At 68.9% G+C, this 56,564-nt stretch carries 52 protein-coding genes and 5 pseudogenes; 35 read left to right on the top strand and 22 right to left on the bottom strand.

All coding sequences use genetic code 11. The features are described from left to right. Window positions 1-60: 60 nt before the first annotated feature. From SSBG_RS31030 to SSBG_RS12355, 4 genes are all read right to left on the bottom strand, one after another. Complete coding sequence (locus SSBG_RS31030) at window positions 61-624, bottom strand: hypothetical protein (RefSeq protein WP_234010503.1); 564 nt, start codon at window positions 622-624, stop codon at window positions 61-63. A 65-nt stretch (window positions 625-689) separates the two neighbouring features. Then, window positions 690-1,001, bottom strand: a complete 312-nt coding sequence (locus tag SSBG_RS33190) for a hypothetical protein (protein WP_158677770.1) — start codon at window positions 999-1,001, stop codon at window positions 690-692. A gap of 131 nt (window positions 1,002-1,132) precedes the next feature. Then, entirely contained in the window at window positions 1,133-1,603 is a 471-nt protein-coding gene (locus SSBG_RS12360) for an NUDIX domain-containing protein (RefSeq protein WP_008746470.1), read from the bottom strand. A gap of 2 nt (window positions 1,604-1,605) precedes the next feature. Next, window positions 1,606-2,325 carry a hypothetical protein gene (locus tag SSBG_RS12355; protein ID WP_008746469.1) on the bottom strand — a complete coding sequence of 240 codons (720 nt, stop codon included), beginning with the start codon at window positions 2,323-2,325 and terminating at the stop codon, window positions 1,606-1,608. A 273-nt stretch (window positions 2,326-2,598) separates the two neighbouring features. Between SSBG_RS12355 and SSBG_RS34570 the strand changes: the two genes are divergently transcribed. After that, entirely contained in the window at window positions 2,599-2,850 is a 252-nt protein-coding gene (locus SSBG_RS34570; RefSeq protein ID WP_037871385.1) for a hypothetical protein, read from the top strand. Further along, window positions 2,838-3,089, top strand: a complete 252-nt coding sequence (locus tag SSBG_RS12345) for a hypothetical protein (RefSeq protein ID WP_037869599.1) — start codon at window positions 2,838-2,840, stop codon at window positions 3,087-3,089. The genes SSBG_RS34570 and SSBG_RS12345 overlap by 13 nt, the downstream gene beginning before the upstream one ends. A 559-nt stretch (window positions 3,090-3,648) precedes the next feature. On the opposite strand, the gene SSBG_RS31020 is transcribed toward SSBG_RS12345, so the two are convergent. Next, complete coding sequence (locus tag SSBG_RS31020) at window positions 3,649-4,518, bottom strand: winged helix-turn-helix domain-containing protein (protein ID WP_078491283.1); 870 nt, start codon at window positions 4,516-4,518, stop codon at window positions 3,649-3,651. A gap of 175 nt (window positions 4,519-4,693) precedes the next feature. Between SSBG_RS31020 and SSBG_RS12335 the strand changes: the two genes are divergently transcribed. The 6 genes from SSBG_RS12335 to SSBG_RS12310 all read left to right on the top strand — a co-directional run bounded on the left by SSBG_RS12335 (window position 4,694) and on the right by SSBG_RS12310 (window position 10,293). Further along, window positions 4,694-5,047, top strand: coding sequence for a hypothetical protein (locus SSBG_RS12335; RefSeq protein WP_008746465.1), 354 nt, complete (start codon window positions 4,694-4,696; stop codon window positions 5,045-5,047). Next, a complete protein-coding gene (locus SSBG_RS12330; RefSeq protein WP_037869596.1) occupies window positions 5,044-6,447 on the top strand; it encodes a cell division protein FtsK in 1,404 nt (467 codons plus the stop codon). The genes SSBG_RS12335 and SSBG_RS12330 overlap by 4 nt, the downstream gene beginning before the upstream one ends. Window positions 6,448-6,482: 35 nt before the next feature. Beyond that, window positions 6,483-7,193, top strand: a complete 711-nt coding sequence (locus SSBG_RS12325; RefSeq protein ID WP_037869593.1) for a DUF2637 domain-containing protein — start codon at window positions 6,483-6,485, stop codon at window positions 7,191-7,193. 150 nt (window positions 7,194-7,343) lie between these two features. Continuing rightward, window positions 7,344-8,789, top strand: coding sequence for a replication initiator (locus tag SSBG_RS12320; protein ID WP_008746462.1), 1,446 nt, complete (start codon window positions 7,344-7,346; stop codon window positions 8,787-8,789). Further along, window positions 8,789-9,013 carry a helix-turn-helix domain-containing protein gene (locus tag SSBG_RS12315; protein ID WP_037869591.1) on the top strand — a complete coding sequence of 75 codons (225 nt, stop codon included), beginning with the start codon at window positions 8,789-8,791 and terminating at the stop codon, window positions 9,011-9,013. Before SSBG_RS12320 ends, SSBG_RS12315 begins: the two co-directional genes overlap by 1 nt. Continuing rightward, window positions 9,013-10,293 carry a tyrosine-type recombinase/integrase gene (locus SSBG_RS12310; RefSeq protein ID WP_008746460.1) on the top strand — a complete coding sequence of 427 codons (1,281 nt, stop codon included), beginning with the start codon at window positions 9,013-9,015 and terminating at the stop codon, window positions 10,291-10,293. The genes SSBG_RS12315 and SSBG_RS12310 overlap by 1 nt, the downstream gene beginning before the upstream one ends. Before the next feature lie 75 nt (window positions 10,294-10,368). Here SSBG_RS12310 and SSBG_RS12305 read toward each other — a convergent pair whose 3' ends face one another. Together SSBG_RS12305 and SSBG_RS12300 are read right to left on the bottom strand one after the other, a co-directional pair. Beyond that, a complete protein-coding gene (locus tag SSBG_RS12305; RefSeq protein WP_106429332.1) occupies window positions 10,369-10,608 on the bottom strand; it encodes a hypothetical protein in 240 nt (79 codons plus the stop codon). A 14-nt stretch (window positions 10,609-10,622) separates the two neighbouring features. Then, window positions 10,623-18,011 (bottom strand): polymorphic toxin-type HINT domain-containing protein, encoded by a 7,389-nt coding sequence (locus SSBG_RS12300; RefSeq protein WP_008746458.1) that lies wholly within the window; start codon window positions 18,009-18,011, stop codon window positions 10,623-10,625. A 339-nt stretch (window positions 18,012-18,350) separates the two neighbouring features. Between SSBG_RS12300 and SSBG_RS12295 the strand changes: the two genes are divergently transcribed. Beyond that, entirely contained in the window at window positions 18,351-21,803 is a 3,453-nt protein-coding gene (locus SSBG_RS12295) for a DNRLRE domain-containing protein (RefSeq protein ID WP_008746457.1), read from the top strand. 104 nt (window positions 21,804-21,907) lie between these two features. Next, window positions 21,908-22,135 (top strand): annotated as a pseudogene (locus SSBG_RS34565) (site-specific DNA-methyltransferase); the annotation flags it as partial. Window positions 22,136-22,295: 160 nt separating this feature from the next. On the opposite strand, the pseudogene SSBG_RS31015 reads toward SSBG_RS34565, so the two are convergent. Further along, window positions 22,296-23,296: pseudogene (locus SSBG_RS31015) on the bottom strand (IS5 family transposase). 695 nt (window positions 23,297-23,991) lie between these two features. On the opposite strand from SSBG_RS31015, the gene SSBG_RS12275 reads away from it, so the two are divergent. Continuing rightward, on the top strand, window positions 23,992-24,813 hold the full coding sequence (locus SSBG_RS12275; protein ID WP_158677768.1) for a hypothetical protein: 822 nt from the start codon (window positions 23,992-23,994) through the stop codon (window positions 24,811-24,813). A gap of 89 nt (window positions 24,814-24,902) precedes the next feature. On the opposite strand, the pseudogene SSBG_RS12270 reads toward SSBG_RS12275, so the two are convergent. Further along, window positions 24,903-26,519, bottom strand: a pseudogene (locus SSBG_RS12270) (tyrosine-type recombinase/integrase). Then, on the bottom strand, window positions 26,516-27,175 hold the full coding sequence (locus SSBG_RS12265; protein WP_008746452.1) for a helix-turn-helix domain-containing protein: 660 nt from the start codon (window positions 27,173-27,175) through the stop codon (window positions 26,516-26,518). Before SSBG_RS12265 ends, SSBG_RS12270 begins: the two are co-directional and overlap by 4 nt. 91 nt (window positions 27,176-27,266) lie before the next feature. On the opposite strand from SSBG_RS12265, the gene SSBG_RS12260 reads away from it, so the two are divergent. Next, window positions 27,267-27,554 carry a hypothetical protein gene (locus tag SSBG_RS12260; protein WP_037869583.1) on the top strand — a complete coding sequence of 96 codons (288 nt, stop codon included), beginning with the start codon at window positions 27,267-27,269 and terminating at the stop codon, window positions 27,552-27,554. 89 nt (window positions 27,555-27,643) lie between these two features. Here the strand turns inward: SSBG_RS12260 and SSBG_RS12255 are convergent, their stop codons facing one another. Next, entirely contained in the window at window positions 27,644-28,531 is an 888-nt protein-coding gene (locus tag SSBG_RS12255; protein WP_008746450.1) for a phosphotransferase family protein, read from the bottom strand. Next, on the bottom strand, window positions 28,528-29,919 hold the full coding sequence (locus tag SSBG_RS12250; RefSeq protein WP_234010501.1) for a helix-turn-helix domain-containing protein: 1,392 nt from the start codon (window positions 29,917-29,919) through the stop codon (window positions 28,528-28,530). The genes SSBG_RS12255 and SSBG_RS12250 overlap by 4 nt, the downstream gene beginning before the upstream one ends. 175 nt (window positions 29,920-30,094) lie before the next feature. On the opposite strand from SSBG_RS12250, the gene SSBG_RS12245 reads away from it, so the two are divergent. From SSBG_RS12245 to SSBG_RS31010, 12 genes and pseudogenes are all read left to right on the top strand, one after another. Then, a complete protein-coding gene (locus SSBG_RS12245; RefSeq protein ID WP_008746448.1) occupies window positions 30,095-30,568 on the top strand; it encodes an ATP-binding protein in 474 nt (157 codons plus the stop codon). 39 nt (window positions 30,569-30,607) lie between these two features. Further along, complete coding sequence (locus SSBG_RS12240; protein WP_008746447.1) at window positions 30,608-31,066, top strand: DUF6415 family natural product biosynthesis protein; 459 nt, start codon at window positions 30,608-30,610, stop codon at window positions 31,064-31,066. Continuing rightward, the gene (locus tag SSBG_RS12235) at window positions 31,060-31,524 is read left to right on the top strand and encodes a DUF6302 family protein (protein ID WP_008746446.1); all 465 of its coding nucleotides are present in this window, start codon (window positions 31,060-31,062) and stop codon (window positions 31,522-31,524) included. The genes SSBG_RS12240 and SSBG_RS12235 overlap by 7 nt, the downstream gene beginning before the upstream one ends. 44 nt (window positions 31,525-31,568) lie before the next feature. After that, on the top strand, window positions 31,569-31,769 hold the full coding sequence (locus SSBG_RS12230; RefSeq protein ID WP_008746445.1) for a DUF5999 family protein: 201 nt from the start codon (window positions 31,569-31,571) through the stop codon (window positions 31,767-31,769). Further along, window positions 31,766-32,431 (top strand): hypothetical protein, encoded by a 666-nt coding sequence (locus tag SSBG_RS12225; protein WP_008746444.1) that lies wholly within the window; start codon window positions 31,766-31,768, stop codon window positions 32,429-32,431. The genes SSBG_RS12230 and SSBG_RS12225 overlap by 4 nt, the downstream gene beginning before the upstream one ends. Window positions 32,432-32,585: 154 nt before the next feature. Beyond that, window positions 32,586-33,824: a methyltransferase, FxLD system gene (gene fxlM / locus SSBG_RS12220; protein ID WP_008746443.1), complete on the top strand. Its 1,239-nt coding sequence runs from the start codon at window positions 32,586-32,588 to the stop codon at window positions 33,822-33,824. 54 nt (window positions 33,825-33,878) lie between these two features. Next, on the top strand, window positions 33,879-34,079 hold the full coding sequence (locus SSBG_RS12215) for an FxLD family lanthipeptide (protein ID WP_008746442.1): 201 nt from the start codon (window positions 33,879-33,881) through the stop codon (window positions 34,077-34,079). Between the two features lie 92 nt (window positions 34,080-34,171). Further along, on the top strand, window positions 34,172-37,234 hold the full coding sequence (locus SSBG_RS12210; protein WP_008746441.1) for a lantibiotic dehydratase: 3,063 nt from the start codon (window positions 34,172-34,174) through the stop codon (window positions 37,232-37,234). Further along, a complete protein-coding gene (locus SSBG_RS12205) occupies window positions 37,231-38,457 on the top strand; it encodes a lanthionine synthetase C family protein (RefSeq protein WP_008746440.1) in 1,227 nt (408 codons plus the stop codon). The genes SSBG_RS12210 and SSBG_RS12205 overlap by 4 nt, the downstream gene beginning before the upstream one ends. Further along, a pseudogene (locus SSBG_RS12200) lies at window positions 38,430-39,458 on the top strand (thiopeptide-type bacteriocin biosynthesis protein). Before SSBG_RS12205 ends, SSBG_RS12200 begins: the two are co-directional and overlap by 28 nt. A gap of 43 nt (window positions 39,459-39,501) precedes the next feature. Continuing rightward, complete coding sequence (locus SSBG_RS12195; RefSeq protein WP_037869576.1) at window positions 39,502-40,008, top strand: topology modulation protein; 507 nt, start codon at window positions 39,502-39,504, stop codon at window positions 40,006-40,008. Between the two features lie 206 nt (window positions 40,009-40,214). Beyond that, window positions 40,215-41,217, top strand: a pseudogene (locus SSBG_RS31010) (IS5 family transposase). A 113-nt stretch (window positions 41,218-41,330) separates the two neighbouring features. Here SSBG_RS31010 and SSBG_RS12180 read toward each other — a convergent pair. Together SSBG_RS12180 and SSBG_RS12175 are read right to left on the bottom strand one after the other, a co-directional pair. After that, window positions 41,331-41,999, bottom strand: a complete 669-nt coding sequence (locus SSBG_RS12180; protein ID WP_008746433.1) for a YdcF family protein — start codon at window positions 41,997-41,999, stop codon at window positions 41,331-41,333. 14 nt (window positions 42,000-42,013) lie between these two features. Beyond that, complete coding sequence (locus SSBG_RS12175) at window positions 42,014-43,114, bottom strand: helix-turn-helix domain-containing protein (RefSeq protein WP_037869575.1); 1,101 nt, start codon at window positions 43,112-43,114, stop codon at window positions 42,014-42,016. A gap of 153 nt (window positions 43,115-43,267) precedes the next feature. Between SSBG_RS12175 and SSBG_RS12170 the strand changes: the two genes are divergently transcribed. The 8 genes from SSBG_RS12170 to SSBG_RS12140 all read left to right on the top strand — a co-directional run bounded on the left by SSBG_RS12170 (window position 43,268) and on the right by SSBG_RS12140 (window position 48,367). Continuing rightward, window positions 43,268-43,699, top strand: a complete 432-nt coding sequence (locus SSBG_RS12170; protein ID WP_037869574.1) for a hypothetical protein — start codon at window positions 43,268-43,270, stop codon at window positions 43,697-43,699. Window positions 43,700-43,710: 11 nt separating this feature from the next. Further along, window positions 43,711-44,112, top strand: coding sequence for an ATP-binding protein (locus SSBG_RS12165; RefSeq protein ID WP_008746430.1), 402 nt, complete (start codon window positions 43,711-43,713; stop codon window positions 44,110-44,112). Then, window positions 44,109-44,675 carry a hypothetical protein gene (locus tag SSBG_RS12160; RefSeq protein ID WP_037869573.1) on the top strand — a complete coding sequence of 189 codons (567 nt, stop codon included), beginning with the start codon at window positions 44,109-44,111 and terminating at the stop codon, window positions 44,673-44,675. Before SSBG_RS12165 ends, SSBG_RS12160 begins: the two co-directional genes overlap by 4 nt. Window positions 44,676-44,697: 22 nt before the next feature. Then, window positions 44,698-45,828, top strand: a complete 1,131-nt coding sequence (locus tag SSBG_RS12155; RefSeq protein WP_037869571.1) for a radical SAM protein — start codon at window positions 44,698-44,700, stop codon at window positions 45,826-45,828. Further along, window positions 45,825-45,992: a hypothetical protein gene (locus SSBG_RS33665; protein WP_199781359.1), complete on the top strand. Its 168-nt coding sequence runs from the start codon at window positions 45,825-45,827 to the stop codon at window positions 45,990-45,992. Before SSBG_RS12155 ends, SSBG_RS33665 begins: the two co-directional genes overlap by 4 nt. A gap of 77 nt (window positions 45,993-46,069) precedes the next feature. After that, the gene (locus SSBG_RS12150) at window positions 46,070-46,939 is read left to right on the top strand and encodes a GNAT family N-acetyltransferase (RefSeq protein ID WP_008746428.1); all 870 of its coding nucleotides are present in this window, start codon (window positions 46,070-46,072) and stop codon (window positions 46,937-46,939) included. A 72-nt stretch (window positions 46,940-47,011) separates the two neighbouring features. After that, window positions 47,012-47,410, top strand: coding sequence for a type I restriction-modification system subunit M N-terminal domain-containing protein (locus SSBG_RS12145; protein ID WP_008746427.1), 399 nt, complete (start codon window positions 47,012-47,014; stop codon window positions 47,408-47,410). 42 nt (window positions 47,411-47,452) lie between these two features. Continuing rightward, complete coding sequence (locus tag SSBG_RS12140) at window positions 47,453-48,367, top strand: transposase family protein (RefSeq protein ID WP_008746426.1); 915 nt, start codon at window positions 47,453-47,455, stop codon at window positions 48,365-48,367. Window positions 48,368-48,706: 339 nt separating this feature from the next. Here SSBG_RS12140 and SSBG_RS12135 read toward each other — a convergent pair whose 3' ends face one another. The 4 genes from SSBG_RS12135 to SSBG_RS34560 form a co-directional block, all read right to left on the bottom strand. Beyond that, window positions 48,707-49,186 (bottom strand): WbqC family protein, encoded by a 480-nt coding sequence (locus SSBG_RS12135; RefSeq protein ID WP_324603508.1) that lies wholly within the window; start codon window positions 49,184-49,186, stop codon window positions 48,707-48,709. 119 nt (window positions 49,187-49,305) lie between these two features. Next, window positions 49,306-49,503 (bottom strand): WbqC family protein, encoded by a 198-nt coding sequence (locus SSBG_RS35750; RefSeq protein WP_324603507.1) that lies wholly within the window; start codon window positions 49,501-49,503, stop codon window positions 49,306-49,308. Further along, complete coding sequence (locus tag SSBG_RS12130) at window positions 49,469-50,152, bottom strand: YdcF family protein (protein WP_037869568.1); 684 nt, start codon at window positions 50,150-50,152, stop codon at window positions 49,469-49,471. Before SSBG_RS12130 ends, SSBG_RS35750 begins: the two co-directional genes overlap by 35 nt. 2 nt (window positions 50,153-50,154) lie before the next feature. Beyond that, a complete protein-coding gene (locus tag SSBG_RS34560; protein WP_008746423.1) occupies window positions 50,155-50,703 on the bottom strand; it encodes a hypothetical protein in 549 nt (182 codons plus the stop codon). Between the two features lie 438 nt (window positions 50,704-51,141). Here SSBG_RS34560 and SSBG_RS12120 point away from each other — a divergent pair, with 438 nt between their 5' ends. The 3 genes from SSBG_RS12120 to SSBG_RS12110 all read left to right on the top strand — a co-directional run bounded on the left by SSBG_RS12120 (window position 51,142) and on the right by SSBG_RS12110 (window position 52,914). Continuing rightward, on the top strand, window positions 51,142-51,789 hold the full coding sequence (locus SSBG_RS12120; RefSeq protein ID WP_078491281.1) for a DUF1345 domain-containing protein: 648 nt from the start codon (window positions 51,142-51,144) through the stop codon (window positions 51,787-51,789). Window positions 51,790-52,045: 256 nt separating this feature from the next. Further along, on the top strand, window positions 52,046-52,543 hold the full coding sequence (gene crcB / locus SSBG_RS12115; RefSeq protein ID WP_008746421.1) for a fluoride efflux transporter CrcB: 498 nt from the start codon (window positions 52,046-52,048) through the stop codon (window positions 52,541-52,543). After that, on the top strand, window positions 52,540-52,914 hold the full coding sequence (locus SSBG_RS12110; protein WP_037869565.1) for a fluoride efflux transporter FluC: 375 nt from the start codon (window positions 52,540-52,542) through the stop codon (window positions 52,912-52,914). The genes crcB and SSBG_RS12110 overlap by 4 nt, the downstream gene beginning before the upstream one ends. 115 nt (window positions 52,915-53,029) lie before the next feature. On the opposite strand, the gene SSBG_RS12105 is transcribed toward SSBG_RS12110, so the two are convergent. The 4 genes from SSBG_RS12105 to SSBG_RS12090 all read right to left on the bottom strand — a co-directional run bounded on the left by SSBG_RS12105 (window position 53,030) and on the right by SSBG_RS12090 (window position 55,983). Continuing rightward, complete coding sequence (locus tag SSBG_RS12105) at window positions 53,030-54,214, bottom strand: FAD-dependent oxidoreductase (protein WP_008746419.1); 1,185 nt, start codon at window positions 54,212-54,214, stop codon at window positions 53,030-53,032. A 216-nt stretch (window positions 54,215-54,430) separates the two neighbouring features. After that, window positions 54,431-54,934: a DUF5949 family protein gene (locus SSBG_RS12100; RefSeq protein WP_008746418.1), complete on the bottom strand. Its 504-nt coding sequence runs from the start codon at window positions 54,932-54,934 to the stop codon at window positions 54,431-54,433. Window positions 54,935-55,163: 229 nt separating this feature from the next. Continuing rightward, window positions 55,164-55,592, bottom strand: a complete 429-nt coding sequence (locus SSBG_RS12095) for a hypothetical protein (RefSeq protein ID WP_008746417.1) — start codon at window positions 55,590-55,592, stop codon at window positions 55,164-55,166. A 151-nt stretch (window positions 55,593-55,743) separates the two neighbouring features. Then, window positions 55,744-55,983, bottom strand: coding sequence for a chaplin (locus SSBG_RS12090; RefSeq protein ID WP_008746416.1), 240 nt, complete (start codon window positions 55,981-55,983; stop codon window positions 55,744-55,746). Window positions 55,984-56,564: the final 581 nt, after the last annotated feature.

Below are 56,564 nucleotides of genomic sequence, written 5' to 3'. Positions count from 1 at the left end.
TACTGCTGTACGGGGCTCAGCACCTTGGCTGGATCGACTCCGGCGAGCCGCCCCGCGACATTACGGCCGCCTGCCGGTCAGTCCATAGTTAGCGGTCAGGGCTGCGGCGTACATATCCGGAACAGGACGCCCGCCGAACGCTATCGGAAGGTACGACTCCAACGTACCTGACACGTCCAGGAAGGGGCCAAATCGCGCGCACCATTCACTGCGCGCGGCCTCGTCCGGGAACCCCTGGAATACGGCCACCTCGGGATCCCGTTCACCCCAACATCCCCATTTCGCGGATGGTCCGGTTATCGCGATCACATTCGCTGAGATCGCGATCGACCCCAAAGCGTCGCCACCCGGCTCGAAGCCGATGGCAGCCCAGTGTTCGTCTTCACTGGCCTCGACGGACAGAGAAACCGCCGGACGCCCGAGTCCCTCGTGGACATAAAAATCGTCTCCGTCAGGCTCGAGAACTAGCAGTTCGACACGGTCGTCTCCGTGCCATCGGGCCATCGTGCAAAGCGCTGGCCAGATTTCCGGAGCAAGAGCCACGTCGAACTCACAGAACAACGAGTCTCCAGTGCCCTCCCTGAAAACCTGGTGAGGAAACCTGGCGTCAAGATCGAAGGTCATCGCAGTACGGGAGCGGATGGCAGGATACTCGTCACGGTCTGGCATGAGTGAACCCTCGCCCGGCATCATTCATCCCCCAGCCTGATCTTGATGTTGGCCTTCTTGGCTCCCGGTCTGTAGTAGTCCGCTGTCCATCCGTCGACAGTCTTGGCCTTGCTCCGCAGGAAGTAGCGTGCCCCATCCTTCTGATATTCAATGTTTGGCCCCCTTTCGAGGCGGGTCCATCCGTTGGCCTCAAGGTTCTCTCCGAATTCCGTGGGGCCGACGTCGGTCCGCACGTTCTTCATGCGAGCCTTGGGTTCTGTGATGTCTTCGTATTTCGATGCGGTCCGACAGTCGCTGTTGTGAACGAGGACCGGTGTCTCGCCCGCCAGCACATAGTACGTGTGCTGCGCGGCACCCTTTCACCTGCTCCTTCGCTGGTCAGCGCAGGTTTCGGGTTCCGCTGGTGTCCGTGGTTGTACGGCGAAATCCGTGGGTGTTGCCGTCGCTACTGCCGTCAGCCGGTTCAGCCCAGGTAGGGCCTTTCACGTTGTTCCAGGAAGTGCTGGAGCCTGAGTCGTTGGGTGTGGTGCATCGGCAACTGCTCGATCTCTTCTGGCGGCAAGAACCGGAGTTCGGTGGACTCGTCAGAGATCTCCAGCCGGCCGCCGGTGATGCGGGCGGTGAAGCAGACGTTGAACTGGCGGCGGACCTCGCCGTCGGTGTAGGCGATGATGTGTTTCGGGTCGGTGTAGGTGCCGACCAGGCCGGTGATCTCTACGTCAAGGCCGGTCTCTTCCTTGACCTCGCGGACGGCCGTGCCTGGCAGGGAGTCGGTGAGGTCCATACCGCCTCCGGGCAGGGCCCATAGGTCGTTGTCGCGGCGGCGCTGGAGGAGGATGCGCCCGTGATCGTCGGTGACGACGGCGGATGCGGCGACGACTATGCTGTTCGGCTTGGGCGCGTTCGGGTCGTCGTAGTACTCGGTGCGGGCCACGGTCAGCCTTCCTCTCGTACGGGGGTTGCCGTCGCCCATACAGCGTCGAAGCTCTCGGCGTAGGTGTCGAACAAGCCGCCCGTCTCGTGTCGGCGTAGGTGCCACACGGGGGCGGCGTACGCGTTGACGCCCCAGACGTGGGCGTTGACGAGTAGCTGATCGTCGGCGCGGTAGAGGGAGTTGTAGAGCGTGGTTTCGTGGGTGCGGACTTCGATGCCGGGGGTGCCTGCGAGCGGCCTGTAGTGCATGAGAGCGAGGCGGCAGCGGGATTCGATGCCGTGGCCGAACCGCTCCTCCTGGCCGCGGGCTTGGACGTTGTCGCTGTCGGCGTCCCCGATCGCGATGCGGACGGTGCGGCCTTCGGCGGCGCGTTCGGTGAGGAGTTCGTTCAGCCGCGGGTACGCCTCGTGGAGGAAGACGGCCGCGTAGACCAGGATGTCGATCCGTTCCCGCGCCTGGGCCATCAAGTCGGTGAACGTCGAGACGGGGATATCGGCCCGCTGCTCGTAGAGCGCCACCAACTCAGGGCTGATGGCGCGGGCGGGGCGGGCCTGGCGGAGCGCCGGCCAGAGTGCGTGCACGTCTTCTCCCAGGGCCTTGGCCGCCTGGAGGGCGGAGGCACGACGTGGGATGCGCCCGAGGTTCACCCAGCGTTCGACCGACTTGGCGTCGACCTCGACCTGCTGGGCGAGTGCGGCGTACGTCCAGCCTCCCGCCGCCATGACGGCTCGTAGTCTCTCGTTCGGCACGAGTCTCCCCCTTCTTCTCAGGACGGCGCTAGGGACGTTCTACACGGTGCAGGACGTCCCGAAGTGGGGTTTGGTGGAGGTTCCTTCGTCCCGGTGACCGGCGTGAGGATCGGTGCCGACCCTGCGGCACCAACAGGCCCAGGGGCACGCATCAACGCCGCCGAGGAGCGTCACCGTGCGAAAGAGCGCCACCTCATGTGTTCCCGCCCTGCGACTGGACGCCCGGTCGCGCGCCGCCTCGCCGGGGTGGTCACGATGACGGCCCCCACCCCTGATGCCAATGGGCACACCGTCTCGCCCGATGCCGGCGCCCTGGTGGTCGACCGGCGGAGCGGCAAGGTGGGCGTGGTGATGGGGCATGTGGGACCGTACGTGCAGCTTCGGCCACCGCGCGGTGGCCGGGAGTGGGACGTGCCGCCCGAGGACGTACGTCCGCCGACTCCGACAGAGGAGTTGAGCGCGAAGGTGGCCGTGGCCAACCGGAGGTGGGGACGGTGACGGGGACCCCTCGTTCGGTCCTGCGCTACGAGACCTGGACGCTCCAGCCCGACCGCGAGCCGGACGCGGAGCAGGTCCTGTACGCGATGCAGTGCGCCGTGGACGGCGAGACGTCCCCTACAAGCGAGGACTTCGCCGAACCGCAGGACTGGGTGCTGCGGCACTGCGGCCAGAACCCGTCCCACCACACCTACCGGGAGATCATCACCCGCCCCTGGCGGACCTGGCGCCAGACGTGACCTGCCCCTCTCGCCCAGGCGCCACACCGCGCTGACCCACCCGACTCCCGCCCTGCCGGGCGCGGCCAATCGAGGCTCCCCGCACTCGTCAGCCCCGACAGAGACGGGCCCATATGTGCGTGCTGTGCTCATGACCATGGGGTCGGGGCCTCAGCCACAGAAAGTCAGCCACGACGGCGGGCGTGCCGACCGATCACCCGCCACGTGTGTCTCGCTCAACCCCGCACCGGCATCAGCCCAGTTATCTCCATCGTCACGGCCCCTGGCCAGGCAGCAAACATGGGCGTCCGGGACGGCGCGAACCCGCCGGGCGGCCTCTCGGGTGCCCGGCCGGCCTGCTGGTGAGCGGTCGGACCGGGGGGCTTCTGATTGGTAGTCCGGCCTACGCTCCGGGCTCTGCGCGCCGAGTGGTCGGCGGCCGTCGCCAGCGGGGCGGCAGACAGGAGCGGGCGGCGGTCACCGACCGCCGACGCGCGGCGGCCCGCGTCAGCGGGACGCCCTTGATCAAGTAAAGAAACTCTGAACAGCTCACCCGCTGGTCAGGCTGCCCGGCCGATGGTCAGGGCCGCTGCTGCCGGCGCTTCTTCGATTCGGCCAGTGCGGTCTTCAGCTTCTCGCTCGGCGATACATCCGGTTCGGCGTCGTCGTCATGGAGGGGTGGCAGGAACAGGCCGCGTCGGCTCTTCTCCCGCTTGACCTTGCGGCGCTCGTTGAAGAGCCGCTGATGCTCTTCCCGAAGCACGTCCCATCGCTGGTCCAGCTCCGCCTCTCGCGCCAGCAACTCTTGGTCGCTGAGGTCGGTGAACTCGGTGGCGGCTGCGCGCGCTTCGCGGGCGATCTCATCGCGCAGCAGGTAGTTCGTGATGGGCCCGTGGTACTTGCCCGGCTCCGGTTCCTGGCGCACGAAAACACCGCGCCCCTTAACCGCGTACACCAGACCCGCCTGCTTGAGGCTTCGATAGGCGTTCTGCGCGGTGGAGTTGGCGACTTTGAACCGCTCTTGAATCTCGCGGGCGGGAGGGAGTTGGGAGCCCGGAGGGTAGGTGCCTTCCACGATTTCCCGGCGGAGGATGTCGGCGACCTGGGCGTACGGCGGTCGGGCGTCTTCGTTGCGGATGACGTCGACCGGCCAGTCCGGCCCTTCGGTGTCGGCGTCCTCGTGATCACCATCGGCCCCTTCGACGCTCCCGCCGATAGAGGTGCTGACGTAGCTGCCCCGGCCGAGCTGGGAGTAGACCAAGCCTTCCTGCTTGAGCACACGCAGGGCGTTCTGGACGGTGGAGCTGGATACCCCGAACCGGTCACGCAGCACGTTGGCCGAGGGCAGGCGCTCACCCGGGCGGAACTCGCCATTCAGGATCGCGTCCCGCAGGGCCTCGGCGGCCTGGAGATACGGCGGCCGGGAGTCCTCGTCCAAGGGCAGGGTCATGCCCCCACGGTATCGGCAAGCCGTAGCGCTACAGGCACATCCCCGGGTTCCCCACCTGACCACCTACCAACCTGATCGAGTTCACAACCTAATCGAGCTTGCAAGGTGAGCGATCATCTCCTTATGCTCCGTGTCGAGCCGATCAAGCGGCTCCATCGAACGAGGATGTGATGGCATGGCCATGACGCGTATCCGTGTTGCCCTGCTGCCGTCGGCGGTGTGCATCGCGGGCACCGACCCGACGCTGAAGATCAAGGACCAGCAGACCGGGGAGATCGCCACCGACCGGGAGACTGGCGCGTCTCTGTACACGGTGACCGTGATGCTCATGGAGGACGGCCGGGCCGAGGTCCTGAAGATCACCGTCCCGGAAACCGGCCTGGCCGCCGGGCTCAAGCCGGGCGCGATGGTGCGGCCGGTGGAACTGTTCGCGACCCCGTGGGCGCGGATCTTCAACGGTCAGCTCTCCGACGGCGTCGCCTACCGCGCCGCCCGCCTGGAGCTGGTGACGATGGAGGCGGCTCAGTGATCCGCTTCGAAAATTCCGTGCCGGAATACGCACCGGACGCGCTGCTGGCCGTGGCCGTCCTGGTCGGTGTGTGGCTGCTGGTGACGGTGGTGCGCTACGTGTGGGCCGACCGGGGCACGCGGGTCAGCATGCGGCAGGCCGTGCGGGTTCGCTGGGGCTGGGCACGGCTCGCGCGGATGGCCGGGCTGACGGTCACCGACAAGACCCCGAGCCTGCTCGCCCAGATCACCGCGCAGAAGGACGGCCCCACCCCCGCGCCTCGGGTGCTGACGCCCCGCATCAAGGTGACGCCGGACCGGTTCGGGGTGATCGTGCGGGCCCGGACGCTGCCGCAGGTCGGGGTGGAGGAGTACCAGAAGTCTGCGCGGTTCCTGGCGGACGCCTGGCAGTGCACGCGGGTTTCCGTCCTGCCGGACGGCCCCGGCAAGGTGGTGATCCGGGGCGTGAGATCCGACCCCTTGACCACGCCGACCACGCACCGGCCCAGCGGCCTCCCGCCCGTGGACCTGACGCGCTGGGAGCTGGGCATCGACGAGTACGCCGCGAAGGTGTGCGTGTCCCTGGCCAACGTGCCCGGGGTGACGGTGGCCGGCGTCCCGGGTGCGGGCAAGACCTCCGGGGTCAACAAGTTCGTCTGTGACTTCGCGCCGTCTCCGTCCGTGCAGATCGTGACGGCGGACGGCAAGGTGTCGCGGGCCTCGGAGGGCGACTACGCCGACCTGGTCAAGCGGATGTTCGCGTTCTGCGGAGACGACCTGGATGAAGCCAACGCGCTGTTCAAGCGCCTGGTGGAACTGCGCAAGCGGCGCTCGGCGACCATCCGTGACGTGCTGGGCGTGAAGAACCTGTGGCACGTCGGCCCCTCGCCGCAGTGGCCGCTCACGGTCCTGATCATCGACGAGGCGCACACGTACTTACGCGAGTACAAGGGCAGCGACGCCACCACCAAACGGCTGGCCGCACTGACGGCGGAGAACGCCCGGCTGGTGGAGGACCTGGTCAAGAAGGGCCGTAGCGTCGGCATCCTGGTGATCTTGATCAGCCAGAAAACCACCGGCGATGCCATCCCGACCTTCATCCGCGACGTGTGCCCCATCGGGCTGTCCTTCGCGCAGAAGACCGTGGAAGCCGCGGTGGCCGCGCTCGGTGACGACATCCGCAACTGGCCTGATGCCAGCCCGGTCACCCTGCAGGACCCCGCCTACGTCGGCGTCGCGGTGATGGCGATGCAGGGTCGCCCCGGCTATACCCGCATCCGCACCCCCTACGTCTCCGACGCCGACGCCGCCCGCGTCGCCGAAGCCACCTCGCACCTGACCGCCGACCCGGACCTCTGCCTGGACGCCCTCCTCGCCTCGACCGGCCGGACCACGGCACCTCCGCCGTCGCACACCAAGTAGTCCCGAAAGCCCACACCGGAAAGGAGGTTGAGGACGTGGCGGAGGAACGGTTCACCCGGCGCACCGTGACCGTGGTCATGGCGGTCATCGCGGCCCTGGCCTTCGTCTTCTCCTTCGGCAACGTTTGGGCACTCGCCCTGCGGCTCGGCGTCCCCCACCCGATCGCCCCACTGATCGCGCCCATGGTGGACCTGTCCGTCGTCGGGCTTCTGGTCGCGCTGCGCTTCCTCGCCCTGCGCGGCGTCCCCAAGGAGGAGCTGAAGGCCGGCACCCGGCTGCTGCACCTGTGCGGCCTGCTCACCCTCGCCCTGAACACCGCCGAACCGCTGCTGGCCGGACGCTACGGACGGGCCTGCCTGGACACCGTCGCCCCGCTCCTGCTGCTCGGCTGGGGCCACGTCGGCCCCGCCTTCCTCACCCAGTTCCACACCCTCACCCGCCCCACTCCGCCCCTGGAAGCCACCGCCGCAACCCTCGTCACCGAGCCGGTGCCCGGCGTCGCACCGTCACCCGCATCGACACTTCCGACGCCCGCCCCGGCTCCGGCCGCCGCTCCGCCGGTCATCGTCACCATGACGGGCCGACCCGCTTCCGGCCCGGCCCTTCCGGCCGCCCTGCTGGACGCGGCCCGGCGCATCGCGGACACCCACCGCGCCGAGCACGGAACGCCGATCAGCGGCGCCCACCTGGGCACGCGCATGGGCGTCGCCCTGCCAGTGGCCACCGCCGCACTCGCTCAACTCTGAGCACCGGCCCGCCCTGGTCGCATCCTCCTCGCTGAACCCACGCCCGCCCCTGGGCCTGGTTCGTCATGCCCCGAGCAGCACCAACATGCCTTCCAGTTCGGCTGGTTGCTGCTCAGGGCCACCCACCCGAACAGAAGGGACACGCCCCGAATGGTCACCCTGGACCTGCGCGACGTGGCAAGCCCCGCCGTACGGGACCTGCTCCACCTCGTCAACCACCCCGACTTCGACCGCGCACAACAGCAGATCGAACACCTCGGCGGCTGCACCGAACCCGTCCGCCTGACCGGGCAGACCACGACCGTCGACACCACGACCGGTGAGGTGCTGCGTACCTACAACACGTCGGACGAGCCGACGGGCAGCCTGCTCACCGCGTGCGGCAACCGCCGTGCCTCCCGCTGCCCGGCCTGCTCCCGCCTCTACGCCGCCGACACCTACCACCTCATCCGCGCCGGCCTCTCTGGCGGCAAGACCGTGCCCGACACCGTCCGCACCCACCCCCGCGTCTTCATCACCCTCACCCCGCCATCCTTCGGTCCCGTCCACAACCGCCTCACCACCCCCGGCGGCGACATCCAGCCCTGCCGCTGCCGCAAGCTCCACGAACTTAACGACGCCCTGATCGGGACGCCGCTCAACCCCGGGACGTACGACTACGAAGGCGCGGTTCTGTTCAACGCCCACGCCTCCGCCCTGTGGGCCCGCTTCACCACGTACCTGCGCCGCGAGATCGCCGCCGGGCTCGGCATGACCCAGAAGGCCGCCCGCGCGGTCCTGCGGGTGTCTTTCGCGAAGGTCGCCGAGTACCAGCAGCGCGGCCTGGTCCACTTCCACGCCGTCATCCGACTCGATGGCCCCGACGGCAACACCGCGCCCCCGCCGCCGTACGCCACCATCACCGTGCTCACCAAGGCCGCCCGCGCAGCCGCAGCACGGGTCCGCGTCACGGTTGCGTCGGATGCGGCCGGGGATCGCGAACTCGGCTGGGGCGAACAGTTCGACGTGCGCGAGATCGCCTCCTTCGGCACCGACGCCGAACTCACCGACCAGGCCGTGGCCGCCTACGTGGCGAAGTACGCCACCAAGTCCGCCGACGCCTCCGGCACCCTCGACCACACCCTCCTCTGCCGCCCCTGCCAGGGACGCGGCGCCACTCTTCTGCCCCACGGAACGCCGCTCCCGTGCACCGCGTGCGAGGGGACCGGACAGGCCCGCCCGCTGACCCGGCTCCCCGTCGCCCGGCACGTCCGGCAGATGATCCGCACCTGCTGGGAGCTGGGCAGGTTGCCGGAGTTCGCCCACCTCAAGCTCTGGAAGTGGGCGCACATGCTCGGCTTCCGGGGCCATTTCTCCACCAAGTCCCGCAGCTACTCCACCACCCTCGGCGCGCTCCGCGAAGCCCGCCGCACCTGGCGCACCGAACAGGCCCGTGCCCACGCCGGCCTGCCCGAGTCCGACCCGACGACCACGCTCGTCGTCGGCCGCTGGGACTACCTCGGCTCCGGCTACAGCCCCGGGGCGGCTCTCCTCGCCGCCGGTGTCTGGCATCGCAAGGAACTGGAACGGCAGTTCACGGCCGAAGGGGGCTGCTGATGACCTCGCCCCCGCTCGCCGCCCTCCGCAAGGAGGTGGCCCCGGCCCTGGATCTGCTCACGGTGCCCCAGGTCATGGCCCGCCTCCAGCTCGGCCGCTCCACCGTCTACGACCTCATCCGCACCGGCCAGCTCGCCTCGATCACCCTCGGCCGCGCCCGCCGCATCCCCACCCAAGCCCTCACCGACTTCATCCGCACCCGCCTCGAACAGGAAGCCGCCTGATGACCGCAGCCCACCCCGCTCCGTCCCGCCGCTCCCGCACCCGTGCGAACGGAGACGGAACCGTCTACCAGCGCAAGGACGGACGCTGGGAAGCCGCCGGATACGTGCTGGCCCCCGGCAACACCCGCAAGCGCGTCCGCGTCTACGGCGCTACCCGTAAAGGCGCGATGACCAAGCTCACCGAGAAGATCGCCGCTAGCAACCGCGGCCTTCCCGTCGCCGCAGCCGACAGCACCGTGAGCGCCTACCTCACGTACTGGCTGGACGGCGTCGCCGTCCATCACCTCCGGGAGAACACCCACACCCGCTACGCCGCCTCCATCCGCCTCCACCTCAACCCCGGTATCGGCGCCAAGAAGCTCGCCCGGCTCACCACCCGCGACGTCCGCACCTTCCTCGACGGGCTCCGCACCACCTGCCAGTGCTGCGCCCGGGACCGGGACTCCGTCCGTCGGTCCTGCTGCGCCATCGGCCAGTGCTGCGGGAAGCGGCTCTCGCCGCTGACCGTCACGTACGTCCACGCGGTACTCAAGTCGGCCCTGGAACACGCCGTCCGCGAGGACGAACTTCCCCGCAACGTCGCCCGGAACGTCAAGACGACCACGCCCCGCCCCCGGCGCTTCCAGCCCCTCACCGCCACCGAAGCCCAGCGACTGCTCCACGCGGCCAACGGCGACCGGCTCCACGCCCTGTACGAACTCGCCCTGCGCACCGGACTCCGGAAGGGCGAACTTCTCGGCCTCCACTGGGAAGACCTCGACCTTGACGGCGGCACCGCGAGCATCCATCGCTCCCTCCAGCGCACCCGCAGCCAGGGCCTGACCGTCCTGAACACCAAGACCCTGGCCTCCGAGCGGCGCATCGCCCTCCCCACCGAGTGCCTCAGCTCCCTCAAGGCCCATCAGGAACGGCAACAGGAAGAACGCCAGACGGCCGGAACGAGCTGGACGGACAACGGACTCGTCTTCACCACCCCGAAGGGCAAGCCGCTCGACCCCACCAACCTCACCCGCAGCTTCCGCCGCCTCCTCCACGGCGCGGAACTCCGGACGATCCGCTTCCACGACCTCCGGCACTCGACCGCCACCCTGCTCCTGGAACAAGGCGTCGACCTCGTCGTCATCAAGGAACTCCTCGGCCACGCCCACATCGGCGTCACCGCCGGCGTCTACGCCCACGTACGACTCCGCCTCCAACGCCAGGCCATCGAGACCCTCGGCAGCATCCTCGGCCCGACCGACGCCTCCGATGACCCACCCAACGCAGCCGTCGTCCGCTGACGTTGCCGTCACCGTTGCCGTCAAACGGCATGAGGCCCTCCCGAAATTCTCGGGAGGGCCTCACTTCGATGACTACTAGATTTCAGTCAGCCATTCCCAGTCGCCGGGCCTGGCACGTAGCCGTACGAACCCTTGCTCCAGACAGTCATTGAGGCTGGAAGATTCGGCACGGATAAATCCCTGCTCACCTAGCCCCGGCCCCGACATTACCAACGTCCAAGGCTCCCCACCTTCCGCCATCCTCTCATCATCCACCTTTAGGATGACAGTGACGCCAGAGCGGCCCAACTTGTCCATGAGCTGCTCGATATCCATCACTTTTGCTCCCATCAATAGCCCCTCAAGGCTGCTGAGATGTCACTGACGTCATGCAGCTGACCTTTGCCTACCCTGTCGATGACACTTCGGAGATCAGCGGAAGTGGGACCGCTCGTGACGCCGTTCCGTTGCATCAACTGCTCAACGGTAGCCTGAGCAGTTCGCTTGTTTCCATTGTTGAACATATGGCTTCCCGCAATATCCCTGATCACAACTGCCGACTTATCCCAGAAGCTGTTATAGCGACTGGCGTTAGCCAACGTGTTTGCTGGCGAGCCACTCAACAACGTCTCCCCACCGAAACCGCGGTTAATATCGGCGATCTCGTCCGGGCTGACACCCACCTTGAACCCGCCAGTCAGCGGGCAGTTGGAATTGTGAACCAGAACCGGAGTCTGCCCCGCCAGCACATAGTACGTGTGGTCGCGATCGACAGTGAGGTCGTAGGTGCGCTGATGCTTGGTGTAGTGGCGGGTCGCTGTGATGTTGACGACGGTCTCGTCAGTCGAACGGAGTCTGTCGCCGGGGTGGAGGTCTCCGGCGTTGATCCACGCCTTGTCACTGAGTGACCAGAAGGGGTGGGTGTCCGTCGCGGTGATCTTTGAGTTTTTGCCGTGGGCCCGGACCGTCAGTTCGGTGAATTTTTTGTCGTCGTGCGTGACGATCGTGCCGACTACCTTGCGCGGAGATGTCTTTCCTGTTTCCGGGTCGGTGGCGAGAACCTGGTCTCCGACGTCTACGTCTTCGATGTCCTTGGTCCCGCCGTCGGCGAGTTCCACGTCCGTGCCTGCGAGGAAGCTATGCTTGACACTTTCCTCCAAGCACTTTCCTGCCTGTGCCATCTTCTTGGCCAGCTTCTCCGCTTTTTCGGCCTCGTGGGCGGCTTTGGCGACCTTGGCTGCTTTGCCGGGCGTGCCAACGAGCGGAATATCGGTGAGAATCCACCCACACTCCGGTGATATGTCCCAGCACGCTTTCAGGTCAGCAGGGTCGAAAACGAACCCCTTGAACAGATCCTTGAAGTCGCGCCAGCGCCTGTTTTCACCCTTGGGTGCTACACCCGGAACGAGTTGGTTGTCGCGAGTCAGTGTCTGCTGCCGGTAGGCTACTCGATCGCCGTTATTGTATGTCTCGTCAGTGAAAACGTATGAACCATCACTGCGGGACTTCGTGGTGCTCTTCGTGAAGATCTGGTCGAAGCCTCCGTCCCGGTTCATCACGAAGGTTTCCTTTACCCCGCCCGCGCATTCGCCTCTCGGGCCGCACGAGCCGTCGACGTGCAGACCGGAGGGGTCGGAGGACGAGAGGGGGCTGTTTTTGCCGTAGCTGTACCCGTTGGTCTGTTGCGGGTCGGTGAGGTCCATGACCGGGTCGACGCTGATGAAGCGGCCGGTGGTGGTGTCGTATTCGCGGGCGCCGATGTGCGTGAGGCCGGTGGTGGTGTCGTCGACGCCGACGCCGAGGTAGGTGTGTTTGTCGGGCCAGTTGGTGGGTTTTGTTCCGCGTGTTTCGCCGTAGGGCTTGAATTCGCGGCGGGTGACCGCTTGGTTGCCGGTGAGTTCGACGGCGGTTGATGAGGTGCCGAGGGGGTCGGCGGGGGTGACGGTGAGGCGGTGGGCGGTGGTGGCGCCGTTGCTGGTGGAGCGGGTGACGGTGGGGGTGCCGGCCTGGCTGTAGCTGCGGGTGGCCTTGGTGATCTTTCCGCTGGCGTCTGTGGTGAGTTCGGTTTCGCCGAGGTACAGGGTGCTTCCGGTGGCGGAGTGCTCCAGGAGGCGGTTTCCCTCGGTGTCGTAGACGTAGGTCGTCTGGGACGTGCCGACGGTGGCCGTCTTCAGTTTCCCGTCCTGCGTCCACTTCAGGTCCTGGGTCCCGGTGGGCAGGGTGCGGGTTTCCGTATTGCCGAGGTCGTCGTTGACGTAGGTGCTGTTCTGGCCTGTGGCGGTGGAGGTGACGGCGGTGAGGGTGTGGGGCTGGGCATGGGTGGGGGCGCTGGTGCCGTTGCCGGTGACCTGCTTGCCGTAGGCGTAGGTGCTGGTGACGTTCTTGGTGGCGTCGCTGGTGTTGTGCTCGGTGAGGGTGGCGCGGTTGGCGGCCCAGTCGTAGGTGAAGCTCTGCCAGTAGCTGGTGGCGCCGGTGCTGATTGTGGTCGCGGCTGGGCCAGCGTCGGTGAGGGTGTCGGTGAGGGAGGTGTCAGGGGTGCCGGTGGTGTCCGCGGCGGTGTCGGAGGCGTCCGCGCCCCCGGCTCCGGAGGGTTCGGCGTTGCTCTGGTAGCCCCAGGCGCTGCCGGCGGTGTTCTTACAGCCGGTTCCCTTGCCGTTGGGGATGAGGTTGGAGGTCCAGGCGTGGACGAGTTGGCCGAGGCGGTCGTAGGTGTAGCACTGGTTGTCCCAGGTGCCGTCGCCGAACTGCCGTGCCTGGGAGGAGATGAGGCCGGAGGCGTCGTAGGAGTAGGTGCTGTCCGTGACGCGGTGAGGGCCGGCGGTCTCGCGGTCGGTCACGGTGCGCTGGAGGCGACCCGTGTGCTCGTCGATGAAGTTGGTGGTCCACAGGCGGGAGGGCTGCTTGCCGCTGACGGAGCGCAGTACCTCGCCGAAGGGCGAGTAGGTGGTGTCGGAGGTGTACCAGTCGATACCGGACGTGGATTCGGCGAGGCCGTCTTCGTCGTAACGGGTCAGGACGCGCTCGGCGGCCAGACCGCCCACGGCGGGCAGCGTGACGCTGAGAGGCTTCCCGGTGGGGGTGTAGGTGTACTGGTAGGAGTAAGCGTTCCGGTCCAGTCCCTTGGTGAAGTCGTTCTTAGGAATGACGATGTCTTCGCCGGTGGGACGGTAGGCGGCGTCGTAGCCGGTCACGCTTTTGGTGTAGTCGCCGGTACTGTCGCGGCGGGTCGAGGAGACAGGCAGGCCCAGAGCCCCGGGGAGCGTGTCGTACGTGTATTCCTTGACCGGGTCGCCGGTCTTGTCGCCTTCCCACACCTTGGTGATGCGGCCGAGGACGTCGTAATCGGTGGACGTGACCCGCCCGAGGGTGTCCGTGGACTTGGTCTGACGTCCGGCGTCGTCGTACTCGAAGCTGCTGTCACCGGAGTCGGGGTCTCTCTGGCTCTTGAGCTGGCCAAGAGCGTTGTAGGTGTAAGTCCACTCGGTGCCGTCGGGGGCGGTGACCTGGCTGAGGTTGCCCCGGGCGTCGTACTCGTAGCCGGTGACGCGTTTCGCGGTTGCGGCGGCGTTGACGTACTGGCGGATGGACGTGGTGCGTCCGAGGACGTCGGTGTAGGTGTCGGTGACGGGCGTGGTGGAGCCGGGCGCGTCGACCTTGATGTAGTTGTCGCCGTAGGTGGTGTACGTGGCGTACTTGAAGGTCTGACCGTAGAAGGTGGAGACCTGGACGGGGCGTTCGAGTCCGTCGTAGCGGGTGCGGGTCTTGCTGGGGAGCAGGCTGTCCGAGCGTCGCTCGAACAAGTGGGTCGAGGGCTCGCCCTTGGCGAGGTAGGGACTCGTCTGCTCGTTGACGAGGCCGTGGTCGTTGTAGCTGGTGTCGGTGATAATCCGGCCGCTGCCGTGGGCTTCGGTCTGTGTCTGGACGGCGCGTTGCAGGCCATCGTAGAGGGTGACGGAGCTGCTGTAGGTGCCGTCGTCCTTGAGCGTGCGGGTGGTGACGGCGGCAGGTGAGGTCGTCTTGGCATCTGCCACAGCCGCCTGGTAAGCGATCTGCACGTCCGGGTTGGTGGCCGTGGCATGCTCGGGCAGCCAGCCCTTGACGAGGCGGCCCAGTGCGTCGTATTCGGTGCGCGTGACCCGGTTGTTGGGGTCGGTGACCGTCAGGGCGGAGCCACGGCCCGGGTCGAATGTCGAGACGGTGGCACGGCCCATGGCGTCCAGGACCTTCATGGAGGTGACGGGGCCTCCGTTGTCCTCCGGCTTGTCGATCGCAGGGGTGTACTGCGTCTCGGCGGTGCCTTCACCGGGCTTGCTGACGGTCCGGGACCGACCCGCATCGTCGTAGGTGAGGGTCGTCTTGAGGCCGCAGCACTTCCCATCGCCGTCGTTCGTGGCGATGGCCGTGGCGTCCCCCTTAGTCGGTGTGGCGCCGTAGGTGCCGCCGTCGTAGCTGGTTTGGACGCTGCTCATCAGCTTGGTGGCTGGGTCGGCGTCGGCGGCGCCGGAGCACGGGGTCGCGGTGGTGCGGACTTGCTTGGGCAGGCCGATGATCCAGCGGTCGGCCGTTGGGTCGTGCACGTAGTCCGTGACGACGCAGTTCTGCTCGCTGAGGGTTTCGCCGCCCGACTTGGGCTTGACGACGGAGGTCTCCATCTTGACCGGCAGCCCGTAGGTGTCCTCGACCTCGGTCGTGGTGCGTACGGCCTCCCAGGTGGTGCCAACGGTCCTGATGGCGTCGGTGCGCTTGATCCCCGCGCGGTACGCCTTCACCGGTGTGAGGTCCGTGCCGTCTTCGCTCTCGCGCTCGCGGGAGGCTGTCTGCTTGAGCCAGGGGTAGTTCAGGGTGCGCTGGACGACTCGCCCGTCGGTGCGGTCGTAGGTGATCGCCTCCGCCGCAGTGCCTGCGAAGGGCTCGGCGTCGTCGTCGGTGAGGGTGTAGGTGCCGGTGGAGTCCTTGACCGTGCCGCCTGTGCCCTGGAAGTACCGGGTGGTCTGCGTCGACTGGGCCTGAGGGTCGCCGGCCTTGACGTTGCCCTTCTTCCCCTTGGTCGTCGTGACGCTGCGGTAGCCGCGCCAGTCGCTGTACGTGCGCAGCGACGGTTTGCTGAACTCGTCGTCGCTCTTGGCCCAGGCCGGGTCCTTGTAGGTGTACTGCGTGTAGATGGGGTCGCCGTGTGCGGCGACCTTGTCCGTCTCCACGACGGAGGCGACGACGTACTTGTTGAACCACGCCTTCGCGGGCTTCTTCTCCTCGCCGTCCGGCGACCAGCGCACCGGGAAGCAGGTGCCGTTCTTGCTCTCGGCGTCCGCGGCGGGCTCGGCGGAGCAGCCGCCTGTGTACTGGACTTCGATGTCACCGCCGTCGGGGGTGGAGACGATCCCGATGCGCGGGCGCGTGAAGGGAGGCCGCTGGTCCTTGGGGCCGCTGGTGACGAGGTTGGGGAGCTGGCGGTCCAGGAGCCTGCTGTGCAGGGGGTCGCGGCTGCCGACCGTGTATGCGGTGAAGCTGACGCCGGAGGCGGAGTCCAGGGTTCCGGTGCTGTCGCCTGGGGCGTAGCCGCGGTGGGTGATGGAGTTCAGCCACAGGCCAGGCGCGCTGTCGTACCACTCCTCGGGGAAGGACTGGTTGAGCTTCCAGCTGTCGACCTTGCCGAGGGTGCTCTGCCCCGGGCGGGCGGCCTTGGTGGTGATGGTGTCCAGGCGCATCTGCGTCCAGAACGACGGAAAGCTCGGGCACAGGTCCGAAGTGGACTTGCAGTTGAGGCTGCCGGGGGTGTCCCACCAGTAGCGGTAGGCGCCGGGGTCGTCCGTCTTGGCGAAGTTCGCGGACGCGCACAGGGTGGCCGACTCCAGGCACCGCTGCGCGGCGGTGAACTCGATGGTGGCAGCGGGCTTCGTCAGGTCCGCCCGCATCCCGTACTCGATGGAGGCCGGGTAGGCGGAACGGTCGTACTGCTCGGGGGACTTGTACTTCTTCCGGGCGCTGTAGTAGTTGGTCTCCTGCTTCCAGTTGACCACCGTCGTGTTGCCGTGCAGGTCGACGATCTTGTCGAGGCCCCACCGCCATGCCTGCTGCTTGCCGCTGCCGCACCGGGAGTCGGCGAAGGAGTTCTGGTGGCAGGGCTCGCCGGGGTGGTTGCCGAACACGGGGACGGTGGAGACGGAGTCCGTGGTGGCGTGCCCGCCGCCGACCGCGTTCAGGCCGTAGTAGTAGTCCGTTCCGTCGGTGGTCGTGACGACCCAGTACTCGCCGTCGTTGTCGTCATTCGTGCCGCCCGTGCGCAGTTCGACGCGGGTGCCGTCGTCCTGCTGGGGGCGGTAGACGTCCCCGTTCGCGCCGACCTTGACGAGTTCCGTGTTCTTCCCGTTCAGGGACATGACCGCGTTGTCCGACACCCAGCACAGGTCACTGGTCTTGTCGCTCTTCGCCGTGTTGTTCGGGGTTCCGGCGTTCAGCTTCTTCGTGTCGTCCGAGCAGGAACGGTAACGGCGCTCGATGTGGCCCGGGTCGTATCCCCAGCCCTCGCCGATCCACGACGACTGCGGCGAAGCGATCGCCGTCTTCCCGTCGACCTCCTGCGAGTTGTACGAAAGGGAGACCTGCGGGGTGGGCCCGGCGGGCGCCGGCGGAGTGGTGAGGGGGTAGGACCAGGCGAACGCGCCGGACGAGTTGCCTGCCGACCATTTCCCGCTCGACGCCAACGGCGTTGCCTTGAACGTTCCCCCGGGGCCGCTGCCGGAGTCGACGGCACCGACTACGGCCGAGGAACCCGAGGCGGTGGCCGAACTGATCGCCGTCTTCGCCCACTGCGCGGAGACGCCTTGCGTGACGAGGGGTGTGTTCGGGCGGGGCGCGACGGTGGCGGTGACCGTCTTCGTCAGGGTGTCGTTGGCGGTCTCCAGCTCCTCGTACTGCCGGCACTCCTCGACGTCCGGCGTCGTCCGGAAGCAGTCCGGGAACTGCACCAGCCGCAGCCGCGAGGCCCAGTCGGCACCGTAGAGATTCTGGAACTTCGCGTAATCGAGCTCGACCGACACCGGAACGGCATCCGCCGAAGGAGCATCGACCTGGAGGACGGCCCCGTCAACGCCCTGCTCGACCACGTCGGTGCGCGCGTCCAGGCTGACCTGCCAGGTGCCGGTGGGCGCGGGCTGGTCGGGAGCCTGTCCCAGCTTCACCGGCAGCGAGCCCACCGGTACCGCGTCAGTCGCCGCTTGGGCCGACAAGGTGCGAGCGGCGCTACCGGAGAAGGTCACCGTGCCCGAGCCTGCCGCAGGTGGTGTCGCCGTTCCCGAGGGCGCCTCGTGCTGGTCGTCGGGGACCTCGGCCTTCAGTGAGTCCAGGTTGACGTCGAAGGTCCCGCCGTCCACGGGCTTGTCCTGCTTCAGCTTCTCCAGTACCAACTCATCGCGACCCACCTCGGCCTGATCAGGGCTCGGTGGCACCGCGAGAGCCTGCGCCGGCAACAGCCCGAGGACCAGCGCCACACCGAGGACCGTCCTGGTGGCACGACGTGATGGACGGCGATGCGCGCGCCGCGATTGACCGAACACTGGCGGAAGTCCCCTCGGACCGTGGGAGCGAGACCAGACGGTCACGCGGGAGACAGCAGATGCCCGAGATTTTGTGACGCTCAAGTGAAGATCCGCTACCTGTGCAGCCTCTGTGTGAACATCATCACGCACTAAATCGTGACTTACTTGCCAGTCGCGAACTCTGCGCCCGAAGCGGCCATACATGGCTGTGCGGCGCAGTCGGCGCGTAATAATATATTCGCCCTACATGCATCTTTACTGTCCTTCCAGTGCGGGCTTTCATGCCTATTGATGTGCATTCAGCACCTGCGCGTGAGGCGCGGACTTCAAGCGGCCCATCTCGGGGGTCCGTGAAGAGGGCCAAGCCACTGCCCGTGATCGCGCGTTTCATGTGTGGAGATTCCGTGACCTCTGGTGTGTGGGCGGGGCATCATCAGCACGCTGACCGCGCTCATCACTGCCCCCGGCATGCGAGGCCGGCGCGTCGCACAGCCACGCCGGGTCGTTGTGGCCGGGCCCCAAGGGGAGGAATACGTACCGTTGTTGTCGCAACAACAGAGGCACCGCAGGCGCGGCGCCCTCGCAGCCGGCGGACTCGCCGCCGCGATCCTCGCCTCAGGGCTCACCTACGCCGGGCTCCACGACGACCCCGCGCAGTCGGCCGAGGCGCCCGCCCGGCCCCCAAAGGCCGCACCCCGCACGGTCGACGCGGCTGTCGCCGCCGCTTCCCGCACCGGGAAAACCGTCGAGGTGACGGCGCTGCGTACGCCCACCTCCACGACGTGGGCGCGTCCCGATCACCTGATGGAACGCCGCATCACACCGGTGCCGGTCAGGGTGTTCAAGGACGGCGAGTGGAAGCCCATCGACGCCACGCTCACGCGTACGAAGAGCGGCTGGGAGACCAAGGCGACCAGCGCCCGCATATGGTTCTCGCCCGGCGGGCGCGGCGAGGGCAAGCGGTCGTCCCGGTCGGTGCGCCGCGTGCCCCTGCTCCAGCAGGCGGCAGCGGCTGACGCCGAGCCCCAGACCCCGCTGGCGTCCCTCGATGTCGGCGAGCACACCGTCCAGTTGACGTGGCCCGGTGCCGTACCGACGCCCATCGTGGACGGTTCCCGCATCCTCTACCCCGAAATCCTCCCCGGCGCCGACCTCGTCCTGACCGCGAGCGACGGAGGATTCGCGCAGCTCCTGGTCGTCAAGAACCGTACGGCCGCCGCCGACGCCCGCGTGCGCCAACTCTCCTACGGGCTGACGTCGAGCACCCTCGTCTTCCGCATCGACCCGCTCTCCGACATCGTCTCCGCCGAGGACAAGAACGGCGACGAGGTCGCCTTCTCCCCCTCCCCCGTCATGTGGGACAACGCCGGTATGCCCGCAGTGACCGATGGACAGGTCGGTGCGAGCGCGCAGCCCTCCACTGCCGAAAGCCTTCCTCCCGCCTCATCCGAAGCGCCCGACGAGAGCGTCACCCCTACTCCCGAGGAAGAGGAGGTGGAAACGGACGAGCAGACCGACACGAACCCGGAGGTGCTGCCCAGCGCCAGCGATGAGGCTGCTCCCTCCCTCTCGGACGAGCCCCTGCCCTCCGTTCCTCCGGAGCCCACCGCCGCCCCCAGCCAGTCCGGCAGTGCGGCCACCCTCGGCCTTCCCTCACTGGACGGTCCCGGCCCTGACAGCCACGGCTCCCTCGTAGAGGCCGACTTGGTCGGGGACCAGTGGCTCATCAAGCCCGACGCGGACTTCCTCGACGCCAACGACACCGTCTACCCCGTCTTCATCGACCCGTCGTTCAACAAACACATGAACAGCTGGACCACCGCCTACAGCCGCTACCCCCACTCCACGTTCTACAACGGCCGTAACTTCAACAAGGGCGGAACTGCCGAAGCCCGCGTCGGCTTTGAGTCCGACACCTGGGGAACGTCCCGCTCCTACTTCAACATGGACTTCGGGTCGGACCTGAAGGGCGTCAAGATGGAGGACGCCACCTTCCGTCTCCTGGAGACGTACTCCTGGTCGTGCAGCGCCCGGTCGATGAGTGTGCATGTCACGGGAAAGATCGGGTCGAAGACCAACTGGTCCAACGCTCCCAAGCTCCACGACGGCAACAAAATCACAAGCCGCTCCTTCGCCCACGGGTACAAGTCCGGGTGCAGGGACGCGTACGAGAAGTTCACCGTGACCAAACAAGCCCAGGCAGCAGCTGACGACGGCAAGGCGACGATGACCTTCGGCCTTCGCGCCTCGAACGAGGACTCGCAGTACGCCTGGAAGAAATTCCGAGCCAACGACAACGACGGCGCACCCATTCTGAGGCTGACCTACAACCGCAAGCCCTCCGCCCCCACCGGCCTCGACCTCAGCCCCGACTCCAAGTGCACCACCACGGAGCCCTACGTCCGCATGGGCGCCGAGGACATCACCTTCACGGCCAGCGCCGCCGACAAGGACGGCAACCTCGACTACCTCGACTTCGACCTGTGGCCCACCGGCAAATGGGACACCACCAAGGACCTCCTGAAGACGACGGGACAGGCCAACCTCTCCGGCTCCTCCGCCAAGGCGACCACAGCGAAATTCCCGACGAGCAAACTCACCAACAACACGCTCTACTCATGGCGTGTACGAGCCGTCGACGACCGCAAGGCGACCTCCGCCTACTCCCCGTCGAAGACTCCCTGCCGGTTCATCCTCGACACCTCGGCCCCCAAGGCGCCCGAGGTGACCTCCACCGACTTCCCGGACGCCGATCTGAGTGACAACGGTTTCGGCAACGGCAACGAGGACGCGGCCTGGAGCACCAAGAAATTCGGCACTGCCGGCTCCTTCACCTTCCGCGCGCTGAACACCGACGTCGTGAAGTACGAGTACAGCTTCAACGGCGGCAACTACAACTTCTCCCGCACCCGCACCGCCGGGACCGCGACCTCCGTCAAGCTCACCATCACAGATGCCAAGCCGCCGACGGCCGGCCCCAACGTCCTCTTCGTACGCACCGTCGACGGAGCAGGCAACGTCTCCCAGGCCACCAAGTACTACTTCTACGTCTCCCCACGCGACGAAGCCGACGCGCCAGGCGACTTCACCGGCGACAAGCTCCCCGACCTCATGGTGGTGACCGAAGCCGGCAACCTCGCGCTCTACCCCTCCCAGGGCCAGGCAACCGACGTGACGAAGGGCAGCGGCGACCTCGACTACTCCATGTCCGGCGCCTACCGTGCCAACCCGAGCAAGGACCCCGCAGGCGACGACCTCCCGCCCTACGTCTCCGCCTCCGGCCACTTCAAGGGCAGCACCCTCATCACCCACAACGGCGACATCTACGGTGGCGACGGCCTTCAGGACCTCGTCGCCCGCGTCGGCGGAAAGCTCTGGGTCTACCCCGGCGACGGATACGGAGCCGTCAACACCGACAAGCGACGCGAGATCCTCCTCCCGTCCAACGCGCCCGATCCCTCGAAACTCATCCAGATCGTGGCAGCGGGCGACATCACCGGGGACGGGAAAACTGACTTCTTCGCCACGGCTGGAGACGGTCTCTGGGCCTTCACCGGCTACAACGGCGCCGCTATCGCCACCGCAATCCACCTGACAAGCGCGTCCTGGCTCGACCGGGACATCGTCATGGTTCAGGACATCAACAAAGATGGCGCCGCCGACCTGCTGTTCCGCGACGACCGCACACAGAAGCTGCAACTCCGCCTCGGAAAGAAAGCCGCAACCGGCGGCACCGACCTCAACTCCCTCGCCGTCGCCGCCAACTCCGTGACCGGCGTGGACGACCCCTACAGCGGGGGCGGCTGGACACGCGCCAGCATCCCCTTCGTCATCGGCACCCCCGACGCCAACGGCGACGGCATACCCGACGTCTGGACCGTCCGCAGCGACGGCTCCGTCCGTTTCTACGCCGGAGATAAAGCCGTCCTGCCCGGTGCGGGCACCACCATGATCACCGCGAACGACGCCTGGAAGAAACGCATCGCAGTCGGCTGAACCGGCACCCGGACCGGGCCGAGGAGGCGCTACTGCCACCTCGGCCCGGACCCGTTCTGAGCCTGTCGCCCCCTCCGCGACTGTCAGTGCACGCAAGCGGCGCCTCGGCGACCGAGCACGCCATCGCGATGGCCTTCTCCGACTAGCGCCAGGAACCCGCCACCTCCGACGCGCTTCAGATGGCGGGCTGGACGAGGAACCGGACGCTCCCGTGCATCAAGCCCGCCAGTCGCCCGCGCAAGGGCGGCTTCAAGCAGAGCGCTGAGTTCATCACCTGGGGCGTCAAGGGCACCTACAGCACCCACACCAGGCGGGACCTCTACCTGCCCGGACCCCTTCCAGGCCGTCGTGTCGATCGCCCCGGCAGGTCCCTCACGTGGGGCAGCATCGCGTTTGACGATCCGTAGATCTGGGTGCCCTTTCTCCCGCTCCGTGCCCTCCGGGTAACACGGGCACCGGGCGGCGCATTAGGGAGCGTATGTGGTTGTGATCTCAGGTGGTCCGGGTGAGGTCTCTGAGCCAGATCATCGAGGCGCGTAGGTAGAGTCCGGCGAGGTAGCTGTCGGGGGTCTTGTCGTAGCGCGTGGCGATGCCTCGCCATGCCTTGAGCTTGTTGATCAGACGCTCGACGGTGTTCCGCTCCTTGTAGAGGTCTGCGTTGTGGCTGACGGGCCGGCCGCCGTGGGAGCCCTTCTTGTTCCGGTTGGCGGCCTGGTCCTTCTTCTCCGGGATGACCGCTTTGATACGGCGTTTGCGCAGGTGGGCACGGTTGCCGCAGGACGAGTACGCCTTGTCTGCGGCGACCGCGTCCGGCCGGGTGCGGGGACGGCCGACGAGCCCGCGGACCCGTACCTTCCCCAGCACTGGGATGAACTGCGGACTGTCGGCGGCCTGCCCCTCGGTCAGGATGAACGCCAGCGGGCGGCACCTCCGGTCGCCGGCGACATGGATCTTGCTGGTCTGCCCGCCCCTGGAGCGTCCGAGCAGGGCGGCCTTCAGCCGAAGTTTGCGTCGGCGCCGGACGCGCCGTCGTTCTTCCCGCCCGGGATCGCTCCCGGCCTCCTGCCCGGTTTGTTCGTCGCAGCCGCCCCCTTTGACCTGGCCTTCTCCGCCTCGGCGGCAGCCTTCTCCAGAGCGGTGAGGACCTCCTCGTCCAGGTGCATGCCGGCCGCGTCGTGGTGGGCACGGGCGGTGGTGGAGTCGATGCTGACCAGGGACAGGTCCACCTCACCGCGCTTCGCGGCTTCCGCGATCAGGCCCTCCAGCAGGGCCTCGAAGACCCCGGCGTCACGCCACTGCCGGAAGCGGTTGTGGACGGTCGACCAGGCGCCGAACTCTGCCGGCATCTCCCGCCACTGGCCGCCCGTCTTGAACCGCCAGATCACGCCCTCGAACTGCTGCCGCAGCCGCTCGGGGTACGGGCCGTACTCGCCGATCGGCAGGTACGGCCCGATGAAATCCCACTCCGCATCCGTCAGTTGCATACGAGTCACCCATGAAGGCCTACCCGCCCAGGACCCACCACGCAGGCAAAACCCGCAGATTGATCACGACCAAATACGCTCCCTAGGGCGCGGTTCCCGCTGATGGGTGGACCAGATGAGGCCGTCCGCCTTCTCTGCGAGGTGTTCTGCATGATCCCTACAACGCAGAAGCGGAGCACAAGTAGCTCCGGCCCAAGCCAACGCGTGGCAGCGCTGTGGCAGGACGGCCGTGGACGTGGCAGCAGTAGGTGGACACGGTGGACCAGCACGCACCGTCTGATCAGGCAAAACAACCCTGCGCGGCATGACGTGGCACAGAAGAGCACGATCTCTGACGGCCTCGTAATGCGTAGGTCTCGGGTTCGAATCCCGAAGGCGGCTCCGAGAAGGCCCAGGACAGATAGCCTCTGACCTGGGCCTTTGTGCTTTTCTTGATCCATTCTCGGCGGTGATGTGTCCCGTTCGGGGCACCATGATCGCCACCGGTGGACAACCGGTGGACAGGCGTGCAGCGGGCGTGCAAAGCGGTGGACAGGCGGGGGCCGGCCGACCGGCAACGGGGAGGCGACTTCAAGAGCGCATCTGCGGTCGACGGGTCGTAATCCGTCGTGAGTGCTCTTGGGGGGTTCCTATAAACCGACGTCGTCACCGCGCCGCCTGGTAGAGAATCGGTCGGTCGGAAGATCACGGTGGAGGGGGCGGTCGTGAACGTGATGCGCTTCGACGCGGAGGTCGGCGAATTCGTCCTCGGCGTCCGGGAGGAGAGCGTCCAGCTCCTTCGGGGCATGGGCACGATCTGTCTGCAGGTCGGGCTGGATGTGAAGGCACCCAGTGCGACGAAGGCCGGCAGGTTCCTGGCTCTCCAGACCGACCTGTACGGGATCGCGAACCCCTACCAGCGGACGCTCGTCGGACGGGGCACGGAAGTGCTCGCGTTCACGCCGGAGACCGGAGTCGAGCGGCCCGTCCTCAAGTTCCTCCTCACCTCGGCCCAACTCCACGCCATCAACGAGGCTCGCGACGGCGACCTCCGAATGGAACTGGAGGTCACCGGCACGCTTCCGCAGGCCCCCGGCTACCCCGGTAGCACGACGGAGGTCCTGCACTTCAGCGTGGCAAAGAGCCGCTGGATCGAACAGGTCTCCGCCCTCGGCCCCGCGGTCGCGTTCGAGATGCAGGTCCCGTTCCCGTTGGAGGGCGACCCCCGCGCGACGCCCGCCCGGTTCCTGCGCTCAGCCCAGCGCCGACTCCTGGACGACGACATCGAAGGCGCGATCCTGGAGGCCCGTCGCGCGCTTGAATGGATCAAGGACCACAGCGGCTGGAAGTGGCCCGGCGGCAAGGACAGGTTGCAGCGCACGCAAGACGAACGCTGGGCTTGGATCCGTCTCGCCGTCGAGGACCAGACGAGCGCAGCGGTTCACAAGGACGCGGTGACGTCGGCGTTCAGCTACAGCCGGGACGAGGCGAAAGCGCTGATCGCCATCGCCGCAGCGCTGTTGACGGTCGTGGATGACCCTCTCTGAGCAGCCCAGCGAGGCCATGAAGCGGCTTCGCGCACAAGCCGGAGCCCCGGTCAGCTTCCCTCTGACCGGGGCTCCTTCTCCGTCCACCGTCAGGCGGAACGATTCTGCTGGGTCGGGTCGTCCTTACGTGGCGGCGCCACCCTCGGCAGGCGAGACGCGGGGTCTACCTGCGGCACGACGTCCGGAACAGCCGCCAGCGCCTTACGCGCATGAGGGACGAGCTGCACGACCTTCTCGGCGGCGTCACGCGCCAGGTCGTCAAGGACCGACTGGTAGATGTCCCGCGTGATCCGCGTGTCCGAATGGCCGAGGGTCTCCGAGACGACCTTGATGTCGACGCCCGCCGCGAGCATCAGCGTCGCAGCGACGTGCCGGAGGTCATGAAGGCGGATCGGCGGAAGGCCAGCCGCCTCCACGAGGCGCTCGAACAGATCGCTGACCTTGCCCGGGTGGAGGAGAGAGCCGTCCTCCTGGGTGAAGATCCGACCGGTGTTCTGCCAGCCCTCACCCCATGCCTCGCGCTCGGTCTGCTGGCGCGCCTTATGCGTGAGGAGGCCCTCGTTGGTCTCGCCGTCCAGGGCGATCAGCCGGAGGCCGCTGTCGGTCTTGGGCGCACCCTCGTGGACCTCCCAGCCGTCTTGGACGAGCCGCGTGGCGATGGCCAGCGAGCAGTGCTTCGCGGAGTAGTCCTCCCAGCGCACACCGCACGCCTCTCCTCGCCGAGCACCGCGAAACGCAATGAGTCGCCAGAGCAAGTACAGCCGGTCTCCCGCGACGAAGTCGAGGAAGACGGCGGTCTGCTCCGGGGTCCAGACCATGACCGGCGACGGCCGCTTACCGGTCTCCTGCCAACGAGCGATGCGCTCCTCGGTTCAGACGAGGGCCTTCGGCTTGGTACCGGGCAGCAGCTCGACGTGAGCGGCCGGGTTGAAGGCGGGCATGACCTGCTGAGCGATGGCGACGTTGAGCGCGGCCCGGAGCGTGTCGCGGATGTGAGGCTGGGTGTTCAGCCCGGTGACTCGACGGAACGGCGGCATCGCGTCGAGCTGTGCGCGGAACCACTTCCGGCGCGCCCGGTTCTCGGCTCCCTTGTTCGGGGTGGCCTTCAGCTCGTCGGCGACCGCGCGTCGCTGGGCGTTCTGCTCCTGGATCTCGATGTTCCGCTCGTTGATGGCGTCGAACATCTTGTCGATGTGGTGGACCCGGAGCTTGTCGAGGCGAAGATGCCCGAGGTGCGGCTTGAGGTGGACGCGGATGTCGCATTCGTAGCGCGACGCACCGCCACGGCGCAGACGTTTCCGCCCGGCCAGCCAGGTGTCGAGCCACTCCCCGACGGTGGTCTTCGAGTTGAGCGACTGACCCGTCTGGAACCGGCGACGGGTCTCGTCGTAGTCCGGCAGAGGGGTCTTCTCCTTGACGCAGTCCTCCAGCAGGTCGCTGATCTGCGTCCTGCCCCACGCGTCGTCCTCTTCGGGAATCGCCATGAGGGCGCGGACCTTGCCCAGCTCCTCCTGGGCTTTGGTGGAGGTCTCGAAGCCACCACGACGGAACCGCCGTCGTCGGCCGTCCTGGGCGGGGTCCAGCTCCTGGAACACCCCGAAGGTCCCGTGCCGTCGCGACTGGAGCTTCGGGCACGACGCCCCGAGGTCCTTGCCGGTCTCGGGGTCAGTGCACCGGCACCGTCGCGTGATGGTGCCCTTCTTCATTCACGCTCCTCGGCCTCGGGGTGTATGTGGGGCTCGTCGACAAAGGCGAGTCGGTCAGGAAGGGCCGGAGGGGTGAGGCCGCGCTGACGCATCCGCTCTCGGTACGCGCGCAGCTCTTGGGCGTCCTCGAAGGCGTGCGCCTCGTATCCCTCGGCCCGCTCAAGAAGCGTGGTTCGGCGACTGCGGTCCAGAGTGGTGCTGGCCACACGTCGTCGCTCCTGCGCCAAGTCGTACGACGACATCGACGCGGCAACGAGGTCGCCATGGTGTCGGAAGCTGTCGAGCACGTCCCGGGGCGAGCCCTCGGGGGCCGCATCATCCAGAGGTGTCTCACCGGTGAACCACGCGACCGCGTCCCAGGTGGACAGCTCGCGACCCGGCAGAACCTCGACCGCCGCCGAAGAACCGAGCGGGAACAGCAGGGTGACCGGCGGGACGTCCAGTACGTCGGCAAGCATGACGACGTCCGCCACGCTGACGCTCGTCTTGCGCCCGGACTCCAGGTTCTTGATCGAGTGCTCGGTGATTTCCGGCATGCCGCGGGCCGCGCACTCCTGCGCGACCTCGGCCATCGTGAGGCCGGCGGCCCGGCGCGAGTCTCGTAGGCGCTGAGCGATCCGACCGGTGAACGCTGTCGACCATTGATCAGGTGTCATGGTGACACCCTAAGAAGCGAGAAGGCGCTGCCGCAACTCCGTGATACATCTTTCGCGTCACTACGGCACGCGTAAACGTCAGGAGAGCGTCATGGTAGCACCTAGGGCGGCAGGAGCGGGGCGGGGACTGACGAGCGACGAGCTGCTCGCTCTTCCGGCTGTGATCGATCTCGACACCTCGAACAAGGCGCTGATGATCGGACGGTCCACCGGGTATGGGCTCGCGAAGCAGGGGGAGTACCCGGTTAAGGTGCTGCGCCTAGGGAACGCCTACCGAGTGGTCACGGCCGACCTGCTGAAGCTGCTGGGCTTGGGGCACCGGCACTCTGGAGGAAGCCAGGAGGCGAGCGACAGCGAGCGGCACGGCCTCGCTGCGTAGTCCGTACGCCGCGAAGGATGGCGCAGCCCCATCCGGCCAGTCTCGCAAGGGCAGGGAGCTTGCAGGGATGAGGTGCACGAACACCTTGATCAGAGGATGCCCCTCCACGACCACGGCCGCGGTCCGGATCGACCACGCAGACAGTCGATCCGAAACTGCGCCTGGCTCCGCCACTCCGCATTGCTGGCTGCGTGTTGCGCCGCGTACGTCACCATCCGCAGCTCACGGGCACGCGCGAGGATGGGGTAGCCCTCCCACGCAGCCACGTCATGTCCGTACACCGCACAGAACCGGTCGTACTCGCCGCTGCTGACGGCTCCGGTGGTCTTCGCGCGTACGGCGGTGGATACGAGGTCCCATTCTGGAGGCCCCACCGAGAAGCGCTCCAGGTCCATCATCAGGACCCCGTCGGCCGTGCGGACGATGTTGCCGGGCCATGCGTCGCCGTGCACAGCCCGGTCGGGGAGACCGGCCGGCCGCTCGGCCCAGGCTGCTGCGAGGTCGCGGTGAAGAGCGCGCAGCCACTCCTTGTCATCATCGCGAATCGTGGTGGCCGCTTGCAGCCGTTCGTCGACCCGGATGAAGGGGTCGAGGTACCCCAACTCGATGTCTGGTGTGGGCAAGGAGTGGAGCTGTGCGAGGAGCTGAGCGACGTCTTCAACGGAGCCGTGCTCCTGCGGGGGGAGTTCTGCCCAGAAGGTGACGGGTCTGCCGCCTGCCTCGACCGGCTGCTCCACGTCGACCAGACGAATGGCGGGGACGTTCTCCTGGTCGAGCCAGCGTGCGACGCGCACCTCGCGGGCTGCCGCAGCACTCTGTCCTTCCCGGGCGATCCGCACGATCACCCCTTGATGAGGCAGCCGCCATATCTGGTTCTCGGCCAGGCGAAGAGGTTCCGCTCCGGCGGAGTCCAATCCGACTGCGGAACATGCCTGCTTCAGGGCGTGACGCGCCGGTGCGGCTGCCGAAGAAGTCATGCCGAAACCGTAGCGGCGATCCGATCTCGCAGCGCTGAAGCCTCCTGGACGGTCCGATGCTTCGAGGCGAAGCGGCCGAGCTGCCGCAGATCGTCGGCAGCGCGCCGGGAGGTGAGCCGGCCTACCTCGTTGAGGGCGTCGTGGCCGAGCGCCGCCGCCTGGCGAGGGTCACCCTTGGCCATGAGCAGAGAGGCCAGCTTCGTCCGTGAGATCGCACGAGACCGTTTGTAGGCGTCTGCGTGTCCCTTCACCGCTGTGTCGAATCGACGAGCGGCCCGGCCCGGGTCCTGCCCGGCCAGGATCGCGAGATCGAACAGGGCGTGAGCCGTGTCCCCGTTGTGCTGCGCCTCGTCGTAGTAGGCCATCCACGACGGGTCCTCGGCGGGCCGGGCCCGGGTGAACGCTTCGTCCGCGGCGCCGACGGCCGCCATGGTGTCGCGGACATTCCCCATCTTCCCGAAGGCCCTGGCCCGCGCCGTGTGAAGCATCGCCTGCTCTGTCGCCGTCAAGCGGTCGGAGCGCACGAGCCCCTTCTCGGCGTAGGTGAGGCCGTCATCGGGGGCTCCGATCCATACGGCTTGCCGTGCGAGGAACGAGTACGTCTTGGCCCGCAGATGCCAGTCGCCGGCCTCCTCGGCGCAATCCGCTGCGAATCGGAACGTCTTGGTGGCTTCGTCGTGGTGGTAGGCGTCGAAGGCAGAGGCGCCGACCACGATGCCGAGGCGCGATACGGCGGCGAACAGGTCGGTTCGTAGGTGCTCTGGGAACTGCGCTTGCAGCAGGCCGGCCGACCACTGCATCGCTCGGGCGGCCACGTCACGTACCACGCCCCCGCCACCCAGCTCGTTGTCCATGCTGCTGAGGGCGTTGGCCACGGCCAAGACCTGGTCGACGTGGCTCGGGTTGACGTGGGTCGGGAGAGACAGCTCGGCGGGCGCGAAGACATCGGTGAAGTTGAGAGGGGCTATGGCGGCGAGGCCGCCGATTCCGAGGAACGAGCGTCGAATCACGGGCTCATGGCTCCCAGGGCGAAGAGTCGGTTCGTCTCCGCCCAGGATGCGGCCTGCGGGCGCCTGAACGCGCACTTCCCCCCGGCGCGCGGAAGCCTTATCGGCATCGGCCCGCTTTTTATCGGCATCGCCGTCGCCGAAGACCATCCGCCACGCCCGGTCAAGGAGCCCACCCGTGCCGAGGGCGTCATCGAGCCGCTGCACCACGTCGCGACGACAGCTCGGGTACTTGCCCTTCTCAATCGACAAGATCATGTCGTCGCTGACCTGCACTAACCGACCAAGCGCCTTGGCCGACAGCCCCTGTTCCAGGCGAAGTCTGCGCAGCTCGCTGCCGAACCACTCCTGGGGGGACGCCCCCGGAACGAGCTGCTTCATTGGCTGCGGCATGTCCTGTCCCCGAAGTCGTCGATGCCGAACTCTTCACCTCTCGGCATCAGGCTCTGCACGTTCTCGGTGCGCTCTGCCTAAATGGTTGCTGATCGGTTCTAGACCAGTACACACCGCAACCCACCCCTGCTGAAGGGGTTCTGGCAGAACGGAGGAAGCAGCGATGGAACTACTCGTCGACACCCGCGAGCGGGATGCTTCTGTTCGAGCCACGTCCAGAAGTGTGGACGGCCAACTCGACATGAGTTTCAACGTCCGGGCCGAAGACCTGGGAACCGTCCGGGACATCGTCGCCGCGCACCTCTGCTGGTGGCGCGTCGACAACGGCACCGCGTTCCGCATGCTGACCGTGGTCAACGAACTGCTCACCAACGTCTTGCAGCACACCCCTGCGGACGCCGACGGGTGCCGGATGGCCAGCCTGCTCCTCCAGAAGGTGCCGGACGGCGTCACCGCCATCATCCGCGACCAGGACCCCCACCCGCCGGTGTACTCGTCGCCGGACCCCCTGGCCGAAGAGGGGCGTGGGCTGATGCTGCTCCGTGCCCTGGCCGACGACGCGTCCGTCTCCATGACCTCAGCGGGCAAGGACGTGTGGGTCTTCATAGGGACCCCGGAATCGACCGAGCACTTCTAGCCCCCACGGCCGGCACTTGGCCCTCCCCAGGAGTTCCCGATGTCCCTCACCGCTCTGGTACCGGAGAACGACGTGGTTCCTCCGCCAGCCAACGAGCCCGGCGTCCCGAAGTGGACACCTCCACTTGACGCCGGCAGCTTGAAGTTGGTCCTGGAGCGGATCACCGCATGGAAGCCCCTCGACGTCGAGGCGATCTTCGATGATCTCGACATGACGATCGGCAACCAGCCGCCGCCCGTGGCTGCGACCGGAGCATTGATCGAACGCCTCCGCGACCACCTGAAGCGACTCAGTGACATCGCTGTCGCTGACAAGCAGTTTGCTCCCACCGTAGAGATGGCCCGGCTCGTTGAACTGGGACGCCCTATGCGGGATGAGCGCACGCCGGCCGACCACCAGAAAGCTGTCGGCTTCGCTCGTCGCCTCGCTTTCGTGACCTCCGACCTGGTCGATGAACTGATCGAAGCCCGGTACATCAAGGGGCAGATCGAATGCTGACCGCCGCCGCAACGCTGCCTCGCCGCCCCGCCGTCTCCCTGCGCCCGGCTGCGGAAGCGTACGACTACGAATACTTCCGCAGCCGTCTCGCCGAACCTGCTCTCCTCGCGGACGCCGTAGCAGTCCGTGTTTTCCGGGCGCCGCTCCTCGCGGTCCCCGCCGGCGGGCCGCGCCGCGGCGGATACATGTCCTTCGATCTGCTGACGCACGCGACAGCGACGCATGCCCTCCTCGCGGAGCACCCCGGCTTCCCGCGCCTGCGCGTTCGATGGTCGCCATACCGCGAGACCTGCCACACCGTCGAGTGGGGCGACCCCGCTCCCGATTGGCGGGAGGACGATGCGGTCTTCGGACGCTTCTACGGCTACAGCGATGCAGCGATAGCCGCCTTCACGCAGCGGCACCACCAGACTCCCCCTTCGGCCACGCCCGCCCCGTGTTCCCCCACGGCACCGTAGCTGGCCGAAGAGGGCCCGACTTCCCACCCGAGAGGACGAGCACCATGTGTGCGCACAACCCGCCGTGCCCCACGGCTGAGGCTCCCGACAGGGAGGCCGCGCGGCCCCTCGCGCACCGGCCTGAGCAGGGCTGGAGCCTGCTGTGCAACGGAGTGCTCCTCTTCGAGGACACCGGTGAGCTGCTGCCGGACGGCCAGGTCATCGCCCCGCACCGCGCCCTCAACGTGGCGAGGGCAGTCGCGTGAAGCGGACCAGCGCGGCGCCCCGGCTGGTCCCGTACATCACCCAGCGCGAGGGCGAGTACGGCGGGCTGGAGTCGGAACTCACGCTGAGCATGAACGCCTTCGGCGCCGTGCGTCTCGCCTACCAGGACGAGACCCCGGCTGACCGCGGGCCCCGCGGTGAGCTGTGGGCCCGGTGCTCCCAGTCGCTGAACGCGGCCGGGAAGCCGACGGGCAGGCCGCAGTGGCGCATGGTCAATCCCGTCCGGCAGCGGGAGGCGATGGAGCAGCTTCGGTGCCAGGTCAGCTTCTGCCCGGCCGAGACCGACCAGGGCTACATCTTCCTCGCCGGGAATTCGGAAGGCGCTTCCCACCGTGCTGGTGAGCCGGTGAGGACGGCCCAGCCGCCGGTGTGCCTGAAGCACCTGCGACCGTCCATAGAGCTGTGCCTGCATCTACGGAAGGGGCACATCGCCTTCCGCGCGCGGGCGACGTCCCCCTGGGGCGTCATCGGCACCCGGTACCGCCTCACCGCCACCGGCCTGGAACCCCTTCTTGCCGACGACGATGACGCGCCCGTGGCGTACGGGCACCCCCAGTCGGGCTGGTTCCTGGCGAGCCAACTCATACGCGAACTGAGGAACTACGAGGTCGTCAATCTGGACGATCTTGTACCCGCCGCCTAGACGGCCGCCGGGGGCCCTGAGTGATACGGACGGGGCTCCTGGGCGGCTCACCACCGGCGCCGAACGGAGAGCGTTCGCCGATAGCCTCCCGGCCCACTGGCACACCGTGCCGACCTACCCCCTCCCCCTGAACACGAACGACCGAAGGAAGTCCATGACGAACACGACCGTCAAGCCCGACGAGGCGACCCGCCTGCGGAACAAGGTGGTGGACGAGCTGTGCGCGGACGGCAACATCTCCTCCTCGGAGATCGAAGCGGTGATGCGCAAGGTGCCGCGGCACGAGTTCACCCCCGCCGACACGCCGCTGGACAAGGCGTACGACACGTACGCCGCCGTGATCACCAAGACGGACGAGCACGGTGTGCAGATCAGCTCCGTCTCCGCGCCGCAGATTCAGGCCATGATGCTGGAGCAGGCGCAGGTGAAGCCCGGGATGCGGGTCCTGGAGATCGGCTCTGGCGGGCTGAACGCGGCCTACCTCGCCGAACTCGTCGGTGAGGACGGTGAAGTCGTCACCGTCGACATCGACCCCGAGGTCACCGACCGCGCGCGCCGGCTCCTGGACGACCACGGGTACGGTCGGGTGCACGTCGTCACTGTTGACGCCGCCGAGCCCATCCCGGACCTCGGTGAGGTCGACGTCGTGATGGTGACCGCCGGGGCCTGGGACATCTCCCCGGCCTGGACCGCGCAGCTCAAGTCCGGCGGCCGGCTCGTGGTGCCGCTGCGGATGCGGGGCCTGACCCGGTCGGTCTCCTTCATCCAGGTCGAGGGCGAGCACGGCCCCTACCTGGCGAGCGAGTCGGCGAAGATCTGCGGCTTCGTCCCGATGCAGGGCTCCACCGCCCACCGGGAGGAACTCCTCCTGGTCAACGGCACTCCGGAGATCGGGCTCAAGTTCGATGACGGCCTGCCGGCCGACCCGCACCGGCTCGACAACGCCGTCACGTTCCCGCGCCACGAGCTGTGGACCGGCGTCAGCGTCCGCATCCAGGAACTCATCGACACCCTCCAGATGGCGATGGCGATCAGCCTGCCGGGCTTCTGCACGATGGCCGTCGATGAGAACGCGGACACGGGCGTGGTCGACCCCGTGAACAAGCGGTTCGCGCTCGCGGCTGTCGAGGACGACACGTTCGCCTACCTCGTTACCCGCCGCACCGAGGACAACAAGCACTTGGAGTACGGCGTGCACGCCCTCGGCCCGCACGCGGAGCAGTTCGCCGACGAGATCGCCGGCGTGCTCCGCGACTGGGAGGCCAACCGGCGCGGCGGCCCCAGCCCGGTAATCCGGGTCTATCCGGCCAGTACCCCCGATGAGCAGATCCCGGCCGACCGGGTCATCGACAAGGTGCACAGCCGGATCTCGCTCTCCTGGCCCTCGGCATGACGCCGGGAGTCAGGTAACCCCGCACCACCCCAACTAGGAGAAGAAGGGCACATCATGACGAGCGCTACTCTCGCACCGCCCCCGGTCGTCGCACCGTCGGCGGACCTGGACGACGACTTCGCGCCCCTGGACGTGAAGGTCGTCATCGCCGAGCACTCGTACGGCCACCTCATGTGCTCCACGGGCGACGGCTGCGGCACCACCTGCGCGACCGGTGCCTCCGCCTGCGGTTCCTTCACCGAGGACCCGGCCTGATCGAGGCCGACCCCGCACCCGTGGGCCGGGCGAAGCGCTTCGCCCGGCCCACGGGCCCTCTCCCCTCCCGCGCCGCCTCATGGAAGGGCCTCATGGCTTCCCGAGCAGCCGCCGGATACCTGTGGCAAGGCGTTGCGATGCTGCGCGCCACCACCAGCCCCGGGCCGGCAGACATCCCCCGCACCCTCGACCTGGACAACGTGGCCGTCACCCGCGGATGGCTGAACCGCATCTGGCAGCGCGAGGACTTCCGCAGTGCGCTGGAGCTGGCCACCCCCGTCCTGTCCGACGCCATCGAGGCGGTCGTCCGGGGCAGGCAGACGGAGCCCCGTCACGTGCGCCGCACCGCGCTGTCGACCGTGTCCTACCTCCTGCGGTGGCAGCACCGGCCGACCCCGCTCGGCCTGTTCGCCGGCACTGCTCCGGTGTCCGTCGGCCCCCGGGCGAGCGCACGGTGGCGCGACAAGCACCGCGCCACGATCCGGCCGGACGCCGAGTGGGTCACTGACATGGTGCTCCGCCTCCAGCGCACCCCCGCGTTACTGGAGCGGTTACCGCTCGTCGCCAACAACGCCGCCCGCGCCCGCGGTGACCGGCTCGTAGCGCCGGGCCCGCCCTCCGACGGCCACGCCGTTCTCCTGGCCCCGGTCGAGATATCCGTCCGCAACGCCCGGCCGGTGGCCGCCGCCCTGGACGCGGCCCGGACCCCCATCCCGTACCGGGGACTCCACGGCCACCTCCGCGACCTCTTCCCGCAGGCCACGCCGGAGAAGATCGACGCTCTTCTCGCCAGCCTTGTCGAGCAACGGTTCCTCATCACCAGCCTCTGGGCGCCCATGACCACCGTGGACGCCTTCCAGCACCTGTGCCGCGAACTCGACGGACTCCAGGCGGACAACATCCCCGAAGTGCGGGACCTGGTCCACGAGCTGTACGCCCTGCGCGACGAGCTGTCCGCGCACCAGCCGACCCTCTCCGACACCAGCGTGAGCACCGTCGCCACGCGGATGCGCGCCCTCACCCCCGTCACGCCGACACCGCTGCTCATTGACACCGCCCTCGACTGCGAGACCACGCTCCCGCAGGCCGTGATCGCGGAAGCGCAAGCATCCGTCTCGGCCCTCTACCGCACCACCCCGCAGCCCTACGGCTACCAGCACTGGCGCGACTACCACCGCCGCTTCCGGGCCCGGTACGGCGTCGGCGCCCTGGTGCCGGTGATGGACCTGGTCGCCGACAGCGGCCTGGGCCTGCCCGCCGGATACGTCGGCTCCGAACGCGGAGCCGCCCTGAAGGTGCGCACCGACCGCGACGAACTGCTGCTCGCGATGATGCAGCAGGTTCTCCTCGACGGCGGCCGTGAACTGCGGTTGACGGACGACATGGTCGACGCCTTGGAGAAGGCTGCCGGGAAGGACGAGCGGCTGTTCGTACCCCGGGTGGAGGTCGCCTTCGAAGTCCACTCCTCCAGCACCCGGGCACTCTCCAGTGGCGCCTTCGACATCCTCCTCACCGCGGTCCCCCGGCCCGGCAGCAGCATGGCCGGCCGGTTCGCCCACGCCCTGCCGCCCGAGCATCAGGACGCGCTCGCCGCCACGTACCACGGAGCGCCGAACAGCCTCACGGCGCAGCTCGTCTTCCCACCGCGCCGCCACCGCAACGAGAACGTCACCCGCACGCTGCGGCTGCTGCCCCACGTCATCGAGCTGTCCGGCCACCAGGAGACAGACGCGACGACGATCCCGCTCGCCGACATCGCCGTCACCGTCGACCCGCGCAGCTTCCACCTCGTACAACTCTCCACCGGCCGACGCATCGACGTCCGGGTCCTGCACGCCCTGGAAGGCGGCACGCAGACCCCGCCGCTCGCCCGATTCCTCGCCGAAGTAGCCAATGGACGGTTCGCCGCCTACAAGCCATTCGACTTCGGCGCCGGCTCCCGGCTCCCGTTCCTCCCGCGGGTGCGCTACCGCCGCACCATCCTCACGCAGGCCCGATGGCTGCTGATGGCCGACGACCTGCCCGGCCGCAAAGCCTCGATCCAGGAGTGGGAGAGCGCCTTCGCCGCCTGGCGGGACCGGCTGCGGGCCCCGGAGCAGGTCGCCATGATCGAGTACGACCAGCGCCTCCCCCTTGACCTGTCCCACCCGGTCCACCTCCGGGTACTACGCGCCCACCTCGACAACACCCGGCGCCTGGAACTACGCGAGCTACCGGACGCAGACGCCCACGGCTGGATCGGGCGGGCACACGAGATCTGGCTCTCCCTGGGCCGCTCGGAGCCGGCCGCCGAGGTACCCCGGCCGCGCACAGCCCCGTCAGCGGCCCCCGATCGGCACCTTCCGGGCGCCGGCGACGTCCTCCTCGCGCAGCTCCACGCCCACCCGCGCCGCTACGACGAGATCCTGAGCCGCCGCCTGCCCAGCCTCCTCGCCGCGTTCGGCGACGCCCCGCCCCTCTGGTGGTTCACCCGGCACCGGGAGATGGCCCGCCCGGACGCCGACCAGCACCTCGACCTCACGCTGCACCTGCCGCCCGACGCGTACGGGGCAGCAGCCCAGCACGTCCGCAGGTGGGCGGACAGCTTGCACGGGACCGGTCTGGCGGCCGGGCTCGTCCTGGCTCCCTACCAGCCGCAGACCGGGCGGTTCGGCCACGGGACAGCCATGGACGCCGCGCACCGGGTGTTCGCCGCGGACTCCGCCGTCGCCCTCGCGCAGATCCAGCTCACCGAGCGCACCGACGCGCTCGCCCCGCAGGCCCTCGCCGCGGCCAGCGCCCTGCACCTCGTCACCCCCCTGGCGCCGGACACCGCGGCGGCCGAGGAGTGGCTGGTGCGCAACCTCCCCCAGGGCACGGGACGGCTGAACCGGGCCCTGCGTGCCCAGGTGCTCGAACTCGCCGCGCCGAATGGCGACTCCGTGCTCGCGGCCCTCCCCGGCGGCCCTGCGGTCGTCGAAGCGTGGCGGGCCCGCGCCGCCGCCGTCGACACCTACCGGACGGCCTTGACCGACCACCGTGACCCGCTCGACGTCGCCCGGTCGCTCCTGCACCAGCACCACGTCCGGGCCCTGGGCGTTGACCCGCGCGCCGAGGAGACCACCATCCGGCTCGTACGAACCGCGGCCCTCCAGCACCGGAGGGCGGCTCGATGACTGCGCTGGCCGCTACCACCGCGATCCTGGAGCAGTACACCGCCCACCTCGCCCAACCCGCTCCCCCGCCTCCGGACGAGCCGTGGGCAGTGCAGTCCCTCGCCGACGGCGCCGCCGGGATCAGCCTGCTGCACATCGAGACGGTCAGCCGTCACGGCGGCTCCTGGCGCCCCGCCCACCGGTGGATCACCGCCGCGGCGGCCGGCCACATCAGCGCGGCCGACACTGCGGGACTGTTCCTCGGCGCCCCGGCCCTCGGCTTCGTCCTCACCACTGTCCCGCCGTCCTTCCAGCACCTGTACGAACCGGCGCGGCGGACCCTGCACCAGCACATCACTGACCTGACCCACCGCCGCGTGGACGCCGCGCTCACCCGTATCCGCAAGGGCGACCTGCCCGCGTTCGCCGAGTACGACCTGTTCTACGGCCTCACCGGCATCGGGGCGTACCTCCTGCGCACCGACCCCGAGGGGCTCCCCCTCGAACGAGTTCTGAAGTACCTCGTCGCCCTGACCCGCCCCCTCGCACCCGACGGCCGCGGCCTGCCGGGCTGGTGGGTCCGCCACGACCCCGCCCGCGGCGAATCCCCCCACTTTCCGGGCGGCCACGGCAACTTCGGCGCAGCCCACGGCATCACCGGCCCGCTCCTTCTGCTGGCCCAGGCCATGCGCCGCGGCATCACCGTCGGCGGCCACCGCGAAGCCATCTGGAGCATCTGCGAACACCTCGATACCTGGTGCCAGCTCAGCCCCTCCGGTCCCTGGTGGCCCGAGCACATCTCGCGCCGCGACTTCGACCTCGGGCGCCCCCACCACGACGCTCCCGCCCGGCCGAGCTGGTGCTACGGAACCACCGGAATCGCGCGAGCCGGGCAACTCGCCGGACTCGCCCTGCACGCTCCCGACGTCCAGGGGTTCTACGAGGACGCCCTGTACCGGGCGTTGACCGACCCCGAACAGCTCGCGCAGGTCACTGACTCGGGCCTGTGCCACGGCTGGGCGGGCATCTACCAGACCGCCACCCGCGCCGCCGCTGATGCCGTCGACCCTCGCCTCCAGGCCCTCCCGAGAAGCCTCGGCGACACCCTCGCCACGAGCGCCCGGCCCGGCCTTCCCGAGCCCGGCCTGATCAACGGTGACGCCGGCACCGCGCTCGCCCTGACCACTCACGCCTCGCAGCAGGCCCCGAACACCGGATGGGACGCATGTCTGCTGATCAACTGATCTCGACGGAGCCGAGCCCGATCCACCGCGCGGTCACGGCCGCCCTCACCAGCCTGTTGATCCCCGAAGTCGCAGCCCAGCACGGGATGGAACCGACGACCCTGTCCGACGCCCTGGCGGTCTACGACCAGGCCGGCCGGGAGGCCCTGGCCCGGCACGCTTCCACGGACGACTGGTGGCAGGTGTACCTCCACTTCACCGACTGGACGAAAGCCGACGAGACCTTCACCGTGCACGTCCTGCCCCTGCTCCAAGAGGCGGAGACCGCCGGCCTCATCGGCGGCTGGTGGTACACCAGGAAGCACCCCTGCTGGCGTCTACGTCTCCGCGTCCGGCCGGGGATCGGCGCCAAGATCGGCGCCGCGGAGGGCTTGGACCGACTCGGCTTGCACCGCCTTGTGGCCGACGGGCACCTCGCGCGCTGGTGGCCCGGGATCTACGAGCCCGAGACTGCGGCATTCGGGGGCGAGGCCAGCATGACGGCCGCGCACGCCCTGTTCATCACCGACAGCCGAGAGGCGGCGCAACTCAGATAACGTGGGGACCTGGCTGTGGGGCCGCGCGAGCTGTCTGTTCTCCTCTGCACGATCATGATGCGCGCCGCCGGCCTGGAGTGGTACGAGCAGGGGGACGTCTGGCATCGCGTCATCACGGAAGAGCACCGCTCGGCCGTCGGCGACGTCCCAGGGGACCGGCTCGACGCCCGCGCCCAAGAGATCCGGCCCCTGCTCTTCGCTGACAGCGACGTCCTGCTGCGCCCCGGCGGACTGCTGGAGCCCGTCTCCGAGTGGGTCGGCGCCTTCCGCAGCACGGGGCAAGAACTTCGCCGTGCCGTACAGGTCGGGACGCTGGACCGCGGCCTACGGCAGGTGCTCAGCTACCACGTGATCTTCCACTGGAACCGGCTGGGCCTGTCCATGCGAGGGCAGAGCATCCTGGCCTGGGCAGCCCGGGCGGCCATCCTGCACGGCGTCGATCACCAGGGGAGCCAGGGAGTATGACGACGCTACGACCCAGCACTTGTTGTCTCTACGCTGGAGCACCATGAAGAAGGTCGCCATCGTCGGCTGCGCAGGCAGCGGCAAGTCCCACGTGGCCCGCCATCTCGGCAGGATTCTCAATGCCCCGGTGACGCACCTGGATGCCGTGTTCTGCGACGACGAGTGGAACGCGCTGCCCATGGACGAGTTCACCCGAGTGCAGAGCGAGCTGGTCGCGGAGCCGCGGTGGGTGATCGACGGCAACTACAACTCGACGCTGCAGGTACGGCTCGAAGCTTGCGACACAGTGGTCCTGATGGACGTGTCGACCGTGGCGGCGCTGTACGGGATCTTCTCCCGGCAGGTCCGGCACGGAGCCGGGCACAAGGGCAACGGGGTGCATAACCGCATTCACTGGGGCGTGATCAAGTACGTCGCCACGTACCGGCGCATGATGCGCCCCCGCGTGATGGCGAAGATCAACGAGTTCAACTCGGGCGCCGAAGTGGTGCTGCTGGCAAACCGGCGCCAGACGCACCGCTGGCTGCGAAGGGTGGCTGGTGAGCAGTGACGTTGCCCCTTCTATGCACGCCCCGGGCCTCAAGTGGAACCCGGATACGCCGTACAGACGGTCCATGTCCCACGGGCGCAGCCCGCAATAGGCAACGCGAAGCGCTCTGTTCACGCGCCTTCCCCTCAACTAGGGAGCGTATTTGGTCGTGATCAATCTGCGGGTTTTGCCTGCGTGGTGGGTCCTGGGCGGGTAGGCCTTCATGGGTGACTCGTATGCAACTGACGGATGCGGAGTGGGATTCATCGGGCCGTACCTGCCGATCGGCGAGTACGGCCCGTACCCCGAGCGGCTGCGGCAGCAGTTCGAGGGCGTGATCTGGCGGTTCAAGACGGGCGGCCAGTGGCGGGAGATGCCGGCAGAGTTCGGCGCCTGGTCGACCGTCCACAACCGCTTCCGGCAGTGGCGTGACGCCGGGGTCTTCGAGGCCCTGCTGGAGGGCCTGATCGCGGAAGCCGCGAAGCGCGGTGAGGTGGACCTGTCCCTGGTCAGCATCGACTCCACCACCGCGCGGGCCCATCACGACGCGGCCGGCATGCACCTGGACGAGGAGGTCCTCACCGCTCTGGAGAAGGCTGCCGCCGAGGCGGAGAAGGCCAGGTCGAAGGGGGCGGCTGCGACGAACAAACCGGGCAGGAGGCCGGGAGCGATCCCGGGCGGGAAGAACGACGGCGCGTCCGGCGCCGACGCAAACTCCGGCTGAAGGCCGCCCTGCTCGGACGCTCCAGGGGCGGGCAGACCAGCAAGATCTATGTCGCCGGCGACCGGAGGTGCCGCCCGCTGGCGTTCATCCTGACCGAGGGGCAGGCCGCCGACAGTCCGCAGTTCATCCCAGTGCTGGGGAAGGTACGGGTCCGCGGGCTCGTCGGCCGTCCCCGCACCCGGCCGGACGCGGTCGCCGCAGACAAGGCGTACTCGTCCCGCGGCAACCGTGCCCACCTGCGCAAACGCCGTATCAAAGCGGTCATCCCGGAGAAGAAGGACCAGGCCGCCAACCGGAACAAGAAGGGCTCCCACGGCGGCCGGCCCGTCAGCCACAACGCAGACCTCTACAAGGAGCGGAACACCGTCAAGCGTCTGATCAACAAGCTCAAGGCATGGCGAGGCATCGCCACGCGCTACGACAAGACCCCCGACAGCTACCTCGCCGGACTCTACCTACGCGCCTCGATGATCTGGATCAAGGACCTCACACGAGCAGCCTCTTGATCACAACCGAATACGCTCCCTAGTAGTCCGCCGCGAACAGCTTGGCCAGCGTCGTCAGCCTCGGGAACAGGTTGGGTTGGTGGATCGCGCACTGGCCGCCGGAAGCAGGCCGCTCACGAGGCGATGAGGCGGCTGGTGAAGCCGGAACGAATGAGAGATTCGTACGCTGCATGTACGTCCTCAGGAACTTCCTGCTCGATGGCGAATCCGAGCTTCGGGTACTCGATGACCCGCTGGAGGTCGCCGGCCAGCATGTCGAGAACGAGCTTCTCGTCCCCGATGCTCCTCAGATAGTCGTCGAACTCCAACCGCTCTGACGCGCACAGGAACTCGACATCGGGCCACAGTTTGCGGGCGGTCGCGAACGATCGCCGTTCCATGTACGGCTTGGAGACCAGCAGCACCGTGGCCGGATGGATACCGGAGGCGGCAAGGACTTCGCGGGAGAGCGTGATGTTCTCTCCAGTGTTGGCAGCGTGCGGTTCCAACAGGATGGCATCGGCGGGGACGCCCAGGTCGATGGCGTGCTCACGAAAGTGGATCGCCTCGCCCCGAGGAAAGACCTTGGCAGTGGTGGGGCTGTTGCCACCGGTGAATACCAGCGTCTCGAAGAGCCCGGCACGGTACAGCTCGGCGGAGCGGGTCGCGACGCCGAGATCGTGGCTTCCCAGCCCGATTGCCACGTCGACAGGTCGCAGCTCGTGCTGCATCTGGTGGTAGTCCCAGATCAGCCTGGCCTGGTGCCACTGGTCCTCGGTGATGCCCTGCTGGTCGTTGCGCACGCGTTTCTCCCTGGTCACCGTTGCCGGGGGCCGGTCAGCCCCTCACTCATGGCCCTGATGCCCTCAATGCTGCGCAGTTGGTGCACGAGCCCGTACTGCGCGGCTACCCTGGCGGCCCGATCGAGGACGAGGACTCCATCATCCCGGGTCGCCGCATCGGAAAGCAGGATGTGGCCATGAGCGGTGTCCAGACGTACGCGTTGCATAGGTGAGTCGGTCGTCCCGCTGCTTCGGGCGATATCGATGAAGTGCAGGGCCTGCGAGAGATCGCCGACGCCACGGCGGGCCAGAGCGAGCTTCTGATGGGCGACCGACCAGTCCTCCGGTTCGGTGAGGTCTTCGAACTCGCGGGTCGCCGCCTGCATGACGCGGGTCGCGTAGTCGTGCTCACCATCTTTGCTCAGCGCCGTTCCCACCCACAGGCGTGCGCGAGCCCGGTCGCGGCGTGAGAGGCGGTCGTCGACGGCGAGGGACTCGTAGCTATGGGCAGCGACTTCCAGCTTGCCGGACATCTCGGTGACGACCGCGAGTGACAGATCGAGCTGGGCGACGCGGCGGGGGATGTCGAGCTGAGTGAAGACCGTCCGGGCACCGTTGTAGGAGTGCTGCGCCGAGAGCGGGCCCAGAACGACGCCTTGATCGCGCTTGAGGTCGCCGAGCAAGGTGGAGGAGCGGCCGAAGAGGTACAGGCCCTTCTCATCCAGCTCGTGGGCCGTGAACCTGCCCAGCCACCGCGTGAGAAGGCTGTCGGCGAAGGCGAAGTCCTGCCGGGACAGGGCGACCACGACGCGGTCGAGGTCATCGGCCCATGACTCGTACTCCCACGCCCGGGGTCCGGAGGGGGTGACACGTCTGCCGGCGGTCGCGACGGAGCCGGCCATCTCCGACAGGAGAGTCTCGAAGCGCAGGTGGACCGCCGCGTCCGCCCGCCCGAGGGCCGTGTCAAGGATGGCCTGGGTATCGGGCCTCGGCTCGGTGGCGGCGAGCTTGCTCTCCCACTTGGACACGGTCGCGACCGCCAGGCCAAGACGCTCCGCGAAGGACCGCACGCTCAGCCTCAGGGCGAGCCGCAGCGCCTTCGCCTCAAGCCCGGTCCAGTGATGCACGGTCGCCACGCGTCGCTCCCTTCCACCAGCCATCGAAGCAGACCCGAGGACGCGCCGGGACGGAAGTGGAACGGAAGTAGAACAAGCGTCGATTCCGCGCGAGTTGGGTCGCTGACATGCTCAATGCGTCACCACGAGTCGAGCCATTGGACGGTCCTGAACATGGAACCCCTCACCGAACACCGCCTGGTCAGCGGCCCGGTCGTCTACGGATTCCTCCGGTTGATACGCGTACCTCGCGCACGGCAGAACGCGCTGGCCGCCTCGCTGGCCGAGTACTGCCGCGCCCACGAGCTGCGGCTGTCCGGTCTCTTCACCGATCGCGAGGCCACCGGGGCCGCTTCGGCGGCGTTCAACGGTCTCCTCGACGCGCTCGCGCTGCCGGACGTCTACGGCGTCGTCGTCCCCGCCATGTCCCACCTGGGCCCGAAGGCCGTGGCGGTCGAACGGGGACGCCAAATCGAATGCGCCGGGGCCCGGTTGTTGCTGGTCCGACGGGCGCGTCCCACGCCCTCGACCGTTCCCCGAAGCGGTCCGGTTCACCGCCCGCACTCGGGCACCACCCGCGTCGTAGACGCCACGTCACTGTCATGAGGACCATCGCGATGACCAAGACGACCCAGCGGTTCTTCGAGTCCCGGCCCGAGTCGGTCGCCGAGGCACGGACGTTCACCGCCGAGGCCCTGACCAGCTGGGGCTTGCTGGAACGAGGCGACGACGTCCGCCTCTGCGTCTCCGAACTCGCCACCAACGCCGTGCTCCACGGGGCGGCCCCCGGCCGAGGCTTCCTCGTGAAAATCGACGCCGATGACGAGGCCGTGCGCCTGGAAGTACACGACAGCCGCAGCCGACGCCCCCACCCTCGTCGCCCTGACGACACGGACACCGTCGGCCGCGGGCTGATCCTGGTGACCGCGCTCGCCGACGGCTGGGGCGTGGAGGACCGCACCCCGCTCGGGAAGATCGTCTGGTCGTGCTTCAAAGCCCCGGGAGGGACGGCAGCATGAGCATCGCTCTCATCCCACCGAGCCCTGAACTGCGCCTGCACGTCTCTCTCGCCGCCTGGACCTGGAAGGGTGCCGGACCGGACAACCGCGAGATCGCACGCATCCTGATCACGCACACTCCGGCCCCGACCAACGGCGGCACCGCTGCGACGACCGAGGACCACATGCGGCGCTTGTCCGGATGCCTCGGTGGACTGACCGGAGCCCGTGAAGTCATCCCGCGTCTCGGACGTCGTCTGCGGCTCGTCGGCGACCGCGCGCTGCTGCACGTGCCCGGGGCTTCCCGTCGACTCCCCCTCCCCACTCGCCGCTCCTGGAACGAACTGGTCGCCCGCACCAGCGAGGCGATCCTCGTGCTCGGTCTCGACGCGCTGCCACAGTCCGCGGACGCCGCTCGCCTCGACACCTACCTGGATGCCGCTCTCACGTCCGACCGACTGCTGTTTGGGCGCATTCAGCTCTCGCCGTCGGTGCCGCGCGCTGACGTCTGCCCGACGTGCGGCGGCAGCGGTACGGACCCGCTCTCGGGCTGCGCGTGCCCGGACTGCTCCCTGCACTGCTGAACCCACCCGCGAAAGGAACGCCATGCACCAGCTCATCGCCGCCCCTTTCCTCGACGGCCACCTCCTGCTCCGCCCCGGAGCCCGATCCGGGGCCCGCATCCCGGCCACCCACTACGAGCAGCTCCGAGCCGCCGCCGTAAACGCCCAGCCCCTGCCGTCCTGGGCGGTCGAGCTGGCGGCCGACGCCTGGGGCCTCGATGTCGCCGGTGCCCCGACGAAGCACACGGTCCTGATCCGGGAACCGTCCGCGTACGGATACTGCCGGGCTTCCTGGGAGATAAACCTCGGGTGCAACTTCGGCTGCAAGCACTGCTACCTCGGCGAACGGCCCTTCTCCGGCCTCACCTGGGAGAACAAGGTCGAACTCCTCGACATCATGCGCGAGGCCGGCGTCATCTGGCTCCAGATCACCGGCGGCGAACCGACCATGGACCCGGACTTCCAGAACGCCTACCGGTACGCCTGGCTCAGCGGCATGATGCTCACGATCTCCACCAACGGCTCCCTGCTCTCCCGTCCCGACCTGCTCCAGCTCTTCCGGGAGTGCCCGCCTTACCGCCTCGTCGTCAGCATGTACGGCGCGAGCGAGGAGTCCTTCGACGCGCTCACCCAGCGGCGCGGAGCATGGAAGGCGTTCCGGCGCGGCATGCACGCCGCCCGCGCCGCCGGGCTGCCGCTCCGTATCAACGTCGTCGTCACGGAGGACAACGCCCGCGAGGCCGACGCGATGGCCGCGCTCGCCCGGGAGTGGGGCGTGGAGCACCACGCGTACACCAACATGACCCCGACCATCTACGGCGGCGGCGAACCCCTCCTCGCCCAGTCCGCCGACCACCTCCGCCGGCGCAAGCCGTTCGCTGGATGCAACGCGGGCCACACGTTCTTCCACGCCGACCCGCACGCCAAGGTCTCGATCTGCAAGGTCGGCCGCGAGGAGCAGATCGACCTCATGGCCGAAGGCGTCGAAGGACTGCGACGGCTCGGCACGATCGCCGACCGCCTGATGCTTCGCACCGGAGGGTGCGAGGGCTGCGCCCTGTCCGGCACCTGCCGAGTCTGCCGCCCCCTGGCCAAGCACTACCAGGAGGCGAAGGCGCCACTGCACAGCTACTGCCAGCACGGAGACCCACAGAAAGAGACGGTGCCCCCATGACGCCCGGACCCGTACCGGTACAGATCCTGACCGCCCCGCCCAGCAGCGCCCGCCACGCGGCGCCCCCGGTGGCCTCGGCCGCCGTGACACTCGTCGCGGACCTCGACGACGTCGTCGAGAGCGCCGAGTGCTCCTGCGACGCCGGCGACGACAACCCCTTCTGACCACAACCCGACCTACGCGCTCCGGCCCGTCCACCGACGGGCCGGAGCGCCCTCACATACAGCGCTAAGGTGCCCGCATGGTCTTCCGCTGGGACTGGCTCCGCCCCGCGCTCGCCGCACCGGTCGTGCCCACCCTCGGCCCCGTCCACCCGCACGCCCTGACGGTCGACCTCTTCGAAGCCACCCTGGTGGCGGCCGCCTCAGAGTGCCACTTCCTGCCGTACGACAAGGACCGCCGCTGGGGCGCGGAGAAGCAGGAGGCTGTCCTCGTCAACGATGTGGTCCATCACCCCGACCACACGCTCATCCCCACCCTGCTGACCCGCGGCGGGCGAACAGTGAAAGTCTTCGCCTACGGTCAACGAGGAGACGTCCTCGACCAGGCCGCCGAGCTCGCGGGAAAGCTCGCGGCAGTTCACGGAGCAGCCACTGCGCGCGTTGTCCGGCCGTTGGGCCCGGAGACGCCGCATCCTCGTGGGGTCCGCATCCAGCTCCAGGACTTCACGGCGCGGCACTACTCCCCCTCCGTCGGCCCCGTCCGGCGGCTCGAAGACTGGCCCCTCCCCGTCCGCCGCACCTTCACCACCTTCGCCCAAACCATGGCGGCCGACGGCTTCGCCTTCCTCGACCGCCAGATGAGGGCCAAGGGATGCGGCCCGGTCCTCGTGGCCGTGCTGGAGGACCGTGTTGTCGGTGCCATCGGCCCCATGGAGATCTGCCCCGACCCCACGGGCATGGCCCAGCTCATGCCGCAGTACTTCGCCGTAGACCCTGACGCGCGCGGGCACGGTCTCGGCCGGCACTTGTGGCGTGCCGCCATGCACTGGGGCCAGACACACGGCGCGACCTACCAACTCCTCCAGACCGAAGTCGGCGGTGCGTCCGACCACCTGTGCCGCAACGAAGGGCTCACCACGCTGGGCTTTCTGCACGCCAGGACGGTCTGACACGAGCCTGGCGCACTGCACCGACTACCGATCGGGCCGCCATGTGTCAGAGGGACACGCTAGCCTGCTTGCGTGATTACAGGTGAGCTGAAGAGCAAGATCGACCGACTCTGGGACGCCTTCTGGTCTGGCGGGATCTCCAACCCACTGGAGGTCATCGAGCAGATCACCTACCTGATGTTCATCCGGCGCCTCGACATCCTAGAGCAGGCCAAGGAGAACAAGGCCAACCGCACAGGCCGTCCGGTCGAGAACCCGATCTACGCAGACGACACCCAGATCCTGCGCTGGTCCGTGTTCATCAACGAGTCCCCCGAGAACATGCTCACGCGGGTACGCGACGGCGTATTTCCCTGGCTGCGCACGCTGGGTGGCGAGGACTCCACCTACGCGCACCACATGAAGGACGCGCGCTTCACCATCACGACTTCGAACTTGCTCACTAACGAGTTGGTGCGTGATAGCGGGTGAGGTGTCGTGCCACGTGGATGGCATGATCCCGCTGTGGCGATCATGGTCAATCGGGCGGTGCTGGCGCATCGACTGTTCACGGGGCTCTCCCGGCGTCATCTTGCGTGCTTGGTCGAAGAGTTGGCCGAGCCGTGGCAGGCCGGGGTCGAGGGTCGCCGCCATGCTGTGCGAGGCGGGGCCCGCAAGCGGGCCGAAGGCGCCGGCGCCCGCCATCAGCTGGTGTTCGTCGACCGGTTGGTGGCCACACTCATCCACCTGCGGCACGACCTGCCGCACTCGGTGCTGGGGCTGCTGTCAGGTGTCGACCGATCCACGGTCACCCGGGCGATCGGAGAGGTGCGCACGCTCTTGGCGGAGCGGGGGTGCGCGGTTCCCGACCGTCCCGGCCTGCGGCTTCGGACTCTGGCGGATGTGTTTGCCTACGCGCAGGCCGAAGGTGTCGAGCTGTGTCTGGACGCCACCGAGATCCGGGTCCGCCGGCCACCGGCCGGCCGCGGCGGCCGGCGCGCATTCGTCTCGGGCAAGAAGAAGCAGAACACGATGAAGGCCACCGTGATCGCCGGCTGGCGGGGCCGCACGTTATGGACCGATGCCCTACGACCTGGGCGTATGCACGACGCCACCGCCGCCCGCGACGAAGGCATCGCCATCTGCTTCCAGCACTTCCCCGACGTCGAGGTCCTGTTGGACGACGGCTACCTGGGGCTGAGCCGCGACCATCGCGGGCAGGCGATCACGCCGCCGAGAAAACCCCGGCCGGGAGCACTGCCCGACAGAGTCGAACAATGGGGACGCGACCGCCACGGCCACTCGTCCGACCGCATCACCGTCGAACACGCCCTCGCTGATCACAAACGCTGGAAGCAACTGACCCGCTGGACACATCGCCGCGACCGCCTGCCCGACACCTACCGCGCCATCGCCGGCCTCGTCTCCGACCGCAACACCAGCATCTGAAAACGGCCGTGAGCAGGGCAAACACACCTCACCCCCTATCACGCACCAACTCGTAAGCAGTAACGCTGAACCCGATCGAGCGGTGACCGGAACCACCCTTACGAGCGCCACCCGGGCAGAGCCACCGACTTTCGGCGTCCACATCTGTGGAAGACAACGCGAGAGCCGCACCGCCCAGACCTCACCGGCTTGTTCGCCGCGTAACTCTGGAGGGGTTTTCCCGAAGCGCAGCAAACCCCGTACGCAACCTTCGAGCAGAAGCCGCCCGGCTCCGCTCGACGCAATCGATACCAGCCGCCAGCGGTACGGCCTCGGTGCAGCCGCGTCCACCGGTGTCTGTTACCGCTCCCGAGCGAGGGGGCCGTACCCGGCGGTAGCGGCCGCGAGTGCGGCATTGTCGTCGGCAACCGAGCGGAGGCGGGCAGCCAGGGTGTCCGGGCCGAGAGCCGCCAGGGCGTACAGGGAGCTGAGCCGGCGTGCGGTCGACCAGATGCCGGTGGTCGGGGGCCGGAAGGCGGCCACGGGAATGTTCCTGGCGGCGAACGGGGCGGGGTCGAGGTAGGTCATGCCGCCGGTCCCGCACAGGTACGCGCGAGCGCCCGTCGCGGCGGCCAGGTCGGCGAGTCGCGAGGAGCGGCCCGGTCTGGCGGCCAGGAGGCTGCTGCTGAGCATCCTGCCCCGCCAGCCGAACAGGTCGAGGAGCACGCGGGTGGACGTCTCCGCGACCACCGCGATCCGGCCGAGGGCATCCAGCACCGGGTCCAGGACGTGGGTGAGGGAGTGCCAGTACGGGCTGGCTCCGAAGTTCTGCCGCAGCATATTCCGGCGACCCTTCGGCGGGCGAGTTCGGTGTCGTCGAGCAGCGCTTCCCGGATGAGAGTGGATCGCCCGCCCGGGAGGTGGGTGGGGAGGGAGAACCACTGCTGGCGGTCCGGCGCTTAGAAGGCGGCGAGGCGCACTCGGTGCTGGTAGTCGCGGCGGGTGAACTGCACGTCGTCCAGGACGATCCAGTAGTCCGCCGTGAACAGCTTGGCCAGCGTCGGCAGCCTCGGGAACAGGTTGGGTTGGTGGATCGCGCACTGGCCGCCGGGGGCCGGCAGGTCACTGCCGGATGAGGTGGCTCGTGAAGCCGTCACGGACGAGGGAATCGTACGCATCGCTCACGTCCTCCGGGACGTCCTGCGGGATGGCGAATCCGAGAGCCGGGTACTCCCTCACCCGTTGCAGATCGCCGACCATCATGCTGATCACCATCCGCTCGTCGCCCATCGCCTTGAGGTAGGAGTCGAACGATAACGGGTCGGAGGCGCACACCACTTCGACCTCGGGCCACTGTTTGCGGAACGTGGCGAAAGCCCGTCGTTCCATGTACGGCATGGTGACCAGCGGTACGGAGCGCGCCCTGACATCGGCGGCTGTGAGCGTCTCGCGGGCGAAGGCGATGTTCTGCCCCGTATTGGCTGCTTTGGGCTCCAGCAGCATCGCGTGCGCGGGGACACCGAGTGCGAGCGCGTGTTCGTGGAAGTGCACCGCCTCGCCACGAGGAAACACGCCGAGGGTGTCCGAACTGTTGCCGCCGGTGAACACGAGGACGGGGAACAGGCCGGCCCGGTACAAATGGGCAGCATGGGCGCTGACACCGAGGTCGTTGCAGCCCAGCGCGATGGCCGCGTCGCAGGCGCGAGGCTTGTGACGCAACCGGTGGTAGTCCCAGATCAGCTGGGCCGCCTGCCGCTGCTCCTCGGTGATGTCCTGCGGTCGCTCGTCCGCCACGTCGTGCTCCATGGTCAATGATCGGTATCGGTGGAAGTGAAGGCGTCTTCGCACGTCCGCCTGATGGCTTCGACGCTACGGAGCTGATGGCCGAGCCCGGACCGCGCGGCGATCCGCGCGGCCTCGTCGAGGAGGCGGAGGCCGTCCTCACGGGTCGCGGGGTCGGTGCGCAGTACGTGGGCGCGCGCGGTGGTCAACTGCACCCGCTGCATGGGCGACTCAAGGACGCCCGCAGTCCGGGCAATGTCCAGATACCGGTAGTCCCGGTGCGAAAGCAGCCTGTCGCGAGCGGCGAGGCGCCGTCGGTGTTCGGCCTCGTCGCGGTGGAGGCAGTACGTGAGCGGGCGGGGCAGGCTGTCCGGCAGCGTGACGCCGAGCCGGGCGCCGAGAGCGCGGTGGGGCGTGAGGCAACGGGCGAAACAGCTCTTCACGAGCACGGAGGCCCCGGCGTCCGGGTGACCCCGTATCGTCTCGCTCGGCAAGGAAGGCAGGGGGTGGCCAAGCTCGTCCGGCTTGACCGACGCCGACTGTGTGGGCGGCAATTCGGGATCCTGCTCGGTCACTCTTCTGCGGTCACCCCTTGGACGCCGAACGCGAGCTACCGGACGGGCCGACGGCTTGTAGGCGAGTTCGGTGATCCCTTTACGGAATGTCGTTTTGCTGGGCCCTGCCACGCAGGCCACCGAGCGTATGCCGCCATGCCCCAGTTCGCGTTCTTCGACGGGAAGTTACGGGCGTCGCTGTCTTGCGTTGAGGTGCGGGAACAACGCAACGCCCGGTGGCCCGTCGCCGTCGGCGCCAGTGCCTTTCGGGGAGGGCCGGCGGGACTGTTCGTCTGCCCGGTGCCGGCCACGAAGTTGTGCTGCCGCAGTGGGGAGTCATTGACGCGGAAGCCGTGGGGCCGTTCCTGAGGTGTACGTGATGCCGCTCGGCGGGGGCTCGGGGGCGGCTGGGGCGTTGGGCGGGGCGTGCGTCGTCGGGGTGGGGGGCAGGCGGGGCGTATGAATTGGTGGAAACGTGAAGTCGTCCGGCAACTCCTCGCCCTGCCGCTGGCGTTGCTCGCCACTGTCGTGCCGGGCGAGGCGGTGGTGAAGTCGCTGGCCGCCTGGGACATCTACGCCCTCTGCTACCTCTTCCTCACCTGGCTCACCTACCGGGGGCACGACGCCGAGTCGCTGCTGGACGTCGTGCGCGCCGCCCGGCGCCGGCGGGCGTCCGACCGGTGGTTCACCGCCACGCCGAAGCAGTTTCCCCAACTGGCGGCGGGTATCGCCCTGATCGCGACGCTGGTCGCGCTGCCCCGCGCCGACGAGCTGGGCGCGGCGGCGTGGCTGACGCTGAGCGTCGGCGTCCTCGCCGTGGTCACCGCGTGGATCACCCTCCAGACCGGGTTCGCGATGATCTACCTGAGCCTGTACGCGGACGAGGGCGGGCTCGACTTCCCGGGAACGGAAGACGCGCCGGAGGCACTGGACTTCGCCTACTTCGCCTTCTCCGTCGGCACCAGCCTGGGGACGACCGATGTCCAGGTGACCCGGCGCGCGGTCCGTCGGCAGGTGCTCGCCCACACGCTGCTCTCCTTCGTCTTCAACACGCTCCTGCTCGCCATCGCGGTCGCCGTCGTGACCTCCCGCATCGCCGATCGGTGACGCCACGGGCACGGGCACGGGCACGGACACGGGCACGCTCACCACGTGAGCCGGCGCCCGTTCGCCGTGACCAGGCGGTTCCGCCGGGCCCCGGGGCGCTCGCGGGAGGCGCGGTAGGCTGGGAACGGCCCCCGTTCGCGGGGGCGCGGCGGTGGGGCCCGCCGTAACCAACCGCGGATGAGCCGCCAACGGTCCCTGCTTGCGAGGTGAGGTGTGCGCTCAGGCGCGCGCCCGTGCGAGTGGGAGAGTGCGCGTGATGTCTGTGCGGTCGCGGGAGCCCGTCGATCCCGATGTCGGTGCCGAGGTGCCCGTCAGCGGTCCGTGGGACGGGCAGGGGTCCGTCTTCGCCGTCGTCGCCGGGGGCGGGGCGCTCGGGGCGCTGGCGCGGTACGGCGCGGGGGTGCTGTGGCCCGTCCGGGGTGGTGACTTCCCGTGGACGACCTTGCTCGTCAATGTCGTCGGCTGCGCGCTGATCGGCGTCCTCATGGCGGTCGTCGCCGAGTTGCGCCCGCACACCCACCGCCTGGTGCGGCCCTTCCTCGGCACCGGGGTGCTCGGTGGCTTCACGACCTTCTCCACGTACGCGCTGGACGTGCGCGGGCTCTTCGTCGCCGGGCGGTACGTGCCGGCCGCCCTGTACCTCTTCGGGACGATGGCGGCGGCCGTCGTGACGGTGTGGGGCAGTGCCTCGCTCGCGCGGTACCTGCTCCGGGAGCGGTTCGCGGTGGTCGCGGAAGCGGAGGAGGCGCGGTGAACTGGCTGCTCGTGGTGGTGGGGGCGCTCGTCGGGGCGCCCGCGCGGTACGCCGCCGACCGGTGGGTCACGGCGCGGCGCCGCGGGGTCTTCCCCTGGGGAACGCTGAGTGTCAACGTCGTCGCGTGTCTCGCCCTGGGGCTCGTGACCGGCGCGGCGCTCGCGGGTGCCGCGTCCTCGCACGTCGTCGCGCTCCTCGGGACGGGGCTGTGCGGGGCGCTCTCCACGTACTCGACGCTCTCCTACGAGACCCTGCGGCTCGCCGAGACCGGCGCGGGCCGCCTCGCGGCCGGCAACGCGCTCCTGTCGATGGCGGCCGGGCTCGCCGCCGGGTGCGCGAGGGTCGCGGTCGCGACGGGGGTGTGGGGGTAGGGGCCGAGGGGGAGGGTGCGCCGGGCCGTCTCCAGGGGCCACGCGTGCCGTGCCCCGTACCGCCGAGGCCGGTCCGTACCGCCGAGGTGCCCCGTCCCGGCCGAGGTGCCCCCGCTCAGCCCCGCGGGTCTTCCTTGCCCGTGAACAGATCCACGAGGTGCTTGGCCGGGTCCTCGCCGAAGAGCAGGTCGAGCGAGGCGGCGGAGAGCGCGGCCGTCCCGGTGGCGCGGGGGAAGAGGACGGACTCGTACGCGGCCAGGGCGGCCTCGGGGTCGCCGGGGTGGGCGAGGAGCGCCGTGCCGAGGTCGGCGGCGTCGGCGCGGGCGAGGTTGGCGCCCTCGCCCGCGAAGGGGGACATGAGGTGCGCGGCGTCGCCGACGAGGGTGGTGCCGGGGACGCGCTCCCAGGTGAGACCGGCCGGGAGGGCGTGGATGCGGCGCGGGACGAAGCCGCCCCCCGCCTCGTCGCGCAGGGCGCGCGGCCGGGGCGCCCAGCCGGTGAAGGTGTCGAGGAGGAGCGCCCGGGTCTTTTCCGTGTCGGTGAAGTCGTGCGCGTCGAGCCATTCCTCGTGGGCGCGCAGCGCGGCGTAGAGGTGCAGGGAGCCGTCGGTCTCGCGGTGGGCGAGGAAGCCCTGACCGCCGCCGAGCGCGAAGCACATGCCGTCGCCGACGACGCCGGCGGCCCCGGGGTGGCGGGTGTCGGCGTCCGGCAGGTCGAACTCGATGAAGGAGATGCCCGTGTACGCGGGCCGTGCGGGGGTGAGGAGGGGGCGGACGCGGGACCAGGCGCCGTCGGCGCCGATGAGGAGCCCGGTGGTGAAGGCGGTGCCGTCGGCGAGGGTGACCTCGTGGCGCCCGCCGCCGAGCGGGCGCGCGCCGGTGACTTTGGCGTTCCAGCGCAGGGCGTGCGGGGGGAGCGAGGCGAGCAGGAGGGCGCGCAGGTCGCCCCGGTCGATCTCGGGCCTGCCGCCGTCGCCGGTGTCGGGCTCGTCGTGGACGAGGGTGCCCGCCCGGTCCCAGACGCGGACGGCCTCGCCGCCGGGGTGGACCTTCGCGCGGAACTCCTCGTAGAGGGCGGCCGTGCGCAGGGCGGCCTGGCCGGTCTCCTCGTGGATGTCGAGCATCCCGCCCTGGGTGCGGGCGCCCGGCCCGCTCTCCAGGTCGAAGACGGTCGCTTCGAGGCCGCTCGCGAGCAGGACGCGGGCGAGGAGGAGGCCGCTGAGACCGCCCCCGATGATCGCGACGGGGTGGTGCGGGAGGGATGCGGGCGGGGGCGAGGGTGTGCCGGCGGGGCTGGTCATGGCTGCCTCCGGGGGGCGGGGACGGGTGCTTGCGTCTCCACCGTAACGAACGCGTTCGTGACGAACGAGTTCGTTGGAGGGTGTGCCGGGTCACGGACGGGCGGTGGGGGAGGTACGGGGGGGTGCGGGGCGGAGGTACGGGGGAGCGGGGCCCGTGCCGGGCCGGGCGGGCGTGGGCCCGCGGTGGGCCGGGTGGTGGGCCCGGCCCCGGGCGGGTCAGCGCAGGCTGCGGACGGGGAGGAGGACGTGGGCGGAGGTGGTGAGCATCTCCGTGTCGCCGACGAAGGCGGCGAGCGCCTCCTCGGTGATCTGCTGGCCCGGTACGGCCTGCGGCCAGGGGCGGGTCGCGAAGATGAAGTAGGCGTAGCCGCGCTGCTTGGCGGCGGCGAACCACTCCGGGGGGACCTCGCACTGGGCGTTGAGGTTCGGGGGCATGGTGAGCGCGGCCGAACCCGCCTCCACGAGGAGGGTGAGGGGGAGGTTCGTGGTCTGCGTACCGTCGAGGAGGGTGCCGCCGACCGGGAGTTTCGTGTCAGCGAGCAGGGCGAGGGCCGCTTCGGTCGTTCCCTCGTGGCCCGCCGTGCCGTCGCCGAGCGGGTAGGCGAGCAGGAACGGCATGTCGTGGTCGTCGTCGGGGTGTTTGCCGCTCCACGCCACGACGACGAGCGTGCCGAGTTCTGCGGGGCGGAAAACGCGCTGCGCGCTGTCGGTCGAAGTCACCCCCGGACCCTAGCGAGTCCGTCCCGGCCCGCCCCCGCCTCTTTCACCTGTCCGGGGGAGCCCGAACCGGCCATCACTCCAACGGGTTTGGGCTTCGCACGGCCGTTCCGGTCGGGCGGACGGCCGTTCCGGTCGGGAGCGGGTCCGTTCCGGTCGGGAAGGGAGCCCGTTCCGGTCGCGCGGACCTTCCGGCCGGAGCGCGGTCGTTCCCCGCGCCGCCGGAGCCGGTTCAGCCGCCGAGGGGGAGGCCGCCCAGCAGGCCGGTGGCGTCGGGCAGGTCGCTGGTGGGGAGGCCGCCGAGCAGGCCGGTGGCGGCGGCCGTCGTGGAGTCGTCCCGGACGAGCGCGGCGGGGTCGATCTTCTCCTGCGGCAGGAGGGGCTTCGCCTCGCGGGCGACGGCGTCGACGGTCTTGCCGAGGGAGTCCGGCTTCGAGGGGTCGAGCGCGTCGTTCGCGACGGTGTCCACGGCGCCCTGGAGCTGGGTGGCGGCGGTGTAGTAGCCGCCGTTGAGGCTCGTCGGGGTGAGCGCGGCGGTGTCCACGGCGGGGGCGGCGAAGGCGGGGGCCGCGGCGCTCGCGGCGGCGAGGCCGCCCACGACGACGGCGGCGACCTTGGCGACGGAGGGGGAGGTGCGGGGCTTGCGGTGCTTGGCGGCCATGGTGGTCCTCTCATCGGGGTGGGGCGCCCGGCGGGGGCGGGGCCCCGGGCGGCTCCGCCCCGGACCGGGCCACTCGTACGCCGGAGGGGCTGATCCGTGAGCCCCCGTGCGATGGGCCGCCCCCCTCCCGGGGGGGCGGCCGCTGCCTGTGTCAGGCGTTGACGCAGGTGTTGCCGAAGGCCGGGTTGAGCAGGCCGACGACGTTGATCGTGTTGCCGCAGAGGTTCACCGGCACGTGGACCGGGACCTGCACCGCGTTGCCGGAGAGGACGCCCGGCGAGAAGGCGGCGCCGCCCTGCGCGCCGGCGTCGGCGGAGGCGAGACCGGCCGAGCCGGCGAGCGCGGCGGCGGCGACGGAGGAAAGGACGAGGGCCCTGGCGGTACGCGACATGGCGAAGCGCTCCTTACGGGGTGTGGGAATCGTGCGGGGCGCCCGGCCGGTGCCGCTGGCTGCGTGCGGGCCGGGATGCCGGGAACTGACCCGGCGTCTGCAACAACGCCGTCGGGGCGCCGCGCGTTGTGCCCCGAAAAGGTGAAAGAGCGTCGGCCGGGGGACGCGGAACACGCCGTACCCGCCGGATGGTCACTTTGTGTGATCGTCGGAGTGGGGAAAACGTGGCTGGTCCGGGGTGCGGGCTGGGCCGTTCGGGCGGTTCGGCAGTCGATCCGACAAGTACACCCGAACCGCTTCGCCGACGCTGACGCATTCTCCGGGGGGCCGGGGTTAGAGTCCCGACGTTCCGCCCTTGTTGTCACGACTTGCCACCAGTGTGCGATTCAACGGCGTGTTGGGCGTAATGTCCCGTTTCTGGATCCTGGTTCGGGCTGTCCCGCCCCCCAAGCCGCCCCCGGAGGGCCGTCATGCGAAGCCGACTTCCGCTGTCCGCCGTGGTGCGCCGTGGCGCGGCCTGCGCACTGCTCGCCCTCGCCGCCCTCGCGCAGGGCCCGCTCGCGGGCGCCGCCGCGCGCGCG

This window comes from Streptomyces sp. SPB074 (genome assembly GCF_000154905.1).
GTDB lineage: Bacteria > Actinomycetota > Actinomycetes > Streptomycetales > Streptomycetaceae > Streptomyces.
Note: the sequence above shows the minus strand (reverse complement) of the source record. Positions and strands in the feature narration are given on the sequence as shown.

Coding starts and splice junctions, on each gene's coding strand:
- SSBG_RS12315 (WP_037869591.1), top strand. CDS start 8,789: ATGACCTCGCCCCCGCTCGCCGCCCTCCGCAAGGAGGTGGCCCCGGCC.
- SSBG_RS12150 (WP_008746428.1), top strand. CDS start 46,070: ATGGTCTTCCGCTGGGACTGGCTCCGCCCCGCGCTCGCCGCACCGGTC.
- crcB (WP_008746421.1), top strand. CDS start 52,046: ATGTCTGTGCGGTCGCGGGAGCCCGTCGATCCCGATGTCGGTGCCGAG.
- SSBG_RS12205 (WP_008746440.1), top strand. CDS start 37,231: ATGACTGCGCTGGCCGCTACCACCGCGATCCTGGAGCAGTACACCGCC.
- SSBG_RS12335 (WP_008746465.1), top strand. CDS start 4,694: ATGGCCATGACGCGTATCCGTGTTGCCCTGCTGCCGTCGGCGGTGTGC.
- SSBG_RS12095 (WP_008746417.1), bottom strand. CDS start 55,592: ATGGCCGCCAAGCACCGCAAGCCCCGCACCTCCCCCTCCGTCGCCAAG.
- SSBG_RS12265 (WP_008746452.1), bottom strand. CDS start 27,175: ATGACACCTGATCAATGGTCGACAGCGTTCACCGGTCGGATCGCTCAG.
- SSBG_RS12130 (WP_037869568.1), bottom strand. CDS start 50,152: ATGGAGCACGACGTGGCGGACGAGCGACCGCAGGACATCACCGAGGAG.
- SSBG_RS12165 (WP_008746430.1), top strand. CDS start 43,711: ATGACCAAGACGACCCAGCGGTTCTTCGAGTCCCGGCCCGAGTCGGTC.
- SSBG_RS12120 (WP_078491281.1), top strand. CDS start 51,142: ATGAATTGGTGGAAACGTGAAGTCGTCCGGCAACTCCTCGCCCTGCCG.
- SSBG_RS12140 (WP_008746426.1), top strand. CDS start 47,453: ATGGTCAATCGGGCGGTGCTGGCGCATCGACTGTTCACGGGGCTCTCC.
- SSBG_RS12245 (WP_008746448.1), top strand. CDS start 30,095: ATGGAACTACTCGTCGACACCCGCGAGCGGGATGCTTCTGTTCGAGCC.
- SSBG_RS12320 (WP_008746462.1), top strand. CDS start 7,344: ATGGTCACCCTGGACCTGCGCGACGTGGCAAGCCCCGCCGTACGGGAC.
- SSBG_RS12300 (WP_008746458.1), bottom strand. CDS start 18,011: ATGTATGGCCGCTTCGGGCGCAGAGTTCGCGACTGGCAAGTAAGTCAC.
- SSBG_RS12305 (WP_106429332.1), bottom strand. CDS start 10,608: ATGGATATCGAGCAGCTCATGGACAAGTTGGGCCGCTCTGGCGTCACT.
- SSBG_RS12310 (WP_008746460.1), top strand. CDS start 9,013: ATGACCGCAGCCCACCCCGCTCCGTCCCGCCGCTCCCGCACCCGTGCG.
- SSBG_RS12240 (WP_008746447.1), top strand. CDS start 30,608: ATGTCCCTCACCGCTCTGGTACCGGAGAACGACGTGGTTCCTCCGCCA.
- SSBG_RS12235 (WP_008746446.1), top strand. CDS start 31,060: ATGCTGACCGCCGCCGCAACGCTGCCTCGCCGCCCCGCCGTCTCCCTG.
- SSBG_RS12105 (WP_008746419.1), bottom strand. CDS start 54,214: ATGACCAGCCCCGCCGGCACACCCTCGCCCCCGCCCGCATCCCTCCCG.
- SSBG_RS12170 (WP_037869574.1), top strand. CDS start 43,268: ATGGAACCCCTCACCGAACACCGCCTGGTCAGCGGCCCGGTCGTCTAC.
- SSBG_RS12255 (WP_008746450.1), bottom strand. CDS start 28,531: ATGACTTCTTCGGCAGCCGCACCGGCGCGTCACGCCCTGAAGCAGGCA.
- SSBG_RS12260 (WP_037869583.1), top strand. CDS start 27,267: ATGGTAGCACCTAGGGCGGCAGGAGCGGGGCGGGGACTGACGAGCGAC.
- SSBG_RS12210 (WP_008746441.1), top strand. CDS start 34,172: ATGGCTTCCCGAGCAGCCGCCGGATACCTGTGGCAAGGCGTTGCGATG.
- SSBG_RS12215 (WP_008746442.1), top strand. CDS start 33,879: ATGACGAGCGCTACTCTCGCACCGCCCCCGGTCGTCGCACCGTCGGCG.
- SSBG_RS33665 (WP_199781359.1), top strand. CDS start 45,825: ATGACGCCCGGACCCGTACCGGTACAGATCCTGACCGCCCCGCCCAGC.
- SSBG_RS31030 (WP_234010503.1), bottom strand. CDS start 624: ATGACCTTCGATCTTGACGCCAGGTTTCCTCACCAGGTTTTCAGGGAG.
- SSBG_RS12195 (WP_037869576.1), top strand. CDS start 39,502: ATGAAGAAGGTCGCCATCGTCGGCTGCGCAGGCAGCGGCAAGTCCCAC.
- SSBG_RS12135 (WP_324603508.1), bottom strand. CDS start 49,186: ATGCTGCGGCAGAACTTCGGAGCCAGCCCGTACTGGCACTCCCTCACC.
- SSBG_RS12250 (WP_234010501.1), bottom strand. CDS start 29,919: ATGAAGCAGCTCGTTCCGGGGGCGTCCCCCCAGGAGTGGTTCGGCAGC.
- fxlM (WP_008746443.1), top strand. CDS start 32,586: ATGACGAACACGACCGTCAAGCCCGACGAGGCGACCCGCCTGCGGAAC.
- SSBG_RS12155 (WP_037869571.1), top strand. CDS start 44,698: ATGCACCAGCTCATCGCCGCCCCTTTCCTCGACGGCCACCTCCTGCTC.
- SSBG_RS31020 (WP_078491283.1), bottom strand. CDS start 4,518: ATGACCCTGCCCTTGGACGAGGACTCCCGGCCGCCGTATCTCCAGGCC.
- SSBG_RS12090 (WP_008746416.1), bottom strand. CDS start 55,983: ATGTCGCGTACCGCCAGGGCCCTCGTCCTTTCCTCCGTCGCCGCCGCC.
- SSBG_RS12160 (WP_037869573.1), top strand. CDS start 44,109: ATGAGCATCGCTCTCATCCCACCGAGCCCTGAACTGCGCCTGCACGTC.
- SSBG_RS12230 (WP_008746445.1), top strand. CDS start 31,569: ATGTGTGCGCACAACCCGCCGTGCCCCACGGCTGAGGCTCCCGACAGG.
- SSBG_RS12355 (WP_008746469.1), bottom strand. CDS start 2,325: ATGGCGGCGGGAGGCTGGACGTACGCCGCACTCGCCCAGCAGGTCGAG.